56 protein-coding genes and 1 pseudogene (1 of these 57 only partly in view) are annotated in these 55,490 nt (G+C 65.5%); 29 read left to right on the forward strand and 28 right to left on the reverse strand.

Going from position 1 to position 55,490, the window contains the following annotated elements; all coding sequences use genetic code 11:
* A protein-coding gene (gene dapD / locus ACSQ3P_RS10970) for a 2,3,4,5-tetrahydropyridine-2,6-dicarboxylate N-succinyltransferase (protein WP_436165607.1) crosses the window boundary here: on the reverse strand, positions 1 to 620 show its 5' portion. 223 nt of this gene lie to the left of the window's left edge; the window shows 620 of its 843 coding nt (coding positions 1-620); it begins with the start codon at positions 618 to 620; its stop codon lies off the left edge, out of view.
* A gap of 144 nt (positions 621 to 764) precedes the next feature.
* Between dapD and ACSQ3P_RS10975 the strand changes: the two genes are divergently transcribed.
* The 3 genes from ACSQ3P_RS10975 (at position 765) to ACSQ3P_RS10985 (ending at position 2,917) form a co-directional block, all read left to right on the forward strand.
* Positions 765 to 1,067, forward strand: a complete 303-nt coding sequence (locus ACSQ3P_RS10975; protein ID WP_436165608.1) for a hypothetical protein — start codon at positions 765 to 767, stop codon at positions 1,065 to 1,067.
* Positions 1,068 to 1,157: 90 nt separating this feature from the next.
* Positions 1,158 to 2,492, forward strand: a complete 1,335-nt coding sequence (locus ACSQ3P_RS10980) for an 8-oxoguanine deaminase (RefSeq protein ID WP_436165609.1) — start codon at positions 1,158 to 1,160, stop codon at positions 2,490 to 2,492.
* A gap of 173 nt (positions 2,493 to 2,665) precedes the next feature.
* Positions 2,666 to 2,917: a hypothetical protein gene (locus ACSQ3P_RS10985; RefSeq protein ID WP_436165610.1), complete on the forward strand. Its 252-nt coding sequence runs from the start codon at positions 2,666 to 2,668 to the stop codon at positions 2,915 to 2,917.
* 114 nt (positions 2,918 to 3,031) lie between these two features.
* Here the strand turns inward: ACSQ3P_RS10985 and ACSQ3P_RS10990 are convergent, their stop codons facing one another.
* Entirely contained in the window at positions 3,032 to 3,550 is a 519-nt protein-coding gene (locus ACSQ3P_RS10990) for a MarR family winged helix-turn-helix transcriptional regulator (RefSeq protein ID WP_436165611.1), read from the reverse strand.
* A 242-nt stretch (positions 3,551 to 3,792) separates the two neighbouring features.
* Between ACSQ3P_RS10990 and hydA the strand changes: the two genes are divergently transcribed.
* From hydA to ACSQ3P_RS11005, 3 genes are all read left to right on the forward strand, one after another.
* Positions 3,793 to 5,256: a dihydropyrimidinase gene (hydA, locus tag ACSQ3P_RS10995; protein WP_436165612.1), complete on the forward strand. Its 1,464-nt coding sequence runs from the start codon at positions 3,793 to 3,795 to the stop codon at positions 5,254 to 5,256.
* Between the two features lie 102 nt (positions 5,257 to 5,358).
* Positions 5,359 to 6,021 carry an aspartate/glutamate racemase family protein gene (locus ACSQ3P_RS11000; RefSeq protein WP_436165613.1) on the forward strand — a complete coding sequence of 221 codons (663 nt, stop codon included), beginning with the start codon at positions 5,359 to 5,361 and terminating at the stop codon, positions 6,019 to 6,021.
* Between the two features lie 95 nt (positions 6,022 to 6,116).
* On the forward strand, positions 6,117 to 6,329 hold the full coding sequence (locus tag ACSQ3P_RS11005) for a hypothetical protein (protein ID WP_436165614.1): 213 nt from the start codon (positions 6,117 to 6,119) through the stop codon (positions 6,327 to 6,329).
* A gap of 24 nt (positions 6,330 to 6,353) precedes the next feature.
* Here ACSQ3P_RS11005 and ACSQ3P_RS11010 read toward each other — a convergent pair whose 3' ends face one another.
* Both ACSQ3P_RS11010 and ACSQ3P_RS11015 read right to left on the reverse strand, forming a co-directional pair.
* A complete protein-coding gene (locus tag ACSQ3P_RS11010; RefSeq protein ID WP_436165615.1) occupies positions 6,354 to 6,521 on the reverse strand; it encodes a hypothetical protein in 168 nt (55 codons plus the stop codon).
* A gap of 2 nt (positions 6,522 to 6,523) precedes the next feature.
* Positions 6,524 to 6,799 (reverse strand): hypothetical protein, encoded by a 276-nt coding sequence (locus tag ACSQ3P_RS11015; protein ID WP_436165616.1) that lies wholly within the window; start codon positions 6,797 to 6,799, stop codon positions 6,524 to 6,526.
* Here ACSQ3P_RS11015 and ACSQ3P_RS11020 point away from each other — a divergent pair.
* The 4 genes from ACSQ3P_RS11020 (at position 6,798) to ACSQ3P_RS11035 (ending at position 11,406) form a co-directional block, all read left to right on the forward strand.
* A complete protein-coding gene (locus tag ACSQ3P_RS11020) occupies positions 6,798 to 8,294 on the forward strand; it encodes an ABC transporter substrate-binding protein (RefSeq protein ID WP_436165617.1) in 1,497 nt (498 codons plus the stop codon). The two genes, ACSQ3P_RS11015 and ACSQ3P_RS11020, sit on opposite strands and share 2 nt — an antisense overlap.
* Positions 8,295 to 8,472: 178 nt before the next feature.
* Positions 8,473 to 9,390, forward strand: coding sequence for an ABC transporter permease (locus ACSQ3P_RS11025; protein WP_436165618.1), 918 nt, complete (start codon positions 8,473 to 8,475; stop codon positions 9,388 to 9,390).
* Entirely contained in the window at positions 9,390 to 10,271 is an 882-nt protein-coding gene (locus ACSQ3P_RS11030; RefSeq protein WP_436165619.1) for an ABC transporter permease, read from the forward strand. Before ACSQ3P_RS11025 ends, ACSQ3P_RS11030 begins: the two co-directional genes overlap by 1 nt.
* 43 nt (positions 10,272 to 10,314) lie before the next feature.
* Complete coding sequence (locus ACSQ3P_RS11035; protein ID WP_436165620.1) at positions 10,315 to 11,406, forward strand: LysR family transcriptional regulator; 1,092 nt, start codon at positions 10,315 to 10,317, stop codon at positions 11,404 to 11,406.
* Between the two features lie 214 nt (positions 11,407 to 11,620).
* Here the strand turns inward: ACSQ3P_RS11035 and ACSQ3P_RS11040 are convergent, their stop codons facing one another.
* The gene (locus ACSQ3P_RS11040) at positions 11,621 to 12,865 is read right to left on the reverse strand and encodes a Zn-dependent hydrolase (protein ID WP_436165621.1); all 1,245 of its coding nucleotides are present in this window, start codon (positions 12,863 to 12,865) and stop codon (positions 11,621 to 11,623) included.
* A gap of 205 nt (positions 12,866 to 13,070) precedes the next feature.
* On the opposite strand from ACSQ3P_RS11040, the gene ACSQ3P_RS11045 reads away from it, so the two are divergent.
* Positions 13,071 to 13,379 (forward strand): aldehyde dehydrogenase family protein, encoded by a 309-nt coding sequence (locus tag ACSQ3P_RS11045; protein WP_436165622.1) that lies wholly within the window; start codon positions 13,071 to 13,073, stop codon positions 13,377 to 13,379.
* Between the two features lie 120 nt (positions 13,380 to 13,499).
* Positions 13,500 to 13,946 carry a helix-turn-helix domain-containing protein gene (locus tag ACSQ3P_RS11050; protein WP_436165623.1) on the forward strand — a complete coding sequence of 149 codons (447 nt, stop codon included), beginning with the start codon at positions 13,500 to 13,502 and terminating at the stop codon, positions 13,944 to 13,946.
* A gap of 87 nt (positions 13,947 to 14,033) precedes the next feature.
* Here ACSQ3P_RS11050 and ACSQ3P_RS11055 read toward each other — a convergent pair whose 3' ends face one another.
* Together ACSQ3P_RS11055 and ACSQ3P_RS11060 are read right to left on the reverse strand one after the other, a co-directional pair.
* Positions 14,034 to 14,255, reverse strand: coding sequence for a hypothetical protein (locus ACSQ3P_RS11055; protein ID WP_436165624.1), 222 nt, complete (start codon positions 14,253 to 14,255; stop codon positions 14,034 to 14,036).
* A 56-nt stretch (positions 14,256 to 14,311) separates the two neighbouring features.
* Positions 14,312 to 15,349 (reverse strand): LysR family transcriptional regulator, encoded by a 1,038-nt coding sequence (locus ACSQ3P_RS11060; protein ID WP_436165625.1) that lies wholly within the window; start codon positions 15,347 to 15,349, stop codon positions 14,312 to 14,314.
* Positions 15,350 to 15,620: 271 nt separating this feature from the next.
* Between ACSQ3P_RS11060 and ACSQ3P_RS11065 the strand changes: the two genes are divergently transcribed.
* Complete coding sequence (locus ACSQ3P_RS11065) at positions 15,621 to 16,820, forward strand: GNAT family N-acetyltransferase (RefSeq protein ID WP_436165626.1); 1,200 nt, start codon at positions 15,621 to 15,623, stop codon at positions 16,818 to 16,820.
* Positions 16,807 to 17,022, forward strand: coding sequence for a hypothetical protein (locus ACSQ3P_RS11070; RefSeq protein ID WP_436165627.1), 216 nt, complete (start codon positions 16,807 to 16,809; stop codon positions 17,020 to 17,022). Before ACSQ3P_RS11065 ends, ACSQ3P_RS11070 begins: the two co-directional genes overlap by 14 nt.
* A 46-nt stretch (positions 17,023 to 17,068) precedes the next feature.
* On the opposite strand, the gene ACSQ3P_RS11075 is transcribed toward ACSQ3P_RS11070, so the two are convergent.
* The 14 genes from ACSQ3P_RS11075 to ACSQ3P_RS11140 form a co-directional block, all read right to left on the reverse strand.
* Positions 17,069 to 18,493 carry an FAD-binding oxidoreductase gene (locus tag ACSQ3P_RS11075; protein ID WP_436165628.1) on the reverse strand — a complete coding sequence of 475 codons (1,425 nt, stop codon included), beginning with the start codon at positions 18,491 to 18,493 and terminating at the stop codon, positions 17,069 to 17,071.
* Between the two features lie 4 nt (positions 18,494 to 18,497).
* Positions 18,498 to 19,262: an SDR family NAD(P)-dependent oxidoreductase gene (locus tag ACSQ3P_RS11080; protein ID WP_436165629.1), complete on the reverse strand. Its 765-nt coding sequence runs from the start codon at positions 19,260 to 19,262 to the stop codon at positions 18,498 to 18,500.
* Positions 19,259 to 21,007 carry an SMP-30/gluconolactonase/LRE family protein gene (locus tag ACSQ3P_RS11085; protein WP_436165630.1) on the reverse strand — a complete coding sequence of 583 codons (1,749 nt, stop codon included), beginning with the start codon at positions 21,005 to 21,007 and terminating at the stop codon, positions 19,259 to 19,261. Before ACSQ3P_RS11085 ends, ACSQ3P_RS11080 begins: the two co-directional genes overlap by 4 nt.
* A complete protein-coding gene (locus tag ACSQ3P_RS11090) occupies positions 20,947 to 21,939 on the reverse strand; it encodes an NAD-dependent epimerase/dehydratase family protein (protein WP_436165631.1) in 993 nt (330 codons plus the stop codon). Before ACSQ3P_RS11090 ends, ACSQ3P_RS11085 begins: the two co-directional genes overlap by 61 nt.
* Positions 21,936 to 23,063 carry an ABC transporter ATP-binding protein gene (locus tag ACSQ3P_RS11095; RefSeq protein WP_436165632.1) on the reverse strand — a complete coding sequence of 376 codons (1,128 nt, stop codon included), beginning with the start codon at positions 23,061 to 23,063 and terminating at the stop codon, positions 21,936 to 21,938. The genes ACSQ3P_RS11090 and ACSQ3P_RS11095 overlap by 4 nt, the downstream gene beginning before the upstream one ends.
* Positions 23,064 to 23,078: 15 nt before the next feature.
* Complete coding sequence (locus tag ACSQ3P_RS11100; RefSeq protein WP_092170701.1) at positions 23,079 to 23,909, reverse strand: carbohydrate ABC transporter permease; 831 nt, start codon at positions 23,907 to 23,909, stop codon at positions 23,079 to 23,081.
* Between the two features lie 10 nt (positions 23,910 to 23,919).
* On the reverse strand, positions 23,920 to 24,825 hold the full coding sequence (locus ACSQ3P_RS11105; protein ID WP_436165633.1) for a carbohydrate ABC transporter permease: 906 nt from the start codon (positions 24,823 to 24,825) through the stop codon (positions 23,920 to 23,922).
* A gap of 186 nt (positions 24,826 to 25,011) precedes the next feature.
* The gene (locus ACSQ3P_RS11110; RefSeq protein WP_436165634.1) at positions 25,012 to 26,274 is read right to left on the reverse strand and encodes an ABC transporter substrate-binding protein; all 1,263 of its coding nucleotides are present in this window, start codon (positions 26,272 to 26,274) and stop codon (positions 25,012 to 25,014) included.
* Between the two features lie 146 nt (positions 26,275 to 26,420).
* Positions 26,421 to 27,590 (reverse strand): mandelate racemase/muconate lactonizing enzyme family protein, encoded by a 1,170-nt coding sequence (locus ACSQ3P_RS11115; protein ID WP_436165635.1) that lies wholly within the window; start codon positions 27,588 to 27,590, stop codon positions 26,421 to 26,423.
* Positions 27,587 to 28,519 (reverse strand): dihydrodipicolinate synthase family protein, encoded by a 933-nt coding sequence (locus ACSQ3P_RS11120; protein ID WP_436165636.1) that lies wholly within the window; start codon positions 28,517 to 28,519, stop codon positions 27,587 to 27,589. The genes ACSQ3P_RS11115 and ACSQ3P_RS11120 overlap by 4 nt, the downstream gene beginning before the upstream one ends.
* Positions 28,520 to 28,765: 246 nt before the next feature.
* Positions 28,766 to 30,274 carry a lyase family protein gene (locus tag ACSQ3P_RS11125; protein WP_436165637.1) on the reverse strand — a complete coding sequence of 503 codons (1,509 nt, stop codon included), beginning with the start codon at positions 30,272 to 30,274 and terminating at the stop codon, positions 28,766 to 28,768.
* Positions 30,275 to 30,408: 134 nt separating this feature from the next.
* Positions 30,409 to 31,572, reverse strand: a complete 1,164-nt coding sequence (locus ACSQ3P_RS11130; protein ID WP_436165638.1) for a M20 aminoacylase family protein — start codon at positions 31,570 to 31,572, stop codon at positions 30,409 to 30,411.
* Positions 31,569 to 32,228: a glutathione S-transferase family protein gene (locus ACSQ3P_RS11135; protein WP_436166237.1), complete on the reverse strand. Its 660-nt coding sequence runs from the start codon at positions 32,226 to 32,228 to the stop codon at positions 31,569 to 31,571. Before ACSQ3P_RS11135 ends, ACSQ3P_RS11130 begins: the two co-directional genes overlap by 4 nt.
* Positions 32,229 to 32,239: 11 nt before the next feature.
* Positions 32,240 to 33,436 (reverse strand): diaminopropionate ammonia-lyase, encoded by a 1,197-nt coding sequence (locus tag ACSQ3P_RS11140; protein WP_436165639.1) that lies wholly within the window; start codon positions 33,434 to 33,436, stop codon positions 32,240 to 32,242.
* Positions 33,437 to 33,554: 118 nt separating this feature from the next.
* Here ACSQ3P_RS11140 and ACSQ3P_RS11145 point away from each other — a divergent pair, with 118 nt between their 5' ends.
* On the forward strand, positions 33,555 to 34,034 hold the full coding sequence (locus ACSQ3P_RS11145; RefSeq protein ID WP_436165640.1) for an Lrp/AsnC family transcriptional regulator: 480 nt from the start codon (positions 33,555 to 33,557) through the stop codon (positions 34,032 to 34,034).
* Here the strand turns inward: ACSQ3P_RS11145 and ACSQ3P_RS11150 are convergent.
* Entirely contained in the window at positions 34,031 to 34,363 is a 333-nt protein-coding gene (locus ACSQ3P_RS11150) for a GIY-YIG nuclease family protein (protein WP_436165641.1), read from the reverse strand. The genes ACSQ3P_RS11145 and ACSQ3P_RS11150 overlap by 4 nt on opposite strands.
* A 106-nt stretch (positions 34,364 to 34,469) precedes the next feature.
* Here ACSQ3P_RS11150 and ACSQ3P_RS11155 point away from each other — a divergent pair, with 106 nt between their 5' ends.
* From ACSQ3P_RS11155 to ACSQ3P_RS11210, 12 genes are all read left to right on the forward strand, one after another.
* Positions 34,470 to 35,105, forward strand: a complete 636-nt coding sequence (locus ACSQ3P_RS11155) for a DUF2239 family protein (RefSeq protein WP_436165642.1) — start codon at positions 34,470 to 34,472, stop codon at positions 35,103 to 35,105.
* 18 nt (positions 35,106 to 35,123) lie between these two features.
* Complete coding sequence (locus ACSQ3P_RS11160) at positions 35,124 to 36,029, forward strand: alpha/beta fold hydrolase (protein ID WP_436165643.1); 906 nt, start codon at positions 35,124 to 35,126, stop codon at positions 36,027 to 36,029.
* Positions 36,030 to 36,214: 185 nt separating this feature from the next.
* Positions 36,215 to 36,865 carry a hypothetical protein gene (locus ACSQ3P_RS11165; protein ID WP_436165644.1) on the forward strand — a complete coding sequence of 217 codons (651 nt, stop codon included), beginning with the start codon at positions 36,215 to 36,217 and terminating at the stop codon, positions 36,863 to 36,865.
* 369 nt (positions 36,866 to 37,234) lie between these two features.
* Positions 37,235 to 40,432 carry a chemotaxis protein CheB gene (locus tag ACSQ3P_RS11170; protein ID WP_436165645.1) on the forward strand — a complete coding sequence of 1,066 codons (3,198 nt, stop codon included), beginning with the start codon at positions 37,235 to 37,237 and terminating at the stop codon, positions 40,430 to 40,432.
* A 47-nt stretch (positions 40,433 to 40,479) separates the two neighbouring features.
* Entirely contained in the window at positions 40,480 to 40,860 is a 381-nt protein-coding gene (locus tag ACSQ3P_RS11175; RefSeq protein ID WP_436165646.1) for a response regulator, read from the forward strand.
* Between the two features lie 391 nt (positions 40,861 to 41,251).
* Entirely contained in the window at positions 41,252 to 41,665 is a 414-nt protein-coding gene (locus ACSQ3P_RS11180) for a DUF1236 domain-containing protein (RefSeq protein ID WP_436165647.1), read from the forward strand.
* A gap of 248 nt (positions 41,666 to 41,913) precedes the next feature.
* Positions 41,914 to 42,873, forward strand: coding sequence for a class I mannose-6-phosphate isomerase (locus ACSQ3P_RS11185; RefSeq protein ID WP_436165648.1), 960 nt, complete (start codon positions 41,914 to 41,916; stop codon positions 42,871 to 42,873).
* A complete protein-coding gene (locus ACSQ3P_RS11190) occupies positions 42,870 to 45,155 on the forward strand; it encodes a glycosyltransferase family 4 protein (protein ID WP_436165649.1) in 2,286 nt (761 codons plus the stop codon). Before ACSQ3P_RS11185 ends, ACSQ3P_RS11190 begins: the two co-directional genes overlap by 4 nt.
* Before the next feature lie 37 nt (positions 45,156 to 45,192).
* Positions 45,193 to 46,515, forward strand: coding sequence for a glycoside hydrolase family 130 protein (locus ACSQ3P_RS11195; RefSeq protein WP_436165650.1), 1,323 nt, complete (start codon positions 45,193 to 45,195; stop codon positions 46,513 to 46,515).
* Between the two features lie 314 nt (positions 46,516 to 46,829).
* On the forward strand, positions 46,830 to 47,039 hold the full coding sequence (locus tag ACSQ3P_RS11200; RefSeq protein ID WP_069689777.1) for a cold-shock protein: 210 nt from the start codon (positions 46,830 to 46,832) through the stop codon (positions 47,037 to 47,039).
* Positions 47,040 to 47,090: 51 nt separating this feature from the next.
* Positions 47,091 to 47,474 (forward strand): hypothetical protein, encoded by a 384-nt coding sequence (locus ACSQ3P_RS11205; protein WP_436165651.1) that lies wholly within the window; start codon positions 47,091 to 47,093, stop codon positions 47,472 to 47,474.
* Between the two features lie 82 nt (positions 47,475 to 47,556).
* Positions 47,557 to 47,826: a hypothetical protein gene (locus tag ACSQ3P_RS11210; RefSeq protein ID WP_436165652.1), complete on the forward strand. Its 270-nt coding sequence runs from the start codon at positions 47,557 to 47,559 to the stop codon at positions 47,824 to 47,826.
* Between the two features lie 27 nt (positions 47,827 to 47,853).
* On the opposite strand, the gene ACSQ3P_RS11215 is transcribed toward ACSQ3P_RS11210, so the two are convergent.
* Positions 47,854 to 48,045: a hypothetical protein gene (locus ACSQ3P_RS11215; RefSeq protein ID WP_436165653.1), complete on the reverse strand. Its 192-nt coding sequence runs from the start codon at positions 48,043 to 48,045 to the stop codon at positions 47,854 to 47,856.
* 328 nt (positions 48,046 to 48,373) lie between these two features.
* Here ACSQ3P_RS11215 and ACSQ3P_RS11220 point away from each other — a divergent pair, with 328 nt between their 5' ends.
* Together ACSQ3P_RS11220 and ACSQ3P_RS11225 are read left to right on the forward strand one after the other, a co-directional pair.
* A complete protein-coding gene (locus tag ACSQ3P_RS11220; RefSeq protein ID WP_436165654.1) occupies positions 48,374 to 49,972 on the forward strand; it encodes an alpha-amylase family glycosyl hydrolase in 1,599 nt (532 codons plus the stop codon).
* A 37-nt stretch (positions 49,973 to 50,009) separates the two neighbouring features.
* Positions 50,010 to 51,017, forward strand: coding sequence for a glycosyltransferase family 4 protein (locus tag ACSQ3P_RS11225; protein WP_436165655.1), 1,008 nt, complete (start codon positions 50,010 to 50,012; stop codon positions 51,015 to 51,017).
* Between the two features lie 29 nt (positions 51,018 to 51,046).
* Here ACSQ3P_RS11225 and ACSQ3P_RS11230 read toward each other — a convergent pair.
* The 5 genes and pseudogenes from ACSQ3P_RS11230 to ACSQ3P_RS11250 form a co-directional block, all read right to left on the reverse strand.
* Positions 51,047 to 51,220 (reverse strand): annotated as a pseudogene (locus ACSQ3P_RS11230) (ATP-binding cassette domain-containing protein); the annotation flags it as partial.
* The gene (gene glyA / locus ACSQ3P_RS11235; protein WP_436165656.1) at positions 51,217 to 52,596 is read right to left on the reverse strand and encodes a serine hydroxymethyltransferase; all 1,380 of its coding nucleotides are present in this window, start codon (positions 52,594 to 52,596) and stop codon (positions 51,217 to 51,219) included. The pseudogene ACSQ3P_RS11230 and the gene glyA, both read right to left, overlap by 4 nt.
* Positions 52,597 to 52,598: 2 nt before the next feature.
* Positions 52,599 to 54,023 (reverse strand): NAD(P)/FAD-dependent oxidoreductase, encoded by a 1,425-nt coding sequence (locus ACSQ3P_RS11240; RefSeq protein WP_436165657.1) that lies wholly within the window; start codon positions 54,021 to 54,023, stop codon positions 52,599 to 52,601.
* Positions 54,020 to 54,316 carry a (2Fe-2S)-binding protein gene (locus ACSQ3P_RS11245; RefSeq protein ID WP_436165658.1) on the reverse strand — a complete coding sequence of 99 codons (297 nt, stop codon included), beginning with the start codon at positions 54,314 to 54,316 and terminating at the stop codon, positions 54,020 to 54,022. The genes ACSQ3P_RS11240 and ACSQ3P_RS11245 overlap by 4 nt, the downstream gene beginning before the upstream one ends.
* Entirely contained in the window at positions 54,297 to 55,415 is a 1,119-nt protein-coding gene (locus ACSQ3P_RS11250) for an NAD(P)/FAD-dependent oxidoreductase (protein ID WP_436165659.1), read from the reverse strand. Before ACSQ3P_RS11250 ends, ACSQ3P_RS11245 begins: the two co-directional genes overlap by 20 nt.
* Positions 55,416 to 55,490 lie beyond the last annotated feature (75 nt).

A 55,490-nucleotide genomic window follows, 5' to 3' on the forward strand; every position in this document is an offset into this window, starting at 1 on the left:
ATCGAGAGCACCGAGCCCTCGCCGACGATCACGCCCTCGACCACCTCGGAGCGGGCGCCGATGAAGCAGTTATCCTCGATGATGGTCGGGTTGGCCTGCAGCGGCTCGAGCACGCCGCCGATGCCAACGCCGCCCGAGAGATGGACGTTCTTGCCGATCTGGGCGCAGGAGCCGACCGTCGCCCAGGTGTCGACCATGGTGCCACTGTCGACATAGGCGCCGATATTGACGAAGGACGGCATCAGGACGACGTTCGGGGCGAGGAAGGAGCCCTTGCGCGCAGCCGCCGGCGGCACGACGCGGAAGCCCGCGGCGCGGAAGCGGTTCTCGCCCCAGCCCTCGAACTTCGACGGCACCTTGTCCCAGAACACGCCTTCGCCGGGGCCATTGGCGATGATCATGTTGTCGGTCAGGCGGAAGGAGAGCAGCACCGCCTTCTTCAGCCACTGATGCACGACCCAGTCAGTGCCGATCTTCTCGGCGACGCGGGCTTCGCCGGCATCGAGCAATTCGATAGCCTGTTCCACGGCCTCGCGAACCGCGCCTTTGGTGTTGATGCCGATCTCGGAGCGAGCCTCCCAGGCGGCGTCGATGGTGGCAGCGAGATCGGTGAGGGACATGGCAGCGCTCCGGCGGGCGAAAAAGTCGCGGGGAGCGATGGCGGATGAGGGCGGCAACGTCAAGGCGCAAGGATCTATGCGGGAACGCCAGGCCCGAATACCGGTTATGCTGTCGTCACCATGCCCAGCGCGCCGGAGGGGACCATGAAACTCATAGCTTCGTGCTTGGCCTTGTGCTTGCTGCTGACCATGCCGCTCGACGCCGCGCTTGCGCAATCGCGGCCTTCAACCACGAACCGGCCCTGCAGCGTCAACCGCGAGAGCGTCGCGGCGAATGGCGCGATCGTGCTCGGCACCGGCGGCTTCACCTATGACCGCTTCGTCGCCAACCGCAGCTTTTGCGAATTCGACGAGGGGGTAGAGCCCGCCTGGGTGCCGAGCCGCGACACGCCGAGCTGCTTCATCGGCTATCGCTGCAAGAGCCGCGATCCGATCTGGTTCGATTGACGCGCCGCTGTTGCTTTCGCCGCCAGCCTGGCTTCTGTTCGCCGCGACCACGGGAACAACGGCGACGAAAGCGCCAGACAGGATTCTTGCATGCGCCTCTGGATCAAGAACCCGCTCGGCATCGTCGCGGACAATGCCGGAGGCGGGATCGTCGTCGATGGCGCGATCATCGTCGAGCTCGTACCGGCAGGCGGGTCCCCTGCGCTGCCCGTCGACACGGTCTTCGACGCCTCGCACCATGTCGTGCTGCCCGGCCTGATCAACACGCATCATCATTTCTACCAGACGCTGACGCGGGCCCACCCGGCCGCGATCGATCGCGAGCTATTTCCCTGGCTGACCGCACTCTACCCGCTCTGGGCGAGACTGACGCCCGATGACCTGCGGTTGGCGGTTCGCGTTGCGCTGACCGAACTCCTGCTCTCCGGTTGCACCACGGCGGCGGACCATCATTACCTCTACCCAAAGGGGCTGGAGAACGCCGTCGACATCGCGGTCGAGGAGGCGCGCTCTCTGGGTATCCGCGCCACGATCTCGCGCGGCTCGATGAACCTGTCGCAGAAGGATGGCGGCCTGCCGCCCGACAGCGTCGTCCAGGACGAGGAAACGATCCTGACCGATAGCGAGCGGGTGCTTTCCCTGTTTCACGATCCCGCGCCGGGCAGCATGGTCCAGATCGCGCTCGCACCTTGCTCGCCCTTCTCGGTGACGCCGGCGCTGATGAAAAAGAGCGCCGAGCTGGCAGCCCGCTTCGATGCGCCGCTGCATACCCATCTCGCCGAGACCAGGGACGAGGACGCCTATTGCCTCGAAGTCTATGGCAAGCGCCCGCTCGACCTGCTGGAGGAGACCGGCTGGATGCGGCCAAAGACCTGGCTGGCGCATGGCGTGCATTTCAGCTGCGAGGAATGCGAACGGCTGGGGACTGCGGGCGTCGGCGTCTGCCATTGCCCGACCTCGAACGGGGTGCTGGCCTCCGGCTTCTGCCGCACGCGCGAATTGGAGGCGGCCGGGGCACCGCTGGGCTTAGGCGTCGACGGCTCGGCCTCCAATGACGGCTCAAACCTGATGGAGGAGTTGCGCCACGCACTTCTGATCAACCGCCTGCGCTATGAGAGCGCCACGGCCGTGACCGCGCGCGACGTGATCCGCTGGGCGACGGAGGGCTCGGCGCGCTGCCTCGGACGCTCCGATATCGGGCGGATCGCGCCTGGCCTGCAGGCGGATCTGGCGTTGTTCAGCCTCGACGAATTGCGCTTCTCCGGCGCGCATGATCCGGTCGCGGCTCTGGTGCTATGCGGCGCGAACCGGGCCGACCGAGTGATGGTCGCCGGCGCCTGGCGGGTGATCGACGGGGCCGTGCCGGGGCTCGATCTGGCGGCGCTGCGGCGCTCGCATGGAGCGGCGGCAAAGCGTTACGCCTGAGCGGAAGCCGTTTCCGATCCAATTGGATCGGAAACGGCTCCCCTCTTTGTTTAAACGCGTTTTCTTCACGCGAACCGGTGTCCACTTCGCTCGAAAACGCTCTTGTCGCCCAGAATCTTGACGCATTTCTCGGCTTGATTCGTGGCCGATCACGGCCAAGGGAGTCAGGCGCCATGAAGATCGGTTTGATCGCAGCGTTGGGGTTGGCTCTTTTCGGCAGCGGCTGCGTCACGATCGCCGAGCGACGAGCGCTCGATGAGGAGCGCTGTCGCTCATACGGCTTCCGCCCCGGCACTGACGGCTATGCGAATTGCCTGCTCCATATCGAGCTCGATCGCTCTGCCAGCCGCAGGGTCTGGGTCGAGCGCGATTACTATGGCCCCTATTACGGCTACGGCTTCGGCTACGGTTTCCGGCGCTGGTGACAGTTCGCTCCCCTAGAGCAATGTCCGATCCGATTGGATCGTTCAATTGCTCTAGATCTTTGTTTTGACGCGTTTTCTTCACGCGAACCGGTGCCCACTTCGCTCGAAAACGCTTTAGCTCGCGGGCGGGCCGTCGCGCTCCAGCCTGAAATCGCGCAGTTGCGGCAGCCTGGCATGCAACCGGTGCAGGAAGCCGGTCAGCTGCGCCTTTTCCTCCGCTGTGAAACCCTCGAGCAGCAGATGCTCGCGGGCAGTGGCGAGCGCGATCAATTCGTCATGCAGGGCATAGCCGCTCGGCGTCAGCTCCAGCACCTGCCGGCGGGCGTCGCGATCGTCGGGACGCTCGGTGACGTGGCGGGCGGTGACCAAGGCCGCGACGCTGCGGCTGACCGCGCCCTTGTCGAGCCCGATCACCTCGCAGATGCGCTGCGCCGCGATCGCCGGCTCGATAGCGAGCTGCGAGATGACGCGCCATTCGGTGACGCCGACGCCGAAACGCTCAAGATAGAGCCGCGACGAACTGCGCGACCAGGTATTGGAAATTGCGGTCAGGAAATAGGGAACGTAACCGCCGAGATCGAGAACATCCCGCTCCGGGCCGGCAGCGGCCTTGTGGCGCTTCGTCGAGGGCATGGCGCATCCAGAGAAGTCAGGCCCGGTATCTCACACGCCGCTGCGGGATGCGGCAAGCGCCATGAGCCGGCGCATCTCGTAGGGCCCGCCTTGTTGTAGAGCCTATCCTGGCCGATGCCTTACTTGGCCAACGCCTTGCATGCGCGCAGGCCCGCCATACGGGGAAGCCCGTGGCGCCGGCGCCGATGCCGGGCATACTGCGCCTCGCGACCAAATCATCTGCCTGTTCAAGGAACCAGCCCATGCCGACCCCTGCCTACGACATCGTCATCCGTGGCGGCACGCTTGCGACGGCGACGGATGTGTTCAAGGCCGACCTCGGCATCCAGGCCGGGCGCATCACCGCGATCGGGCTCGACCTGCCCACCGGAGCGCAGGAGATCGACGCGAAGGGCAAGCTCGTCTTGCCCGGCGGCGTCGACACCCATTGTCATATCGAACAGCTCTCGGGCAGCGGGCTGATGAGCGCCGACAATTTCGAGACCGCGACGCGCTCGGCCGCTTTCGGCGGCACCACCTCGGTGATTTCTTTCGCCGCCCAGCATCGCGGCGCCAATCTCGCCAGCGTGGTCGAGGATTATGCGGCCCTGGCTAGGAAGGGCGCGATCATCGACTACGCCTTCCATCTGATGGTGGCGAACCCCGACGAGCAGACCGTCGCGCAGGATCTGCCAGCGCTGATCCGCGCCGGGCACCGCTCGGTCAAGGTCTTCATGACCTATGACGCCGTGCAGGTCGATGACGGGCAATTGCTCGACGTCCTGATGGCGGCACGCTCGGCCGGAGCGCTGGTCTGCGTCCATGCCGAGAATCACGGCCTGCTGAAATGGATGGGCGAGCGCTTGATGAAGCGTGGCTACACCGCGCCGAAATACCATTCCATCAGCCATCCCCAGGCGGCCGAAGTCGAGGCCTTCCACCGCCTGATCGCCTTCTCGGAACTGCTCGACCAGCCGATCTGCATCTTCCACGTCTCGACCGCCGAGGGCGCCAGGGTGATCCGCGAGGCGCGCGGGCGCGGCGTCAAGATCTATGCCGAGACCTGCCCGCACTATCTCTTGATGACCGCCGCCGAACTCGACAAGCCCGGCATCGAGGGCGCGAAATGGGTCTGCTCGCCGCCGCAGCGGGGTTCGAACGACCAGGAGGCGTTGTGGCAGGCGCTGGCACTGGGCGACCTGCAGATCCTCTCCTCCGACCACGCGCCCTATCGCTTCGACGAGACCGGCAAACTGAAATACGGCCCCAATCCCGGCTTCAAGCAGATCGCCAACGGCATGCCGGGGCTGGAAATGCGGCTGCCTGTGCTGTTCGACGCCATGGTCTCGCAAGGCCGGCTCGGGCTGAAGAAATTCGTCGAACTGACCTCAACCGCCCCGGCCCGGATCTACGACCTGCCGGGCAAGGGCTCGCTCGCCATCGGCATGGATGCCGACATCACGATCTGGGACGCCGACCGCAAGGTCGCGCTCGCCGACAACCTGCACGACAACACCGGCTACAACCCCTTCGCCGGCCGCACCATCACCGGCTGGCCGGAGACGGTGCTACGGCGCGGCGAGGTCGTCGTCACGCAGGGCACGCTGAAGGCGCAGCCCGGCTCGGGTCGATTGATGCTGCGCGAGGCCGGCGAGGCGACCCGACCGACCGGGACGCTCTCGCCCGAATTCGACCCGGCGCGGAATTTTGGCGCCAAGCTGTATTGATGCGAACGAACCACCCCCGTCATTCCAGATCGGCGCCGCTTCGCGGCTTGTCCGGAATGAGGGTGCGGTTCAGGCAAATATTCGTATTCTGAAGGAGCCCCCATGGCCGGCACCATCTTCGTCATCAACCCGAACTCGACCGAGGCCGTCACCGCCGGCATCGACAAGGCGGTCGAGCCGCTACGCTCGGCGGACGGCCCCAAGATCGCCTGCCTGACGCTGACCGAGGGGCCTGCGGGCATCCAGTCGCAGCGCGACGCCGACGGTGTCGTCGGCCCGTTGCTGAAGCGGGCCGCCGGGCTGGAGAACGAGGCGGCAGCTTTCGTCGTCGCCTGCTTCAGCGACCCCGGCATGCATGCGCTGCGCGAGCAGAGCCGCCACCCGGTGCTCGGCATCGCGGAATCGGGTGTGTTCCAGGCCCTGACGCTTGGCCAGCGCTTCGGCGTGATCGCGATCCTGCCGAGTTCGATCCAGCGGCATCTGCGCTATTTCGGCGCCATGGGCGTCATGGGGCGCTTTGCCGGCGATCTCTCGATCGGGATGGGCGTGACCGAGCTCAGCAATGCGGAGAAGACGCTGGAGCGCATGACAGCGACCGGCAAGACACTGCGCGACACGCATCATGCGGACGTCATCGTGATGGGCTGCGCCGGCATGGCACGCTTCCGCCGGCCGCTGGAAGAGGCGCTCGGCGTGCCGGTGGTCGAGCCGACCCAGGCCGCGACTGCGATGGCCGTGGGACGGGTGCGGCTCGCCGCAGCCTAGCGCCGCACCCACGCGGAATTTTTTGCAAGATCACGGGAACCGGAAGCGCCTAACGGCGTTGCAATGCCGCCGCTCTCTCTCCCGGAGTTCTCGCCGTGGATCAGGATCGCATTGTCCGGATCGCCAGGGCCATGTGCCGCGCCGCGCGCATGGACCCGGACAAGCCTCTTTCAATCCAGGCTATCCGCGAAGAGATGCGATTTGCGCAAACCGACGCGGATGCGTCTCTCCTGCCCGCCTGGCGGTATTTTCAGCCGGAAGCAGCCGCCTTCGTCGCGCGTCACCGCCTGCGAGCGAAGACTGCTTGAACGGAGACGTGCTGCAGGGCGGTGCTAATCCTCTGCCTCGTCCAGGCGCATCTCGAAGGCCAGCATCGCATCGGCGAGCGCTGCGAGTTCAGCGTCGCGCTCCGGGCTCTCGGGCGAGGCGCTCAGCTCCTGGGCGCGCTCCTGAGCCCGCTGATAGTCTTCTTCGGTATGGACGACGATCGGCTGCTTCATCCTCACAACCGGCACTGCGATTGTGGCGCCTTCATGAGCGCCGCCACAACCGTCGCGACGCCCCGCCGGCTATTCCAGGCATAGGAACAGTCTATTAGCCCGGCGAACATCTCCTGACCTATGGTTGGCCCCGCAGCATCCGCCTCGCTCGCCAGGGCTATGGCAGCACTGAAAATCCACGGCCAAACCCGCCAGAGATGAAGCGGCGCGCCGAACGGGCCGGCACCATAAAAACAGGGGACAAGATCGATGGCACGGTTGGGATTGGCATCATTCATGGGCGGCATCGCCCTGACGCTGCTGGGGCTCTCCGCCCCGCCAGCACTCGCCGGCAAGGCCGACGACACGCTCAACGTCGCCTTCGCGCTCGAGCCCGAGGCGCTCGACACCTACAAGATCGCCGGCCGCGAGGGGCTGATCCTGGCCCGGCACATCTATGACGGCCTGCTCTACAAGGATCTCGACACCGGCGAGATCAAGCCGGCGCTCGCCAAGGCCTGGCGCTTTATCGACCCGATGACGATGGAGTTCGATCTCCGCGAGGGCGTGACCTTCCACAACGGCGCGAAGCTCACAGCCGACGACGTGGTCTACACGCTCACCACCGTGCTCGACCCGAATTACGGCACGCGCTTCCGCATCGCCATCGACTGGATCCAGACAGTCGAAAAGATCTCGGAATTCCAAATCCGCATCAAGATGGCGAAACCCTTCGCCGGCGCGGTCGAGATGCTGGCCGATGCGCTGCCGATCTATCCCGCCGCCTATTTCAAGGAGGTCGGCTCGGCCGGCATGGCGGCCAAGCCCGTCGGCACCGGCCCCTACAGGCTCGTGGAGATGACGCCGGGCATCCGCTACGCCTTCGAGCGTTTTGAGGCTCACTATGCCGGCAGCCCCAAGGGAAAGCCGGCGATCGGCAAGATCGTCGTGCGCACCATCCCCGAGCTCAACACCCAGTTCGCCGAGTTGCTGGCCGGCAAGCTCGACTGGAGCTGGCGCATCCCGCCCGATCAGGCGGCGCGGCTCGCAAGCCGCATCCAGATCGTCAACGGCCCGATCATGCGCATCGCCTATGTCGGCCTCAACGTGACCGCCAAGGGCAAGGACTACCCGACCAAGAACCTGCTGGTGCGCCGTGCCATCAACCATGCCGTCAACCGCGAGGCGATCGTGAAAGCCTTCGCCGGCGGCGCCTCGCAGGCGTTGAACGCGGCTTGCAACCCCAAGCAGTTCGGCTGCGCGCAGGATGTCGCGACTTACGCCTATGATCCGGCCAAGGCCAAGGCGCTGCTGGGCGAGGCCGGCTTGCCCAACGGCGTCGATATCGAGATGGTCTTTGCCGCGATGCCGCGCCCAGTCGCCGAGGCGGTTGCTTCCGACCTCGCCAAGGTCGGCATCCGGGTGACGCTGAACGAGCAGCAATATGCGGCCGGCGTGCAGAAATGGCGCGCGGGCGAATTGCCGGCCTTCTTCACCAATTGGGGTAGCTACGGCACCGGCGACGTCGCCTTCGTCATCTCGAACTTCTTCGGCGGCGGCGCCGACGACCTCGTCCAGGACAAGGAGGTGATCGATCTCGTCACCGCCGCCGACACGGCGCAGGACCGGGCTCTACGCCAGGAGAATTACGCCAAGGCGCTGAAAAAGATCGCCGACCAGGCCTATTGGCTGCCGATGTACGATTTCAACATCAATTACGGCCTGTCGACGGCGCTCAACTTCAAGCCGCACCCCGACGAGTTCGCCCGCTGGTGGCTGTCGAGCTGGAAGTAGGCTTCCTCGGAGCAACGCCGTCATTCCGGGCGACCGAAGAGAGACCCGGAATCCATCGGAGGGCTCCGGCGCTCCAGGATGGATTCCGGATCGGCGCCGCTTTCGCGGCTTGTCCGGAATGACGGTGCGGTTGGAATAGCAAGCGCACGCGCTCACACAGCCTCTGGATGGAACCGCCATGCCGCCCTTTCTCGCGCGCCGCCTGATCGTCGCCGCCCTCGTCGCGCTCGCGGTGTCGATGGTCGCGTTCGGGCTGATGTTCGTCGCCGGCGATCCCGCCGTGGTGCTCGCCGGCCAGGCCGGGCGGGCCCAGGATGTCGAGATGATCCGGCAGGCCTATGGGCTCGACCGGCCGCTGCCGGTGCAGTTCCTCGGCTGGATCGGCCGGGCGCTAACGGGCAATTTCGGCACGAGCCTGTATTTCAACCTGCCGGTCGCCACGATTATCGGCGAGCGCCTGCCGGTCACGCTGATGCTCGGCAGCGCCGCCTTCCTGCTCGCCATGCTGATCTCGGTACCGCTCGGCATCGCCGCCTCGCTCAAGCCCGGCGGCCTGTTCGACCGCGCCGCGCTGCTGCTCGCGGTTCTCGGGCAGGCGATCCCGAGCTTCTGGCTCGGGTTGATCCTGATCGTCGTCTTCGGCGTCTGGTGGGGCCTGGTCCCGATCTCGGGAACCGAGAGCTGGCAGGGCTACATCCTGCCCGTGATCGTGCTGAGCTATTACGCCATGCCGGCGCTGATGCGCCTGACCCGGGCCGGCATGATCGAGGTGCTCGGGGCCGATTATATCCGCACCGCCCGCGCCAAGGGGCTGGCGCAGCTGCGCATCCTCATGGTGCATGCGCTGCGCAACGCCGTGCTGCCCTTGGTTTCGCTGGCGGCGGTGCAGTTCGGCATGATGCTCTCGGGCTCGATCGTGATCGAGAGCGTCTTCGCCATCAACGGGCTCGGCCGCCTCGCCTGGGAATCGCTGCTGCGCAGCGACCTGCCGGTGGTGCAGGCGATCATCCTGATCCTGTCGCTGATCTATGTGACGCTGACGACCGCGGCCGATCTGGTCAATGCCTGGCTCGATCCTCGCCTGAGGAGCGCCTGATGACGGTGCTCGATCTCGACAATCGCATCCTGCAACGGCGCAAGCTCTGGCGGCGCGTCAGCCGCAGCACCGGCATCCATCTCGGCGGCGGGTTGCTGGTGCTGATCGCCTGCATCGCACTGCTCGCCCCCCTGCTCGCGCCGCATGACCCGATCGCGCAGGACCTGACGCGCCGGCTGCTGCCGCCCTTCTGGCAGGTCGGCTCCGACCCGGCGCATTGGCTCGGCACCGACCATCTCGGCCGCGACTATCTCTCGCGACTGATCTTCGGCGCGCGGGTCTCACTCGGAATCGGGCTCGGCGTCACGCTCTGCGCCGGGTTGATCGGCACGATGCTCGGGCTGCTCGCCGGCTATTTCGGCGGCAAGACCGATATGCTGATCAGCTTCATCATCACGACGCGGCTGTCGCTGCCGATCGTCTTGGTCGCGCTCGCCGCCGTCGCGCTCGGCGGCGCCTCGCTGCAGACATTGGCGATCGTGCTCAGCCTCCTGCTCTGGGACCGTTTCGCCGTGGTGGTACGCTCGGCGACGCAAGGGCTGCGCAACCGCGAATTCGTCCAGGCCACGATCTCGTTCGGGGCTTCAAGCCTGCATGTGATGCTGCGCGGCATCCTGCCCAACCTGCGCAACACGCTGATCGTGGTGGCGACGCTGGAGGTCGCCAATGTCATCCTGCTGGAGGCGGCGCTGTCGTTCCTGGGCCTGGGCGCGCGGCCGCCAACGCCGTCCTGGGGGCTGATGATCGCCGAGGGACGCGAGCACATCCTGTTCGACCCCTGGCTGATCGCCTTGCCCGGCTCGGCGCTCTGCCTGCTCATCCTCGCCGTCAATCTGCTCGGCGACGGCGTGCGCGACGCGCTCGATGCCACGAGCTCCTGAACCCGCCCCGGCCGCTCCCGAGAGCGAACGGCACGCGCCCTGCATGCCGAGCCCGAGCTTGACGCGCGGCTCAAGCTGCGTTGCCATCCCGTTTCGCGGTGGCGGCACGGCTGCGCGTCTCGGCGTGCAGGCCAGGCCGAAGGGAGAGTTCGTGACGGCAAAGCGCCCGAAACTGCATCACCTGAACTGGAATCTCCTCCACACCTTCCTGGTGATCGTCGAGGAGCGCAGCATCACGCGTGCCGCCGACCGGCTGCTGGTGCGCCAACCCTCGGTCAGCGCAGCCCTGCAGCGGCTGGAGGAGACGCTTGGCGGCCAGCTCGTGCAGCGCGACAGCCGCCGTTTCGTCCTGACCAAGCGCGGCGAGCTTTTGCACAAGGAATGCGTCGACATCTATCGCAGCGTCGCCCGCATCGGCGAAAAGCTCTCGGAAGAACATGACGAGCTGACCGGGCTCGTGCGTGTCCAGCTCATCACCCATATGGTCCTGCCGGCCTTCGACCGGGCGCTGTCATTGATGAGCCGCCGCCACCCCGGCGTCACCGTGCGCGTCGAGGTCGCGAGCAGCCAGGACATCGTCCGCTCCGTCTCGCAAAGGCTGAGCCCCTTCGGCTTCTGCCTTTTGCCCAACCCGCTCGCCGGGCTGAATTGCCGCCATTTGCTGCGCGAGGAGTTCGGCATCCTGTGCGGGCGCGACCACGCGCTGCATGGCCGGGCCGGCGTGCCGCTGCACGAGCTTGCCGACGAGCCTTTCATCGCACTCGCCTGCGGCCAGGACGGCGCGCTCGAGCCCATGGTCTCGCTGCGCGAAGGCGCGGGGCTGGGCAGCCGCACGGTCGGCGCGAGCCCGAACCTGGAGGAGGTCGCGCGCATGATCGCGGCTGGCATGGGCATCGGCATCCTGCCGCTCGCCTCGGTGCAGGACGCGATCGACACCGGTACGCTCTGGAACCTGTCGGGCGCGGGCGGAGAACTCGGCGCCGATCTCTATTTCGTCAGCAGCCCCGCCATGGGGCTCAGCGCGGCCGAACTCGCCTTCCAGCGCCTGTTCGAGGACATGCTGGAGGCCGAAAATGCGCCGCCCGAGATCATCGACAATCCGCTGATCGCGGGGCTGACGCTGCCGCTGGCTTGAAGCGTCGCGTTTTCCCTCGGAACCACATCCGTCATGGTCGGGCTTATGCCGGCCATCCACGTCTCCGCTGGTCGAGAATCGTGTTCAGGACGTGGATGCTCGCCACAAGGCGAGCATGACGAACTGGAGCAGCGTCGTGTTCATGGGTTCCGGATTCGCGCCTTCGGCGCGCCCCGGACTGACGCCGCGTTTCTCCGTAAACGAGGGGCAAGGCCTACCGGTCCGCCCGCTCCAGCACGCATTGCAGGAGCACGTTCAGCCCCGGCTCCAGATCCTCGCGGGTGCAGCGCTCGCCATTGTTGTGGGTGATGCCGCCCTGGCAGGGTGCGAAGATCATCGTCGTCGGCGCATGGCGGGCGATGTAATAGGCGTCGTGCCCAGCTTGGCTCAGAATATCCATATGGCGGTAGCCGAGGGAGGCCGCCGAGGCGCGGACCTGGTCGATCAGCTCCTGCGCGAAGATGCGCCCACCCCATTTCCAGATATCGAGGATCTCGACGCCGCAATCGGCTTTCGCGGCCGCCTCGAAAGCGGCGCGGCGCATGCGCTCGGCCATCACCTCCGAGGTCACCGGGTCGGGATGGCGGACATCGCCGACGGCCTGGGCCCAGTCGGAGAGGATGCCCGGCTTGTTGGGCCAGGCGACGAGCCGCGCAGCGGTGGCCTTGCCGCCGCTGCCGGCATGATCCCAGCCGAGGTCGTCGACCGCGACGAGGAAGCGTGCGCCGGCAAGCAGCGCGTTCTTGCGCCGCTCCATCGGCCAGGGACCGGTATGGGCGGTCTCGCCCTTGAACTCAACCAGCATGCCGGTCGAGGGGAAGCCGCCGGTGACGACGCCGAGCTGCATGCCCTCGCGATCGAGGATCGGGCCCTGCTCGATATGGAATTCGAAATAGGCGTCGAAGGCGTGAGGCTTGTCCTCCATCTCGCCGAGATAGCCGATGCGCTTAAGCTCCGCGCCGATCGTCTTGCCGTCCTCATCCGTGCGCCCGCGCGCCCAGTCCAGCGCATAGGCGCCGGTGAAGGCGCCGGAGCCGACCATGGGCGGCGAGAAGCGCGCGCCCTCCTCATTGGTCCAGTTGACCACTTCGATCGGCCGGCGCGTGCGCTTGCCCAGCGCGTCGAGCGTGCGGCAGACCTCCAGCCCCGCCAGCACGCCGGCGATGCCATCGAAGCGGCCGCCATTGAACTGGGTGTCGAGATGGCTGCCCATCACCACCGGCGGCAGGCTGTCCTCGGTTCCGCTCCGGCGGGCGAAGATGTTGCCGATGCCGTCGACGCGGACACTCAAGCCGGCCTGCTTGCACCAGGCGACGAACTGATCGCGCACCTCCTTGTCGGAATCCGACGCCGCCAGGCGCGACAGGCCACCCGGACGGCCCGGCCCGATCTCGGCGGAGCGCTCGATCGTCGTCCAGAAACGTTCGATGTCGATGCGGGCGTCGCTCGGCACAGGCATGGCAATCTGCTCTCGGATATGCGTTTCGGCGGGGGCACCGCTCGCCGGACAGGTTGGGTCGCCGTCCGGACAAGGATAGTTGGCGACGGCCCGGCCTCTGGCAAATAGATATTGGCTATGCCTGATATCCGGGCGGCGCGGTTCCCCGCATAAGCAGCAGATCCTAGCTGACCCGCTGCAGCACCTCGCCGACCCGGTTGGGTCCGTGCTCGGCGTGATGCCCGTCGACGGCATCGAACAGGCGCTCGCGATCGCCAATGGCAGCGAATACGGGCTGCATGCGACGGTCTACACCAAGGATATCGACCGGGCCCTGTTCACGGCGCGGCGCTTGGCCTGCGGCACCATTGCTGTCAACGGCTTCACCGAAGGCGACCTGAAGACGCCGTTCGGCGGCTATAAGCGCTCCGGTTCGCTCGCCCGCGACAAGGGCACGGAGGCGATGGCCCAGTATCTCCAGACGAAGACGATCTGGATCAGCCTCGACGACACATACACCTTTATCTCCGCTTGAACCCGACGCGAGAACGCAGCTACTTTATACAATACCAAGTTTTATCGACCTTATAGGCTGTCGCATTGGCCATCAGAGTGCTAGCTGTCGCGTAGGGCTAACTTTCGGGGGAGGTGCCGCGTGAACGTCCAGAACTCCGCACTCGGCACGCCGGTCGAAAGAAAGACCCCCAATCCGATCGACAAGCATGTCGGAAGCCGTGTCCGCATGCGCAGGATGCTTTTGAAGGTCAGCCAGGAGCGGCTCGGCGATGCGCTCGGCCTGACCTTCCAGCAGATCCAGAAATACGAAAAAGGCACCAACCGCATCAGCGCCAGCCGCCTGCAGCAGATCGCCAAGGTGCTCGACGTACAGGTGTCCTTCTTCTTCGAAGGCGCCCCCTCCGGCGACATGCCCGATGGCCGCTTCTCGGCCGCCGCCTCGACCGCCTATGTCTCCGACTTCCTGACGACCAGCGAAGGCGTGCAACTGACCAAGGCCCTGATGCGGATCAAGAGCGACCGCGTCAGGCGGCGCGTCGTCGAGCTGGTCGAGGCGATGGCCGAGGACGACGACAGGGACGCCTGAGCGCTCGCACGATAGATCACTGTTTTAGCGCGTTTCCGAGCGAACCGAGGTCCACTTCGCTCGAAAACGCTATAGCAGTGCCGGCCGTCACCGGTCAGGCGAACTCTGGCCATGAACCCCGCCGACGGCCAGCGACGCTTGCGCGCCCTCCAGTTTCGCGAGCTCGATCTCGACCTCTTTTTGGGCGTGCTCCAGAATGCTGCAGAGCAAGGGGCTTCCGAGGATATTCGCTGCCGCCGCCAGTTTCGGAATATCCTTCGCCAGGATCGTCAGCGCTTCAGCCTTGGCCTTGTCCTTAGCCTTCGTCATAAGCCCGCCTCGAACGCAAACAGCGGCGGGAACTTAGCGAGGCAACCTGGATAAATCTATGATGCCAGCCTCGTCACCGCTCCCGGAGTGAAGAAACTCATTATTTTTTTTCGCTCCATGTAGTGTTCTATCTCGGTGGGACTGACGAATTCCTCGCGGAACCAGGGATATAACGAGGCGTCGAAGGACTGCACGACCCAGTCGATCGTCTGCCGGATATGGCGCAGCTCGGCCGCCTGCGGGTGGTAGGCGAGCCAGATGTCCCGCCGGAGGACAAAGTCCTTGGCGACATGGACGAGCCCGCTCGAGACGATGGGCGCATAGGTCGGCAGGGCCGTCACGCCCCAGCCGCTCAGCGCCGCCACGAACTGGGCGGAGCTGATATTGACGCGCATATTGACGAAGCGGCGCTTGTCCTCGCGGGTCATTTCCTCCTCGACCCTCTCGCTCCTGATCTGTGGAGCCTCGATCTCGACGAAGTGGTAGTCGGCGACGTCAGCCTTGCTGGCCGGCGCTCCGTATTCATCGACATAGCTCTGCGCGGCATAGAGAACGACGTGGAGATAGCCGATACGCCGGACGATCAGATTGGGATCCGTCGGCTTGTCCAACTGGATCGCCAGGTCGACCTCCAGATCCGAGATGTTCGGCGCCGTCATCGAACATTTCATATCGAACTGGATGTCGGGATGGGCCCGACGCAGATTGCCGAACATCGGCGTCAGCCAGAAAGCGCCGAGGCCTTCGGTGATGCCGACGCGCGCAGTCGGCTTCAGGTCCTGCCTGCCCCGCATCGAAAGCGCGCCGAAGACCTTGGCCTGCTTCTGGATTTCCTCAGCCGCGGCAATCAAGCGCTCACCGGTCTTGGTCAGCGACACACCGGCGGCCGAGCGGTGAAACAGGACCGCGCCGGTCTGCGCTTCGAGGTCCATGATTCGGCTCCGGAGCGCCTTGGCGGAGTGCCCGGTCGCGGCAGCAACAGCGCGAATGCTGCCAAGCCGCGCGAGCTTTAGAAAGATTCGAATGTCGTCCCAATTGAAATTCACCTCGTTCCCACCCGCGGGGTGAGAACTTTTGGAAGCCACGTGCCTCATTTTCGACTTATCCCCGACTCCAGAGATTAAGGTTAACCTAACCTTGTTGCGTACCTAGTTTCTCGTACCCAGAAGGATTTGCGTCATGGGGTTCCACTATTCGCTGAAGGAGCACTTCAATATTGCGCAAACTCAGCGCAATTTCCGCACGCTCGACTACACGAAATACGGGCGCGGATACACGACATTCAGCCCGACAAAAAGAATCATCGACTATTCGATGAGAATGGCAAGCGCCGATATACCCGGCCTGTCAACGCTCGATCGGGTTATGAACGTGTTTCAGCATAATCCCGATACAATTTCAGCTTTCTCGCGCGGCTGGTCTGACGACCCCAAGGCCACGCCGATCGGTATCCTGGCGCATCTGCCGCTGAACCAGGCCGGGGCGCGTGCGCTCTTCACCGGCGCACTGGACACAGCCAACCCCGATCTGAAGTTCATCTGCCGGCCCAGCGAACGCGCCGCCGTGCTCTACTTCTGGTTTATCTACCTCCCGGAGGGCCAGGGCGGCGGCATCTCGCTCGTGATGGAGCGTATGACCAGCGACAAGAACCGGGGCCTGCCGATCTTCTGCAAGCCGGCGAACAAGAAGGCGCAGACTTTCTTCGAGAAGATGGGCTTCGTCATGGGCGCGGCCTATGACGGGCTGAAATCCTACCAGTTGATGAGCTGCGCCCTGCCCGACCCGGTCGCCGGCCGCAAGCCCTATGACAACTTCATGCCCGGCCTGAACGCCGGCACGAAGAAGACCTCCGTCACCGTCGTGCACTCCGCCGACGACCTGCTCAAATGCATTGCGATTCGCGGGGCCGCCTATGTCGAGGACCGGAGCATTCCCTATGCCGAGGATGTCGACGGCAACGACTACACCGCGACACATCTGCTCGGCTATGTCGGCGACGAGCCCGCCGGCTGCATCCGGCTGCGCTACTGGGCCGACTTCATCAAGATCGAACGGCTCGCGGTCCTGCCGCGCTGCCGGGGCGGCCTGGCGCTCGATCTCGTGCGGGCGGCGCTCGCCTTCGGGCAGGACAAGGGCTATCGGCGCTTCTACGGGCAGGCCGCCTTCCCGGTCTCGAAGATCTGGGAGCGCTTCGGCTTCAAGCGGCGCCCTGGCGCCGGCCTCTCCTATCTGACCGACGAGGTCTATTACGAGATGGACCTCGTCACCGAGCCGTCAGACTGGCGGCTTACGCCCGATTCGGGCGCCGCGGTGCTCGTCCGGCCGGAAGGCCAATGGGACCGCCCCGGCCCGCTGGAAGCCAATGCGGAGACCCCGGATCTCCCTGACAAGTCCCTTGGCTCCGGCGAATGGATCCCGGGTGTGAGCCCGACCACGCTCTATCCCGACCGGGATATCCCTGGCTGCGTCAACCCTTTCTACGGGGAGTCCCCGACCTGCGGGAAGGACTCCTGGCCACCTCTGATCTACGGACGACTACAAGGAGTGAATGATGGCGCCGACTGACATCACGCAGCCGACAGCAATCTCCGAGGCCGAGATCGATGCGATGATCGGGATGACCGAATATCTCATCGAGGAAGCCGTCAAGGTGAGCGCGGTCGCAACCGCCCTGCTAGGCTTGGCGAAGGGGGAGCTGCTTGCCAGCAAGATGATCCTGAGAGGCGAGGTCGCCTCTCTGAACGGACGTGCGGCCAGATTGATGTGACGCGAAACCCGCTGCGAGATCCGCAGCGGGTTTTCGCATGACGGCATCAGGATGGAGGCGCCGCCAGGACCGTGCCAGGGTTCAGGATACCAAGCGGATCGAAGGCGTGCTTGATCCCGGCCATGAGTTCGAGCGCCTCGGGCTGGGCGGCCCGGCGCAAGGCGCCGACAAGCGAGCGGCCGACGCCATGCTCGGCCGTGATGCTGCCGCCGAACTGGCTGACGATCTCGAAGATGCAGGCGTTCACGCTCGCGGCGACACCTGCGAAGATCGCCTCATCCCGGAACTGAGCCTCCCGGAACAGCAGAATGACGTGGATGTTGCCGTCGCCGACATGGCCGACGAAGAGGGGCTGCGCGGTCGGGAAGCGCTCCGCGGCGGCGCCCTGCACCGCTGCGATGAAGCGGGGAACATCCGCAGTCGCGACGCTGGTGTCGTGCGAGACGCCCGGGCCGGCGCGCTTGTTGGCTTCCGAGACGGCGAAACGCAGATGCCAAAGCGCCTTGGCCTGGGCGCTGCTCTGCGCGACGACCGCATCGCTCAGCACACCGGCATCGAAAGCGAGCGCCAGCACGCGCGTCAGGACCTGCTCCATGGCGGCATCGGGCGCGCTGTCGGCGATCTCGATGAAGACATACCAGGGGTGGCGGTCGTGGAACGGGAGCGCCGCCGCGCCGAGGAGATCGAGCGTCAGGCCCATTTCGGCGTCGCACATCAATTCGAAACTCGAGATTCGCTCGCCGGCAACCTCGCGCAGAGTGGTCAGCAGCCTGATCGCGGCCATCGGGTCCGGGATTCCGCAGAGCGCGGTCGCGCTCGCCCTCAATCGGGCGAAGAGCCTGAACGACGCCGCGGTGATGACGGCCAAGGTGCCTTCCGAGCCGATCAGCAGATCGCGCAGCGCATAGCCGGCATTGTCCTTGCGCAGCGGCTTCAGGCCATGGATCACGGCGCCGTCGGCGCGCACATATTCGAGACCGAGCACGAGATCGCGCACCGTGCCGTAGCGGATCACATTGATGCCGCCGGCATTGGTCGCGACGATGCCGCCGACCTGGCAGGAACCCTCGCTGCCCAGGCTCAGGGGAAACATGCGGTCGGCCTTGGCCGCCTCCTGCTGAAGCTGCGCCAGCACGCAACCCGCCTCCGCGGTCACGCTGTTGCCCTCCGTATCGACCGAGCGGATGCGGTTGAGGCGGCCCAGCGAGAGCACGGCGCAACGGCCGCTCTCATCGGGCGTGGCGCCGCCGGACAGGCCAGTATTGCCGCCTTGCGGCACGATCGGCGTCTGCGTCACTGTCGCCCAGCGCAGGATCATCGAGACATCCGCGACGGAGCGCGGGCGCAGGACCGCCAGGGCGCGACCATGCCTGCGGCCGCGCCAGTCTGTGAGGAACGGCGCCATCTCCTCGGGCGCGGCCAGCACGCAGGACGTGTCGAGCCTCCCGGCGAGCTCGGCGAGCGGGGACATCGCGTCAGACCGTACCGGCATCGACGATGAAGTTCTGGCCGGTGCACATACGCGCGGCGTCCGACGCGAGGAAGAGAACCATCGCCGCGATATCCTCCGGCAGGATCTCACCCTTGATCGCCTGCGCCTGCTGGGCAGCTTCCCACTTGTCCGGCGTGAGCCACTGCGTGCGCTGGCGCTCGGTCATCACCCAGCCGGGCGTGACGCAGTTGACCCGGATGCCATCAGGCCCCAGCGCCCGCGCCAGCGAGCGGGTGAAGCCGAGCACGGCCGATTTTGCGGTCGTGTAGGCGATCATGTGGGGAGATCCCTTCATCCATGAGGTCGAGCTCAGATTGATCAGCGAGCCGCCGCCCAGCCCGCGCATATCGGGAGCAAGCGCCTGCGCAACGAACATCATCGGGCGCAGATTCACTGCGAAACGATCATCCCAATAATCAGGCGTCATCGTCTCGAAGGCGTGACGCTCATCATGGCCGGCATTGTTGACGCCGATCGAGAACGGGCCGCAGGCCTCGCGCGCCGCCGTGATCGCGGCTTGCGTCGCGGCGATGTCGCGCAGGTCGACGGTCTGGAACGAGACCGTTCCGCCGGCCTCAGCCAATTCCGCCGCCAGAGCTTCGCCGCGCTCGCGATCCAGGTCGAGAAAGGCGACCCGGGCTTTCTGGCGAATAAGCGCCTCGACGATCGCCCGGCCGATTCCATCGGCGCCACCGGTAACGAGCGCGGCGCGGCCGGCAAGGTCGGGATAGATCGCCTGCGCGCTCATGCTGCGAATTCCGAGGCCGGCAGGCCGGCAACATCGACCGGCAGCGTGAACAGGCCGCCGGAGAAGGGCGCCTCCGCCAGGATGCGCGACGGCAAGCGGACGCGGGCGCTGGTGATGAACAGCGTCTTCAGATCGTCGCCGCCAAAGGCGATGCTGGTCGGGCGCGGTATGGGCAGGCGGACTTCGCGCACCAGCGCGCCATTCGGCGCGTAGCGATGCAGGCACCAGCCGTCCCAGACCGCGCACCAGACGAAGCCTTCGCTGTCGACGGCAAGCCCATCGGGGCGGCCGATGGTGGCATCGATCTCGGCGAAGACGCGGCGTCGCGCGAGCCGGCCCGTCTCCATCTCGAAATCATAGGCGTAGATGCGGCCCGGCGCGGAATCGGCGAAATAGAAGGTCCGCCCGTCCGGACTCCAGTCGAGGCCGTTGGCGACGGTCAGGCCGCTTTCCCGGCGCTCCCAGGTGAGATCGGGCGCGATCGCATAAAGCGAGCCGCTGGTGCGGCTGGCATCAAGCCGCATCGTTCCGGCCCAGAGACGGCCCCGCCGGTCACATTTGCCGTCATTGAAACGGTTGTCGGGAATCTCGGCCTCCGGATCGACCAAGGGGCTCAGCGCGCCGCTGGCGAAGTCGAAAGCCTCGAGCCCGTCCTGCGTCAGGGCGGCCAAGCCGCCGCCGCGGCGCTCAACCACCGCGCTGACCAGGCGCGGCAGCATGACCTCCTCATTGGCCCGCGTCGCGGGGTCGAAACGGTTGACCGAGGGGGCGAGGATATCGACCCAGTAGAGCCGCTTCTCCCGCGCCGACCAGACCGGGCCTTCCGCCAGATGCGCACCCCAGGGCAGCACGCATTCGACCTGCGGATCGGTGGCGCGGCCCGAGCGCGTGCTCGGCGTAATGTTCATCGGCGTGGCGCCGACATTGCCGGAAATCTGCCGGCCGGCGGCCATCAGGTCGCGCCCGGTGACGTGGAGGCGCTCGCTGGTCAGACGCGAACTCGGTCCGAACACGCCGATTGCCGCGACCGCACGGCCGGTATGGTCGAAGATCGGCGCGGCTACCGAGGAGACGCCCGCGACATGCTCCTCGAGCGAAACGGCATAGCCGCGCGCCCGGGCCAAAGCGAGATCGGCGAGCAGCGCATCCTCCTGCGTGAAGCTGGCGTCGGTGAAGCGCTCGAGCCTGATGCGGTCGAAGATGGCGCGCTGCTCATGCGGCTGGGCGAAGGCGAGCAGGGCCTTGCCGCCGGCGGTGCAATGCAGTGGCGCGCGACGGCCGATCTCGATGCGGAAGCCATAGGCGCCGCCGCGACTGCGCTGGTCGATATAGAGCGCCTCGTCATTGTCGATGGCGCAGAGCGCCGCCGTCTCGCGAGTCTCGTCGGCGAGGCGTTCGAGCACGGGAGCGGCGGCGCCGCGCAGATCGAAGGATTCCCAGACGCGGTGCGCCAGTTCGAACAGCCGGTGCCCGAGCCGATAGGTGTTGTCGCTGTCCTCCTGGCGGATGAGGCGGAACAGCACCAGCGTGTTGAGCAGGCGCGCGAGCGTGCCCTTGGGCAGGCCGGTCGCAGCCTGAAGATCCTTGAAACGCGGCGGCGAAGGCGCCTCCCCGATCACGTCGAGCAGATAGAGGCCCTTGGCGAGGGCGGCTGCGCCGGTGGGAACGTCGCGCTCGTCCGGTTTCAGGACCTGCGTTTCGCCCGCGCCTGTGCCGCCTCTTCGATCATGCGGTCGAACGTCCATCGCGGTTCATATCCCAGTTCAGCCCGAATCCTGGCGTTCGACGTCCGATAGAAGACGCCGTTGCCCGGCAGGTCGATGGTCTTCAGGGGAAGCCCCGTCAACTCCGCCATCCCCGGCAAGGCCGCAGCGAAGTCGACGGGCTCAGTCGCGCCGAGATTATAGGTCCGGCCGGCCGCCGCCTCATGGTCAAGCGCGAGCAGGATGCCGTCCACCATGTCGCGGGTATCGGTGATGTGCATCTGGAAGGGGCGGCCCGCCTCGTTGCGCGACAGCACGAGCGCCTCGCGGCCATCATCGGCCTGCTTCAACAAGGCGACTGCGGCCATGTTACCGAAGCCCTCCTGCTGCCGGATCTTTGGATGCAGGAAGAAGCGCGGGCCGGAGAAGACGCTCTCCGGATCCAGCAATTCGGCCGCGTCCTGCGTATGCGAAAAGCGCAGGATCGTCGCGGGCGTGCCACTGGCGCGCTCGAAGAAACGCACGAGCTCCTCGCCCAGGAGCTTGGTCAAACCATAGGGCGAGCGCGGCTTCAGCGGGTGATCTTCGTCGAGCGGCAGATAGTCGGGGACGTTCTCGGGATAGACCTCGCCGGAGCTGGCGAAGACGAGGCGACACGGCTTCACGCGCGCGGCCTCCTCCAGCAGCACGCGCGTGCCCTCGACATTGGCGCGGAACAGCCTGTCGCCATCGGCCGGCAGCCAGGACATGAAGGCGCCGAGATGGAGGATGGCGTCGGTGCCGCTCACTGCGTCCATAGCTGCGGCCCGGTCGTCGAAGCCGCCGAGCACTTCGCGATAGGCGGGGTGCTCGATTCCGGCCGGACGCAGATCAAAGCCCGTGACCTCGCGGCCGGCATCGAGCAGGCGCCGGACCACTTTCGAGCCGACGCGGCCGGCGCTGCCGGTGACGAGAATGCGCGCGGTGGCGGTCACCGGATCGCCTCCTGCGTCACCGCGTCGAAGACGTGCAGCCGGGCCGGATCGAAGGAGAGCGTCAAGCGCTCGGCGAGCGGCCGGCCATCGGGATTGATCAATCGCGCGATCAGCGCATTGCCGCGGCCATCCTCCTCCGCAGCCGCATGCGGCGCCTGACCGACCCGGTTTTCCGGCGGCAGGTCGACATAGACATATTGCTCGCTGCCGAGGCTCTCGACGAGGCGCGGCTGAACCTCGAAGGTCACCGCCCCGGCCCCCAGCGCAATATGCTCGGGCCGCAGGCCGAGGACGACATCCCGGCCCGCGAGAGCCGACGCGTCAGCCACCGGCAATGGCACCTCCTGGCCGAAGAGACGGGCCTGGGCGCCATTCCTGGCCGAGGTCACCGGAGACTGCAGGAAATTCATCCCCGGCGAGCCGATGAAGCCGGCGACGAAGAGATTGGCCGGCTCGCGGAACATCGTGTCGGGATGGGCGATCTGCTGGATCTCACCATCCTTCATGATGACGATGCGGTCGGCCATCGTCATGGCTTCGGTCTGGTCATGGGTGACATAGATGGTGGTGACGCGCAGGCGCTTGTGCAGGGCGCTGATCTCGGCGCGGGTATGGACGCGCAATTTGGCGTCGAGATTGGAGAGCGGCTCGTCCATCAGGAAGGCGAGCGGCTCGCGCACGATGGCGCGCCCGAGCGCGACGCGCTGGCGCTGGCCGCCCGACAATGCACGCGGACGCCGATCGAGCAGATGGTCGATGCCGAGGATTTTCGCAGCCTCGGTGACGCGCCGGTCGATCTCGCCGGATTCCGTACCGCGCATCTTCAGGCCGAAGCCCATGTTTTTGCGCACGGTCAGATGCGGATAGAGCGCGTAGTTCTGGAAGACCATGGCGATGTCGCGATCGCCCGGCGCGAGATCGGTGACGTCGCGCTCGCCGATCGAGACCTTGCCGGACGAAGCCTCCTCGAGCCCGGCGAGGATCTTCAGCATGGTCGACTTGCCGCAGCCGGAGGGGCCGACCAGGACGACGAATTCGCCATCGGCGATATCGAGGGAAAAGTCCTTGAGAACGGTGAGCCCGCCATAGGATTTCGTGACGTGCTCGATGCGTATGCCGGCCATGGTCGGTCCTGGTCCTTACTTGTCCGAGCCAGCCGTGAGGCCGCCGACGAGATAGCGTTCGAGGAAGAGGTAGATCAGCAGGATCGGCAGGGCGACGAGGATCGAGGCGGCGGATATGTCGCTCCAGTTGCTGACATATTCGCCCTTCATCGTGGTGATGCCGAGATTGGCGGTCCAGTTGGTCTGGGCGTTGGTCAGAAAGGTGCGCGCATAGGCGTAGTCCGACCAGGACAGCACGAAGCCGTAGAGCGCGGTCGCAGCCAGGCCCGGCGCCGAGACCGGCAGGATCACCCGGACCATGGCGCCCAGCGGCGAGCAGCCATCGACCATGGCGGCCTGTTCGAGCTCGCGCGGGATCGTGTCGAAATAGCCCTTCAGCATCCAGGTGGTGAAGGGGATGATCAGCGTCGCATGCGCCAGGATGATCGACCACAGGCTGCCGATCAGTTCCAACTGCCTGAAGATGCCGAAAAGCGGGATGACCAGCAGCGTCGCCGGCAGCATCTTCGCGGTCAGGATGAACAGGCCCAGCGATTGGCCGCCGCGGACCTTGAAGCGCGACAGGCTATAGCCTGCCAGCACGGATACCGTCATCGACAAGGTGACGGCGCCGATCGCCGCCAGCGCCGAATTGCCGAGCCATTGCAGGATCGGCCGCTCCGCCAGGATCTGGGCGAAGACGCCCCAGCGCGGCTGGTCGGGCCAGAATTTCGGCGGCAATTGGCGCAATTGGTCGGGCTCGGAGAGCGCGGTGACGACGAGCCAGTAGATCGGGAAGACCAACAGCGCGCAGGTCAGGATCGCCGTGGCGTAGAGGAGGACGCTGTCGAGGCGGTTTCGTTTCATGGCCTCGTCCTCACATCGTGTCCGGTGCGCGCGCGATCATCAGCCGGCTGGCGATGACGCAGACGATCAGGGTGATGACGCCGATGGCCGAGGCGTAGCCCATCTTGAAGAAGCCGAAGGCCTGCTCATAGGTCATGATCGAGAGGCTCTGCGTCGCTTTCAGCGGACCGCCGCCGGTCAGCACGTAGATGATCGAGAAGTCGCGGAAGACCCAGAGCATCACCAGGACGAGCGTGACGCCGAGCACCGGCATCAGCGAGGGGATGGTGATGTTGAGCAGACGCTGCCAGGCGCTGGCACCGTCGACGCGGGCGGCGTTGTAGAAATCCTCCGGAATCGACTGCAGCCCGGCCAGCAGCATGATCGAGACGAAGGGATAGCCCTTCCAGATCATGACGACGCAGACGACGGCGAAGGAGGCACTGGGCGAGGAGAACCAGTTGATCGTGGTGTCGACCAGCCCGAGCTTGATGAAGATCCAGTTCATCAGGCCGAAGGAGGAATCGAACAGCCAGGCGAAGATCACGACGGCGATGACCTCGGGCACGGCCCAGGGCAAAGCGACGAGGAGGCGAGCCAGGGCCTGGCCCTTGAAGCGGTTGTTGACGAGGAGTGCGGTCGCCATGCCGAGCAGGAAACAGCCCGTGCTGACGATGACGACGAGTTTGAAGGTGACCCAGCAGGCGTTCCAGAAATCCTCGGAGGCGAAGAGGCGTTCGTAATTGGCCATGGTGAAGGGCCGGCGCGGCTGGTCGAGCCTGGCGATGTTGACGTTCTGGAACGACAGATCGACCGAGACGAAGAGCGGGTAGACGATGATCAACCCGATCAGCAGTACCGCCGGCGCGAGCAGGAGATAGCCGAGCCAGTGCCGGCGGCTCGGGCGCGCGAGATCCAGGAACGCGGCTCTGGGCATGGTCGGGGCTTCTCCCTGTCGAAGCGTGTGGCGCGACATACCCCCTCTCCCCTTGCGGCAGAGGGTTGGGGTGAGGGGTCGCGCCGCCCTTGCGGGTTAGCGGATCGCAGAGCCAACCAGGCAGCGCACGACCACCCCTCATCCGCCCCTTCGGGGCACCTTCTCCCGCAAGGGGAGAAGGGACGTTCACTGCTTCTGCAGCGCCTCGGCCTTCCGCTGCATGGTCGCGGCGACGATTTTCGGATCGAGATCCTGGATGATCATGCGCTGCGATTCCTCCATGACCATCTTGGCGAACTCGTTGAAGACGAGCTCCAGGCCCTTGGGGATGCGGTCGATCTTGGCGTCGGCGGCCGCCTTGGTCGCCTGGACCAGCAGGTCGAAATGCGGCGTCTCCTTGGACGCGGCCGAGACGTCGGCGCGCGGGCTCGGCGGCGGCGAGGCGCCCAGCGTCGCATAGCTGCTCTGGAACTTGTCCGAAGTTGCGATCTGGATGAAATCCCAGACCAGCTTCTTGTTGTCCTTCGGGATGTCGCTGGCGATGCCGAGCACGTTCGAGGAGCCGCCGACAGGCGGGCTGAACGGCGACATGACGAGCTTGATCTGATCCTTGGCCTTGCCCTTCTGGATGATCGGCCAGAGCCAGGGGCCGTCCGTCTTCAAGGCGATCTTGCCGTCGGCGAACATCTGGCGGACCTCGCCCGCGGCGAGATCACGCGGCGTCAGGCTGTCCTTGACGACGGTCTTCCAGCGGGAGAGGCCCTCGACCATCTGCGGCGTGTCAATCGTCACCTTGCCCGCGTCATTGGTCCAGCGCCCGCCGGCGTCGAGCGTGTAGTTCATCATCTCGCTCATATACTGGCCGCCGCCGCCCTTGGTCTCGTGGCCGGTGCCGAACTGGTCGATGATGCCGTCGCCGTTCAGATCCTTGGTCAGCTTGCGCGCGGCCGCCACGAACTCGGCGTAATTCTTCGGGACCTGCAGCCCCTCCTTCCTGAGCATCTCCTCGTTATAGGCGAGGAAATAGCCGAAATAGAGCATCATCGTGCAGACGGTCTGCTTGTTGAAGACGCAGGTGTCCTGGCCGGCCCAACCCTTCATGTCGAGCTTGGCGTCCTTGATGTAGCCGTCGAGCGGCTCCAGCCAGCCGTTATCGGCGAATTTCTGGAACTCGAAGGAGGCGAGATGGACGATGTCGGGCGGCTTGCCGCCGGCGAAGAGCGTCGTCATCGTATCGGCATAGGCGCCGCGCTCGACCTTGGTCCATTCGATCTTGACGCCCGGATGGGTCGCCTCGAATTCCTTGATGACCGAGCCCCACCAGTCGCCGACGCCGCGCTCATCCTTCTGCCAGGAGACGAATTTGAGAACCTTGCCCTGGGCAAGCGCCGCGCTCGATGCAAACCCCGCCGTCAGCGCCAGGGCGACAGCGGCAGCGGATAGAAACAACCTAGAGCAATTTCCGATCCAATTGGATCGTTCAATAGCTCTAGCCCTTCGTTTTAACGCGTTTTCTTCACGCGAACCGGATTCCACTTCGCTTGAAAACGCTCTGGTCCTCGGCATGACGTGACCTCCCCGGTCGTGTTTTGTTTTTAGTGCTTGCGCAGAAGCTCCAGCGCCGCTTTGGATGGCTCGACGCCCAGCCCCGCGCCCGTCGGCAGGCTGTAGAGGCCTTGACGGCAATCCATGTCGCCGACGAGCAGGCGGCGATTGGGCTCGAAGATCGAGTGCTGGTATTCGTGGCACTCGACCGCGGCCAAAGCGGAGCTCGCGTGCAGGCTCGCGGCCAGGAACAGCCCGATGCCGATCGTGGCGTGCGGAATGAGCTTGAGATGATGCGCCTGGGCATAGAGGCCGATGCGCATGAACTCGGTGACACCCTTGTGCCCCATCTCGGGCTGGATGATCGCGCAGGCGCGGCGCGCCACGCGCGGCACCAGATCATAGACCGTGCGCCACTCCTCGCCAGCCGCAATCGGCGTCGCGACGCGGGAGGCGACGAGGCTGAGCCCGTCGAGATCCTCGGGCTTGACCGGCGCCTCGGCGAACCAGAGGCCATGCGGCTCCATCGCCTTGATCAGCGCGACGGCCTCCTCGCCGCCATGGACCCAATGCATGTCGCAAGCGATGCGCGCTGATGGCCCAAGCCGCGCGCGCAGGGTCTCCATCTCCGCGACGACACCGTCATCGGCGACGGGCGCGGCGAATTTGAAGCTGTCGAAGCCCTGCGCTTGCCACTGCGCCGCGAAATCGGCGCGCTCGCCGCGCGTCGGCTTGGGCAGGCCGGAGATATAGGCCGGCAGGCGCTCATGCCGCTGCCCGCCCAGCAGCTTGACCAGCGGCAGGTTCGCAAGCTTGCCGCAGATGTCCCAGAGCGCGATGTCGATCGCCGCCAGCGCATCGCAATAGAAGCCGCCGGTATAGCCGCGCACCCGCATCAGATCGTAGAGATCGTCATGAATCACGCAGACATCGCGCGGGTCGCGGCCGACAACGAAAGGGCCGAGCAGATCGTCGATGATCGCCATCGCGGCGCCGGGCGCGACGATGCCATAGGTCTCGCCCCAGCCGACCGCGCCGCCCGTCGTCTCCACACGTACGACCACGGTGCGGTCAACGACGGGATAAACGGTGCGATTGCCCTTGCGCACGACATAGCCGCGCTCGTTGACGGTCTCGCCCTCGCGCAGCGCGCCGAGATAGGGCACGTCGCGCGGAATGGTGATCGAGAAGACATCGACCTTGGCGACCCGCTCGCTCATCCCCGCGCTCCGGCGACACGCATGCTGGGTGGAGCCGCCGCCTGCATCAGATCGCCTGCCGCATCGAGCCAGGCGTCGATCTCGGCGAGGTCATGGACGTCCATCGGTGGAACCTTGGCGCGCACGACCCGATTGTCGAGAACGCCGCGCCGCGACAACACATGCTTGGTGAAGGCCATGCGGAAATTCGCCTGGATCACCAGCAGCGGCAGCGTGCGCATATAAAGCTCGCGGGCACGACCGATCTCGCCGGCGCGGAAGGCGCGGTCCATCGCGACATGGACATCCGAAAGCTCGACCGCCGGCATCGCGCCGCAGACGCCGCGATTATATTCGTCGATGAAATAGCGTGCCCCGCCACCGCCGATCACGCCCTTGAGATGGGCAGGCTTGCCAGCGATGAGCGCCGAGATCGCCAAACCCGAGGGCAGCGTCTCCTCCTTGACATAGGTGATGGCGCGGTTGCCCCGGACGATATCGAGGATCGTCTCGGGCTTCAGATCCGAACCGCGCGGCGCCGGCGCATTCTGCAGGACGATCTCAAGCCCGAGCGCCGCATCGGCAATATCCCTGTAGAAGGCAGCCACGGCCTCGAAGCCGGCGCCGACGCTCTTGGGCGCCTGGATCATCACAGTCGAGACGCCGAAACCCATTGCCTCGCGGGCATGACCGACCGCTTCCGCGACGCTGGCGGCACTGGCGCCTGCGACGATCGGAACCCTGCCGGCGACGCGCTCGACCACGACCTTCAGCAAGGCCACCCGTTCCGCCGCGGTGAGATCGTCGACCTCGCTGGCGAAGCCGGGGAAGACGACGCCGTCCACACCAGCGCCAAGCGCGAAATCGGTAACCCGCGCCATGGCGGCGGCATCGATGCCGCCTTCCGCCGTGAACGGTGTCGGCAGCACCGGAAGGATGCCCTGCAACACGACCTAACCTCCCATTGATCCATATGTTGGATCGATTGTTATTATATATGGATCGTAGTTCGCACCCCCGATCAGGTCAAGCCGCGTCGCGGCGGTCCCCGACAGCCTTCGACGACAGGAACGTCGTCGAAGGCTGCCGAAGCCGAGGTTACGATTCGAGGTTTGGAGTGGTGTGGAACCCCGGAGGCCGCCCGGGGGGCGTCGGCGATTACCCGGAGCTTGCTGTTTCGGCTCAGAACCGCGCCGTTATTTGGCGCGTTCCAGAACCTTTCCGAAATCGCGGTCGAGCCCGGCAAGCGCGGTATCGATCCTGTCGCGCCGCTGCTTGGTCCATTGCTCCTGCTGCGCCAGCTTCTGCTTGGCTAAGCCCAGCATGCGCGCCATCTCGGCAGGCTGCGGCCCGCCTGCCGTGGCGCGGTTGCGGATAATGGCGACCGGATCCAGCGTGGCGCGAAACTCCGCCTCGCTTAGCGGCAGCTCCGAACCCGTCACGCTCATCTCCTTCAGCGTGGCCTTGTAGATCCGCTGGGCTTCCGCATAGGGGAAATCCGTGGGTCGGATATTGTTCGCCTTGGCGTAGTCGACCACCTCGGAAGCGAAGTGGTGGCCGACGCGGAAGGGCAGCTTGTATGTGCGCATCAGCACATCGGCGACCTCCTGGGAGGCCGTCCAGTCGCTGTTGAGCTCTTCGAGCGCCCGGGCGGGATCGATGACCAGCCCGTTCAGGATCCGGTCCCAGCCATCGAGCATCGCAATCGTGCCGGTGATCACCGCGGCATTGTCGCGCACGCTCTTCACGTCGCTCATGCCGGGCGGAATATTATGAGCCTGGATGACGCGCCCGATGCCCGCAGTGATCACACTCGAGGCCTGGCTGCGCGTGCTGTTGAGCAGGCCGGGATTGCGCTTCTGCGGCATGGCGCTGGAGACATAGGTGTTGCCGTCGCCTTCCGCCAAAAGGATCCAGGGGCGCGGCTGCGCATACTGGGTCATGACGTCCTCGATGAAGGCGCCGGCATGCAAGGCGATGCTGGTGGCGAGCGCGCCGACTTCGACCGGCAATTCGGCCGCTGCGATCTGGGCCGCGTCATAGGCATTGTCGACCGTATCCACGAAACCGAGATAGCTCGCCATGCGGTTCCGGTTCAGCGGCCAGCTGGTGCCGTTCAGCACGGTCGTGCCCATCGGCGAGCGATCGAGCCGGGCGAAAGCCTCGCGCAGGCGCTGCGCGTCACGATCGAGCCCCGCGACATGGCCGAGCAGATAGTGCCCATAGCTGTTGGGCTGGGCGGCGACGCCATTGGTGTAGTTCGGCACGATGGTGCCGACATGCTTCTCGGCGAGCGCGACCATGGTGGCCGTGACCTTGCGCAGCCGCTCGTCCAGTCGCAGCAATTCGTCGCGCATCATCGCCGCACGCACGGTGGCAAGCATGTCCTGGCTCGAGCGGCCGGCATGCAGCAGGGTTGCCTCGACGCCGGCGGCTTCGATCAGCAGCGGCTCGAAGGTGATGACGAGCGTCGGCCGCTTGGCGCCGGGCTTCTCCGCTGCCTTGAGCATGCTGTCGAGGCCTGCTGCGATCCGTGGCGCGAGTGCGGGGTCGAGCAGGCCCTCATCCGTGTTGATGACGGCACTCGCCTTGTTGATCTCGCCCAACCAGTAGAATTCGTCGCGCTTGGGCGCCGATTGCGCGTTGGCCGGAGCCGCGCAAGTAACAGCCAGCAGCGCCGCAAAGGCGGTTCTTGTCCCGAGCATGGTTCTTGTCCTCCCCAGAGCTATCACCCTGGCCGCATTCCGCTCCGGTCGCGCAGCCAGGGCGCGGTTCCGAGTGAAAGCTACAGCCTCTGGCGAATGCGCCCAAGAGAGTTCGCCCTGCTCGGGCGAAAAGCCTATGCGGCAGGCAGGCGCTGACGTGCGATCGCGGCATGGAAGCGCGCGCCGAAGATCAGGCCCTCATCGTTGAAGTCGTAGGTCGGGTTGTGCAGTGGGGACGACGCTTCGCCATTGCCGACGAAGGCGAAGCAGCCCGGCACATGCTCCAGGAAGCGGGCGAAATCCTCCGAGCCGGTCATCGGCTCGCGCGCCGTCGTCACCGCCGCATTGCCGAAGACGTCACGCGCGGCAGTGAAGGCTTCCTCGACCAGGGCCTCGTCGTTCAGCAGCGGTACGAACTCGCGGGTATAGGTCATCTTGGCTGTGACGTTGTAGGTCAGTGCGGTGCCCTGGGCGATGATGCCCATCTGCTCTTCGATCCTGGCGCTGATCTCAGGCCTGAAACTCCGCGCATCGCCGAGGATGCGGGCGAGACCCGGCAGGGCGTTGCGGGTGCCGTCGGTCAGCAATTCGGTGACGGAGACGACGCCGATATCGGTCGGGCTCAGGCGGCGCGAGACGATGGTCTGGAGATTGGTGACGAGCGCGCAGGCGGCGACGAGCACCTCATTGCCCATCTGCGGACGCGCCGCATGGCCGCCGACGCCCTTGAGCACGATCTCGAAATTATCTTCGGCCGACATGATCGGCCCTGCCTTGGTCTGGAATTGCCCGATGGCGAGGCCGGGCATGTTGTGCAATCCGAAGATCTCCTCGAAGGGGAACCGTTCCAGCAGCCCGTCGGCGAGCATGGCGAGCGCGCCCCTGCCCCATTCCTCCGCCGGCTGGAAGACGAAGCGCACCGTGCCGTCGAAGCCGCCTTGCTCCGCCAGCATTTTCGCGGCGCCGAGCAGCATCGCGGTATGCCCGTCATGCCCGCAGGCATGCATGACGCCCGGCGCCCGGGAGCAATGGGCATGATCGCCCTGCTCGGTGATGCGCAGCGCGTCCATATCGGCCCGCAGCGCGATCGCCCGGTTGCCCGTTCCGCATGTCAGCGTGCCGACGACGCCGGTCCCGCCAATGCCTTCCGCGACCTCGCTCAGGCCGAACTCGCGCAGCTTGGCCGCGACGAAGGCGGCTGTGCGGTTCTCCTCAAAGCCGTGCTCGGGATGGGCATGGAGATCGCGCCGCCAGGCGGTCATCTCGGCCACCAGCGCGTCATGATCGAGCGTCGTCATTGCGGTCCTCCATCCTGCGTTTCGCCGTCATAGGGTGTGGCGCGCATCGAGGGCCGCTGGCTGAAATCGTCATACCACGCGGTGAGCCGCGGCGCGCATTTGCGGAACCCTGGCAGATCGCGGAATTCGAGCCAGGCCAGCGCCGTCGCCAGCGCGATCTCACCGATGGAGACTTGGCCGCCGGTGACTTGGCCAGTGGCGACCTGCGCTCCGAACTCGACTTGCGTTTCCAGATGCTCATAGGCTTCGAGCAGCTTCATCGCCTGTCCCTGCGCCAAAGGCGGATAGCGCAGGGCTTCCGGGCGCCGCAGCGTCTCCCAGCGCAGCGCGATGCCTGCATCGCAAAGGCCCTGGGCCAATGCCTGCAAACGCAGCGCCTGATAGCGCGCCGGTCCCTCGCGCGGGATCAGCCTGCCCAGGCCGCCGAGCCGGTCGAGATAGTCGCAGATGACGACCGAATCGAAGAGCGCGCCGGCATCCGGCGTCAGCAGCACCGGCACTTTCCCCAAGGGATTGGCCGCAAAGACCGCATCGTTGCGGTTGGTCGGGCTGGTCTCGTGATGGACGACATCGATGCTGTCGGCGAGCCCGAGCTCATGGGCGCTGACCAGCACCTTGCGGGCATAGGGGGAGTGGCTCTGGTAGAGCAGCGTCAGGCCGTCGGACATCACGCCGCCCTGCCCGCGACCTCGGCCGGTGTCAGCCCGACGAGTTCGGCGTAGCGCTCGGGATCGGTCGCGCCCTCGGTGTTGATCACCAGCACGCGCGACGAGGTGTCGAGACCCAGCGCCGACCGGATGGCCGGGTCCGCTGCTGCACGCATCAGCCCGGCCAGACCGGCGCAGCCGCTTTCGCCGGCAACGATCGCGGGATCCCCCACCCCGGGGCGGGCCAGACGGTTCATCGCTGCGACTGCATCCGCATCCTCGACCGTCATGAAGCCGTCCGCGACCCGCGACAGCACACGCCAGGCGATGGGCGACAGCTCGTAACACTCCAGCATCGCCATCACAGTGGGCTCGCCATGAGCCACCTTGACCGGTCGGCCGGCGCGAGCGGCCTCGAAGATGCAGGCGGCACGAGCGGGGTCGACCACGGTGAAGACCGGCCGCGCCTCGCCCAGCACGAGCGCCAGATGCGCGGCCACCGCCGCCGCGATTCCGCCAACGCCGGCCTGGACGAAGACATGGGTCGGCCTGGAGGGAAGCTGCTGCAAGGCCTCGCGCACGAGCGCGGTATAACCCTGCATCACAAGGCCGGGGATGCGCTCATAACCATCCCAGGAGGTGTCGGAGACGACAATCCAGCCTTTCTCCCCTGCTATGCGGGCGGCCTCGACGACGGAATCGTCATAGGTTCCGGCGACGCGCATGATCTGCGCGCCGAAGCGGGCGATCGCCGCGATCCGCTCCTCGCTGACGCCGGCGTGGACGACGATCACCGCCTTTGCCCCGGCGAGCTGCGCGCCCTGCGCGACCGAGCGGCCGTGATTGCCGTCGGTGGCACAGGCAAAGGTCATCTCCGCGGCAATCGCGCGAACCTCGGGCTCCCGGAACGCATCCTCGCCCAGTTTCCGGCCAAGCCGCATTTCGGCGGCCTCCAGCACCAGCCTGATCACGGCATAGCCCCCGCCCAGCGCCTTGAAGCTGCCGAGCCCGAGACGGTGGCCTTCATCCTTCACATGCAGGGCCCCGATGCCCAACTCGGCTGCCAGCCCCGGCAAAGCATGGAGCGGCGTCACCGCATGGTTGCTGCGCTCAGCGAGATGGCGCCCGATCGCGTCGGCTCCCGCGGCGCCGAGTGTCTCGGCATCGACGGGAACGAGGGCGCTACGGTAATCGGCATGCTGGTTGAGCAGGAACATCGCGACCTCGCTTGAATGCGGTCTCGAAGGAATATTGCAAGCAACGCGAAAAAGGCGCTGCAATCGAAGGGCCTCAATGCAAGTTTGTTTCGTCGCAGATTTGTTTCGTGAGATCGCCGTGCCCGAGAATCCGCCCCATCCGCTCGATGCCTTCGACCGGGCCATTCTCGCGATCCTGCAACAGGACAACACCGCCCCGCAGCGGGTCATCGGCGAGCGCGTGAACCTGTCGGCGCCGGCCGTGCAGCGCCGGATCCGGCGGATGGAGCAGTCCGGCGTCATCCAGGCCAATGTCGCGATCGTCGATCCCGCCGCGCTCGGCCATCCCATCACGATCTTCGTCGAGGTCGAGCTCGTCAGCGAAACGGCCGGGGATATCGACGAGGCCAAGCGCAGCTTCCTGGCCACGCCCGAGGTGCAGCAATGCTATTATGTGACGGGCGATGTCGACTTCATGCTCGTCGTGCTGGTGCCGAGCATGGCGGCCTATGAGGCGCTGACGCGCCGGCTCTTCTTCGGCAACGCCAATATCCGCAAATTTCGGACCTTCGTCGCCATGGACCGCGTCAAGGCGGGCCTTGCTGTCCCGGTGGCTTAGAGTCGCCCCGCCTTGTGCCATTCGCACCAATGCGCGGCCCGCTCCTTGAGCCGTGCAGTCCGGATATAGGGATCGTCCTCCTCCAGCCGCTCGAGCGCCTCGAAGGAGAACGCCTCGGCTCCGTGCTCGGCCCAGCATTGCTGCAAGGCTTTGTTCGGGTGGTTCCCGAAGCGCAGCGTGAACCATATCCGGTTCTGGATGGTGCTCAGCTCGGCGCATGCGCCGATCCAGGCCTCTCCCGACGCGGCGCAGCGGATCAGATAGACGCCGCTGATGATCTTGCGTTCCTTGTAAGCGGAAACGGCCGCCTTCCTGTCCTCGGCGCGCATGCCGCTCTCCTTCATCCGTCAAAGACCCGCGCCCAATATCACCCGGGTGATATTGACATAGAATATTTTTACCCGGATATAAAGCGAGAAAACGCAGAGACCCGCCATGTCCGACCCATTCGCCCCATCCTGCACCGCCTTCGAAGGGCCCCGACGGCTGGCCTCCGGCTCCCTGAGCGAGGTCGCCCTTGCGGTGAAAGAGGCGGTCGATGGCGGCTCGCTCCAGCCCCTGCTCGTCTTCGACGACGCCTCGGGACAGGCGATCGATTTCGATCTCCGCGGCACCAAAGCCGATGTGATCGCGCGCTTGCCCGCGCTCGCCGCGCGACTGGCGCCACCACAGACCCAGCCACTGCAGACCGAGGAGGAGACGGCGGCCGGACCGCGCGGCAAGGGTCGCCCGAAGCTGGGCGTGATCGCCCGCGAGGTGACCTTGCTGCCCCGGCATTGGGACTGGCTCGCCGCGCAGCAAGGCGGCGCCTCCGCCGCCTTGCGACGCTTGGTCGAGCAGGCTCGGCGTGCTGGCGGCGCGAGCCAGCAGCGACGGGTGGCGCGGGAAACCGCCTATCGCTTCATGTCGGCGATGGCCGGCAACCTCGCCGGCTTCGAGGAGGCGGCGCGCGCTTTGTTTGCCGACGACCGGCCCCGCATGGAATCGCATATGGCGACCTGGCCCGAGGACATCCGCGACCACACGCTGCGCCTGGCCCGGGGCGATCACGTCCAGCCGACCGAAATCTGAGGAAAGGCTCGCCGGGCCATGCCCTATGTGGAAACGAACCGCGTCACGATCGCCTATGAGAGCTTCGGCCCGGTCGATGGCGAGGTGATCCTGCTGATAGCGGGCCTGGGCACGCAGATGCTGCGATGGAGCCCGGAGTTTTGCGACAGGCTGACAGTTCAGGGCTTTCGCGTGATACGGTTCGACAATCGCGATGCCGGCCTGTCGACGCATCTGTGCGACCATCCCGCCCCGGATTTCGCCACCCTCTCGGCCGCCGCCGCCAACGGACAGCCGTTCGCGGTTCCCTATACGCTCGTGGACATGGCCGACGACACGGCCAGCCTGCTCGACACGCTGGGAATAGAACAGGCCCATCTGGTTGGCCGCTCGATGGGCGGGATGATCGCGCAGATCGTTGCGAGCACGTATCCGCACCCCACCCTGTCACTCGCCGCGATCATGTCCACCACCGGCAATCCGGAGCTTCCCAAGGCAGCGCCGGAGGTCATGGCGATGCTGATGCGACCGGCACCGGCTCCTTCAGTGGACCTGGAGGGATATCTCGCCCACAGCCTCGCCTTCGCGCGTCGCATCGCCGGTCCGGGCTATCCCTTCGACGAGACGGCCCAGCGCGCACTCATCATGAGCGAGCTGGAACGGTCATATGATCCAGCCGGCACGAGCCGCCAGATCGCCGCCATCGCCGCAACCGGCGATTTGCGTCCGCGCCTGAGCCACATCACCGCGCCGACCCTGGCGGTGCATGGCGCGGATGATCCCCTGGTCCCAAAGGCAGCCGGCGAGGATATCGCTGCCTCGATCGCCGGCGCCCGGCTCATGATCATCGACGGCATGGGCCACGACCTGCCGGCGCCGCTCTACGACAGGGTGGTTCGAGCGATCGTCGAAAATACGCGCAGTGCTCGGTTTCAGAAAGCTTGAAGGACAGCCGGCCGGAATGCCGGCGATCGCTGACAAGTCCGAGGCGCCCCCCGCCTGTGTTGTGAAGCGGACACATTGCGCAACAAGCGGTGTCGTGGGTGCTTCACCCTCTATGCGCGTGTTCGGCTGGTCGATAAGCCCGCCTCCTGAGGCTCGCCGGAGGCGGGTATGGGGAGATACCGCTTATGCTGACACGTCGCCTCTTTGCCCTGGCGCTGACGGCAGCCCTCGCCGGCTGTGTGACGAGTGTGCCTCCGCTCTCGGTCGACGAAATCAAGACGTGGAAGGTGGTTTCGGTCGAAGGCGTCGTCGCACCCGTGGCGCGTTCCGGCTGGATGTCGGTCAAGCACGACTTCATGAAGCTCAAACGGCTGGAGATCATCGTCAAGCCGAGCGAAGAGCGCGGCCTCCCCCAGCAGATCATCGAACCCACTCTGCCGCTCGAAGAGTATCGCGCCTACATCGCCAGCCAGTTCTCCCAGCGAGTGAAGACCTCGTTTACCGGGCCGCTTCAAGGCCAGCTTCACGGGGCCCGGCCCGTGCGCATCGTCGTGTCGATGCACCACGCCCTGATCCTCGACGCCAATGCGCGCTTCGGGGCGATATTGTGGGCGGGACAGTCCGGCGATGAAAACACGCTCACCGCAAGTATCGAGGTCGTCGACGCCCGAACCGGCAAGACGCTGCTGACCTATCCCCAAAGCGTCACGAAAGGGACGGGTGGCGCCCTGGGCCTCGCTTTGAGCGGCGGGCCGATCATCGAAAACGACCCCATGATCCGCATGCTGAACAGCCTCCGTGAGCGCTTCACCGCGTGGCTGCTCAAGCGAGCCTAGAGCGTTTTCGAGCGAAACGGACACCGGCTCGCGTGAAGACAACGCGTTGAGACAGAAAGCTAGGGCAGTTGAACGATCCAATCGGATCGGCAACTGCTCTAGCGTCCCGGGTTGGGGACCGGTACATCCAAATCCGTGCGAGGCCTCAGATCTCTCGCGGAAAAAGCGCCGCGTTCTTTCACGCGCCGCCTCAGTAAAGCCCGGCGATGGACCCCGGTGAAACTTGCGTCTAGGGTGCCTCCAGTCGGGGGACGAAGCGGCCTGGCCTTTCCAACATCGTGAGGATTTTGCAAGGGAGCGCCTTCCGGCAAGCGGCCTCCTTCTTCGCGCGATACCATCGCCGTATATGCGTAGCCCCAGGCGGATCTCATGACCCAGCAGAGCCGCAGCGACACGCTCGAAGCCGCCCGCAAGGTTGCGGGCGAGCGCCCTTCGGAACCGGGCGCCTCGAAGCCGTCGCCGGACGGCCTCGGCCTGGTCGTCGGCATCGGCGCATCGGCCGGCGGGCTCAATGCGTTCAAGGCTTTCCTGAAGACCATGCCGACGGAGAGCGGCATGACCTTCGTGCTGGTCCAGCATCTGGCGCCCGACCATAAGAGCATGCTGACCGACCTTTTGGGACAAGCGACCGGCATGCGCGTGCTGGAAGCCGAAGACGGCGTGATGGCGGCGGCGAACACGGTCTATGTCATTCCACCGGACGCGACCCTGATCCTCCGGGATCGTCGCTTGCAGGTCTCCAAACCCGCACCGCCGCGCGCCTTGCGCCGGCCGATCGATACGTTCTTCACCTCGCTTGCCGAAGATCAGGGCGAAAATGCCGTCTGCATCGTGCTCGCGGGCACCGGCAATGACGGCGCGCTTGGCCTGTCGGCGGTCAAGGAGAATGGCGGCCTCACCCTGGCTCAGGCGGAGTTCGACCACATTGCAATGAGCGGCATGCCGCAAAGCGCCACGGCGACCGGCTTCGTCGACGAGGTGATGCCGGTCGAGCAGATGCCGGCGCGGTTGCTCGACCATCAACGCCATCTCTCCCTGGTCGCGCCGCGCAAGGACGATGATGGAACACGGCGCGACGCAGGCAGACATCTGGTCACGATCAGCGCCCTGCTGCGCAGCCAGATCGGCCATGACTTCGTCCACTACAAGGAAAAGACCCTGGTTCGTCGCGTCCAGCGCCGCATGCAGGTGCTGCAGATCGATGAAGTTCCGGCCTATATCGCCCGCCTGCGTGACGACCCGGACCAGATCGATCTGCTCTTCCGCGAACTCCTGATCGGGGTGACCCAGTTTTTCCGTGACCCAGAGGCTTTCACGGCGCTGCAGGCTGCGTTGGCGCCGAAGTTTGCGGGCGACCAGCGCGACGATGACACTGTCCGGATCTGGGTGCCGGGCTGCGCCACGGGGGAGGAGGTCTATTCGCTCGCCATTCTCGTAAGGGAGATCATTGCGCAGCGACCAAGCGCGGTGAGAGTCCAGATCTTCGGCACCGATATCGACAACGCCGCGATCGCCTTCGCCCGCCATGCACGCTACCGCAAGATGACCGGCGTGACGCCCGAGCGGCTGGCGAAATGGTTTTCCGCCGACGGCGACGCGTATTGCCCGGTGAAGCTGATCCGCGAGATGTGCGTGTTCTCGACCCACAGCGTCACCAAGGATCCGCCCTTCTCCAAGCTCGATTTGATCTCCTGCCGCAATCTCCTGATCTATATGAATGCGGCCCTGCAGGACCGCGTGCTGAAAACCTTTCATTACGCGCTCAAGCCGGATGGCATGCTGTTTCTCGGGCCGTCGGAAAGCATGACGCGCCAGAGCAGGCTCTTTGCCGACAGCGACAAGAAGCACCGCATCTTCCGGCGCGAGGACACGGTTGCCACCTTGCCGGACGTCGCGCTCCGCGCGGCCTCCTTCGCAACTCCGGATCTGCCGCCGGCCGGGCTTGCCGCCAGTCCGGGAGAAGACCGGATCGACAAGACCGCGCGCCGGATGCTCGAGAAATACTCTCCCGTCTATGTCGTCATCGACAAGCACCACGATATCCTGCGCTTTTCCGGCGGTGAGGCCGGGCACTATCTCGAACCGTCTTCGGGAGCGGCGAGCCTCAACCTCTTCGGCATCCTGCGAAAGGCCTTGCGGCCGATCGTGCGAAGCACGCTGCAGCAGGCACTCTCCAAGAAAGCCGCGGCGGTGCACGAGGCCGTGCCGGTCAGGATCGATGGGCAGATCCGGGCTGTCACCGTCATCGTCGAGCCGCTCGCTGAGGGCGGACTATGCGTCGTCGCCTTTCGCGATGACGGCATCCGTGTCGTCAGCCGCAGCAGGAAGGCGACGATCGCGAGCGAAGCCGCCGCCACGGCCGCCATGGAGCACGAACTGCTGACGGTGAGGATGCAGCTGCAGGCGACGGTCGACGAGCTGGAAACGATCAACGAGGAAAGGCGGGCCGCGGCGGAAGAATATCAATCGGCCAATGAGGAGCTGCAATCGTCGAACGAGGAGCTGGAAACCTCGAAGGAGGAGATGCAGTCGATCAATGAGGAGCTTCAGACCGTCAATGCCGAGGTGGTCAGCAAGAACGAGGCGCTGACGCATCTGAACAGCGATCTGAAGAACCTGCTCGATAGCACCGAGATCGCCACCAGCTTCCTGGACAGCAATCTGCGCATCAAAAGCTTTACCCCGAAGATGACCGATATCTTTCATCTGCGCGACAGCGATCGCGGGCGCCCGATCACCGACATCACCTCCATGCTCGGCTATGACGAGATCGAGGACGATGCGCGCCAGGTCCTGCGCGAACTCTCGGTCGTCGAACGCGAAGTGCAGATCAAGCATCACGGCATGAGTTTCCTGATGCGGATGCGGCCCTACCGCACCATGGACAATGTCGTGGATGGCGTCGTGATCACCTTCATGGACATCAATGAGCGCAAGAAGGCGGAAGAGACGCAGGACCTCCTGGTCCGCGAACTCAATCACCGGATCAAGAACCTGTTCGCGGTCACCAACGGCGTGGTTTCGCTCAGCGCGCGCTCGGCCGGCACGCCGCAGGACATGGCCAGGGCGATCCGGGGCAGGCTCGAGGCCCTGGCGCGCGCGCATGAATTGATCATCCCGGCACTGGGCGGGGGCGGCGAAGCGATCAAGCGGGGCACGACACTCGATGCGCTGGTGACGGCGATCGCATCGCCCTATCGCGAACAGGAGGGCGATCGTGCCCGCGTGGCGATCAATGGCCCGAACGTGCCGCTTGGCGGGCAGGCGGTCACCAGCCTGGCGCTGGTTCTGCATGAACTGGCGACGAACGCCACCAAATATGGGGCCCTGTCATCCTCCAAGGGCGATATCGCCATCTCCTGGTCCGTCGTCGAGGGCGCTCTGGCGCTGATCTGGGAGGAGCGCGGTGGGCCGGCGGTCGCTGGTCCGCCGCTTGGACAAGGGTTCGGAAGCCTGCTCGTACGCCGCAGCATCGAGGGCCAGCTCGGCGGCGTGCTCGCCTATGACTGGAAGGCGGAAGGGCTGATCGTCCGCCTGTCGATGCCAATGGAACGATTGCTTCAGTAAAATCGTTTTAATCTACCAGTGCTCACGATTGGAGCAGGAGTCCTGCCTTGCTCCATACCTTGCCCCTGCCCCTGCTGCCGGCGATCTTGATTGTCGACGACGAGCCGTTCATCGCGCTCGACCTTGCTTTGGCGGTCGAGGATGCGGGCTGTCTTGTCGTCGGGCCGGCAGGAAGCGTGCGCGAGGCTCTTAGCCTGCTCGCATCGAGCCGTGTGACGGCCGCCATCCTCGACGTGAACTTGAGCGACGGCGATGTGACGCCGGTCGTCGATATCCTGGTCGCGCGCGGCATTCCGCTGATCTTTCAGACCGGCGTCGGACTGCCGCCTTCACTGAAGGCGCGCTATCCCGACCTTCTCGTCTACGCCAAGCCCGTCATGTCCGAGCGGCTCGTGGACATGCTGATCGGGCTGATCCCGCAGGCCTGATCCCGCGAGCCTGATCCAGCCGCTTCAAAAGGCTGACGCGAACCGCAGAGGCAGATGCAATCGCATGCCGGGTCGCCGTTCGGATCTCGCTCGCAAAAGCGCCTGTCATCCCGGTTCTCCCCCAAAGCGCCCTGTGAGGCGCGTTGCGGCTTGGGAAGGCATTTATGCATTCGATGTGAAGGGCTTAATCGACACATGATGCGGAAGGCAAAATTTCTGATCCGATACGATTAATCTAGTTTTTGTCCTAAAATTTTTCAGAATTTATCTGGTCGATCGACGCTTTTGCAAAATAAACGAGCGGAACATTTCTATAATCTGCGTGTTTTAAAGCCACCTGACCAATTCACGGGATATCCTTTCCGGCTGGTTCATGCGAAGGATTACTTCCATGCTGAAGACATTTGCCCTGATTTCCGCCATCGCCATCATTCCTGCGACGGCTTTTGCCCAGAATGCCCCGGCAGCCGGTGGCGCGGTTGGCGGCGCGGCGACCGGAGCGATTGGCGGCGCGATCGTCGGCGGCCCGGTTGGCGCCGTCGTCGGCGGTGTTGGCGGAGCGGTGGTCGGGGCGATCATCGGCGACCAGACGCCGCGGTTCCAGACCTATGTCGTGGAGCAGCGCCGTCCGTCCTACACCTATGCCGAGCCGCTCGTCGTCGGCGCGACACTGCCGAATGAAGGCGTCACCTACTATGAGGTGCCGCGTGAATATGGTGAGACCAATTATCGCTACACGGTGATCAACAACCGCACCGTACTGGTCGATCCCAGGACCCACCGCGTCGTGCAGGTCATCCAGTAAGCCGGATCGCCTGACCCAGAAGTGGCCGCGCCCTCGCGCGCAGCCGCTCCTCTATACCGGGTCACAGGCCTGCTCCAGCGATGGGGTGGGCCTTGGCCCGTTCGATGCGCGTTAGTTCGCGCAACGATGCCGCTCTCGACGGGCTTTGCCCCTCGACATCTGCGCCATTGAAAGCCGTCGCCGACCATTGCCGCATCGCTCGACAGCCCTGTCGAGCGATCGCCGGCGATGTGCAAGAGGAGACCGATATGGCGCTCGAGCAGACCCGTGTGCAGATCGTGCCCAAGCCTTGGGGATCGACCGATCTTTCGCCGTGGAGCGAGGCCGGACATGACGGCGTCGCGATCGGCGAGCTCTGGTTTCAGCGGCGCGATCCCAAGGCGCCCGAGCCTGCCTTGCTGCTTAAATTGCTGTTCACGCAGGAGGCCTTGTCGATCCAGGTGCATCCGGATGATGCGCTCGCGCAGGCGATGGGGCAGGCACATGGCAAGACCGAGGCCTGGTACATCCTCTCGGCTACGCCGGAGGCCACGGTCGGCGTTGGGCTGACATCCGTCCTCACCAGCGCGCAATTGCGCTCCGCCATCGCGGACGGGTCGATCGCTGAGCGCCTGCAATGGCGCAAAGCCGTCAAGGACGACGTCATTTTCGTGCCGGCGGGAACGATCCATGCGATCGGCGCAGGCCTCGTGCTCGCGGAGATCCAGCAGCGCAGCGATACGACGTTCCGCCTGTTCGACCATGGCCGTGCGCGCGAGCTTCATATCGAGCCGGGCGTCGCCGCCGCCCATGCCGGGCCTGCCGAGAGCCAGGCGCCGCCTGAGCGCCTGAGCGACACCAGGACCCTGCTCGTCGCAAGCCCCTATTTCGTCCTCGAACGACTCGATCTGGCGGCAGGCTCGACCTGGGAGCTGGACGCCAGGCACGAGACCTGGCTGGTCGTCATCGCCGGTGATGCTCAATTCGGACCATCCCAGGCAGGCATCGGCGAGGGCTGCTTCGTCGAGGCCCAGACGATGCGCATCAAGGCAGGCCGCGATGGCCTGACCTGCCTTGTGGCCTATGAGGCCGCCAAGCCGAGCCATGACCTTTTGCGCGCCCTGGACGGAAGCTCTGCGCTTGCGCCGGGCAACGCCGCTTTTCAGCCACCGCTGCTCCTCCCCGCACTGGCGGGTTTGCCGATCCCCTTGACGGAGACAAGACCATGAGCCCGCTCCACCGCATCGCCTTCATCGGCAATTCGCTCCCGCGCCGCTGCGGGATCGCGACCTTCACCACCGATCTGCAGCAGGCGGTCGCATCGTCGGGTGCGGGCGTGGACACGTCCATCATAGCCATGAACGACCATGGTCATGGCTATGACTACCCGCCTTCCGTCCATTGCCAGGTTCGCGACGAGCGGCTGGAGGATTACGCACGCGCCGCCGATTTCCTGAATGACGGCCGGTTCGACGTCGTCTCGCTCCAGCACGAATTCGGGATCTTCGGCGGTGAAGCCGGGGGCCACATCATGGCGCTGCTGTCGCGTCTGACGGTGCCGGTCGTCACCAGCCTGCATACCGTCCTGTCCGCGCCGACTGCCGTGCAGCGCGACGTCATGGAGCGGATCATCGACGCCTCGGCGCGGGTCGTGGTCATGGCCGAGAAGGCGCGCGACTTGCTGCGGACAGTCTACCGGCTCCCCGCCGACAAGATCGAGGTCATCCCACACGGCATTCCCGCATTCGCCTTTCTCGAGCCTGACGAAGCCAAGGCCAGGCTCGGCTTCAGCGGCCGCTCCGTCATCCTGACCTTCGGGCTATTGTCGCCCAATAAGGGCATCGAGGTGATGATCGACGCGATGCCCTCGATCCTGCGCCGCCGCGCCGACGCGGTTTATGTGGTTCTGGGCGCGACGCATCCCAATCTGGTCCGCGAGCAGGGCGAGGCCTATCGCGCCAGCCTGATGGGCCGTGTGCGCGAGCTCGGCGTCGAGGATCACGTGGTCTTCCTCGACCAGTTCGTCGACCAGGCGACGCTGCTCGGCTTCATCTCGATGTGCGACGTCTATGTCACGCCCTATCTCAACGAGGCGCAGATGACGTCCGGGACGCTGGCCTACAGCTTCGGCCTGGGCAAGGCGGTGGTCTCGACACCGTACTGGCACGCGCAGGAACTGCTCGCCGATGGGCGCGGCATCCTGGTGCCGTTCGGCGATGCGGTTGCGATCGGCGACGAGATCGCCGGCTTGCTGACCGATGACAGCCGGCGGCAGGCAATGCGGCTGCGCGCCTATGCGAGCAGCCGCTCGATGACGTGGGAGCGAACCGCCAAGCGCTATCTCGCGGCATTCGAGGCGGCGCGCCGGGGCCGCATGCTGAGCGTGGTCGCAGGTACAGCCCAGGCGAAGCCTTTGCCGCAGATCGCCGCGCCTCCCGAGATGCGGATGTGCCATTTCCTGAGCATGTGCGACGATACCGGCCTGTTCCAGCACGCCGTCCATTCCGTGCCCGATCGCACGCATGGCTACTGCGTCGACGACAATGCCCGGGCGCTGCTCCTCGCCTGCGTGCTGAACAGCACCAGTGAGCCGCGCCTGTCGGACGCGCTGACGGCGCGTTTCGCCTCGTTCGTCCAGCATGCCTGGAACCCCGATACGCGGCGATTCCGCAATTTCATGAGCTTCGACCGGCGCTGGCTCGAGGATACCGGTTCGGAAGACAGCCACGGACGGACACTCTGGGCGCTTGGCGAATGCGCGCGCAGCGATATCAGCCCATCGCGTCGGCAATGGGCTGCCGCCCTGTTCGCGGAAGCCTTGCCCGTGGTCGAGGAATTCACCTCGCCCCGCGCCTGGGGCTTCGCCTTGCTCGGTCTGGACGCCTATTGCGCCATTGCCGGTGCCCCGGCGACGGCGATCTGGCTGCGCCCACTGCTGGCCGACCGGCTGCTCGGCCTGATGTCGGCGGTCGAGACGCCGGACTGGGTCTGGTTCGAGGACGGGTTGTCCTATGACAATGCGCGCCTGCCCCAGGCCCTGATCGCGACCGGGGTTTCGATGAAAGTCCCGGCTTATGTCGAGGCCGGCTTGCGCTCGCTGCGCTGGCTCACGGCCTTGCAGACAACGCCAGCTGGCTTGTTCAGGCCGGTCGGCTCGGACAGTTTCGGCGACAAGCGCTGTGCGCCCAAGGCCTTCGATCAGCAGCCGCTGGAGGCGACCGCGACGATCTCTGCCTCCCTTGCCGCCTGGCGCGCGGATGGCGATCCGCAATGGCGGGCCGAAGCGGCGCGCGCCTTCGCCTGGTTCCTGGGCCACAACGACCTCTCATCCCCCTTGGTCGATCTGGACACGGGCGCCTGTCGCGACGGCTTGCACCGCGACCGAGCGAATGAGAACCGCGGCGGCGAATCCGTGGTATCCTACCTCATCAGCCTCGCCGAGATTCGCCAGCTAGCCCGCATCAGCGGGGACCGCCCGAAACTGGCGCCGCTTCGGGCCTTGCACGCCTGAGCCTCCGGCGAGCACGCACAAACAGACTGGGGTCGCCTTGTCCCAATCCAGCTTCCTGAACCGGCAGGCCCTGTATCTGCGCCCCGACCCTGCCAGGGTCGTGGTGCGCCGGTTCGGCCCCCAGGCGGAGCCCAGGGATCTCAACCACACCGACAGGATCCGGGCGAACCATATCGTCGGGCGGGTCCTGTCGCTCGATGCCGCGACAGCGGAGAGCCTGCTCGCCGAGGTGCTGGAGAATTTCAAGGGCCGGCACCGCAACCTGCTGGAACGGTTCGAGGCTCGTGCCGACGAGATGGAGGAGGCCTTCGCGACGCATGGCGACTTCACTCAGGTCCAGCGCCGGCTGGTCGGGTCCTATTTCCTGCATGAATATTCCTTTGAGGCGGCGGCGCTCTTCAACCCGAGCATTGTCTCGCATCCCGACCAGTCCGGCGCGCCCCCGGGCGGGCGCCGCTTCATCCTGAGCCTGCGCGCCGTCGGCGAGGGGCATATCTCATCCCTGACCTTCCGCTCCGGCTCGATCGCAGCCGATGGCAGCGTCAGCATCGACCCGACCTCGCGCCTGGCCTCGATCGCGACCTTGCGGAACCGGATGGCGCGCCTCGATGGCGAGGATGTCGAGGTCACCTTCTCCACCGACGGCGATATCAGCGAGCGGGTGATCTTCCCCGTGACCGCAGCCCAGTCGAACGGCATAGAGGATGCGCGCTTCGTTGCCTTCGAGGAGGACGGCAAGACCGTGTTCCGCGCGACCTACACGGCCTATAACGGCAGGGGCATCCGCTCCGAATTGATCGAGACCAGCGACTTCCTGTCGTTCCGGATGTCGCCGCTGCGTGGCTCGGCGGCCGTCAACAAGGGCATGGCTCTGTTTCCGCGCAAGATCAATGGCCGCTACGCCATGATCGCGCGGCAGGACAGTGAGAACCTCTACCTCATCTACTCCGACGATCTCCTCACCTGGGAGGCCGGCGGCGTCGCGCTGCTGAAGCCGCAATTCCCCTGGGAATTCATCCAGATCGGCACCTGCGGCTCACCGATCGAGCTTGACGAGGGCTGGCTGCTCCTGACCCATGGCGTTGGACCGGTCCGGAAATACTCCATCGGCGCGGTCCTGCTCGACAAGGCGGACCCGTCGAAGGTGCTGGCGCGCACGCGCGAGCCCTTCGTCCGGCCCGAACCCTCCGAGCGCGAAGGCTATGTTCCCAACGTCGTCTATACCTGCGGCGCGATGCGCCATAACGACCAGATCATCCTGCCTTATGCCGTCTCCGACACCTTCTGCAATTTCGCGACAGTCAGGATCGCCACGCTCCTGCAAGCCATGGAACGCCATGATGCGGGAATGGGCATATGACGGAGACGAACCGCTTCCAGCAAGTCGGCCCGGACAATTGGCCTCTCCTGTCGAGAAGGGCATTGGATCACATTGATTTCGATATGGTTTAGCTTGATTTCGGTAGCCAATTTCGACGTGAATTCAAATTCTGGTAGCGTTGAAATTTGACTTACTGAACTTACTCGCCTAAGTTGGCCTTGCCGATATTTGTCTGGTTGACTGTTTTTTCTCGCGCTTCGGCGCGTCTCTGACGAACTCCCTTTCGAAATCGTGCTGATCCCGCCGCGCATTCGCGTGACGGTCGACGAATATTATCAAAAGGAGAGTTCGCTATGGCCACTGGCACAGTGAAATGGTTCAATTCCACCAAGGGCTTCGGCTTCATTCAGCCTGATGACGGCAGCCAGGACGTGTTCGTCCATATCTCTGCCGTCGAACGCGCCGGAATGCGCGAGATCGTCGAAGGCCAGAAGCTCGGCTACGAGATGGTCAAGGACAACAAATCCGGCAAGATGTCCGCCGAGCAGCTGCAGGCAGCCTGACCGCCATTCAACCTCGCCGGTGACCACGGATGTACTGGCATCGCGACGAGGATGAAGAACACGAAAAGGCCAGGCTCACGCCTGGCCTTTTTCATAGCGTCGGCTTTTGCCGCCGGCGCTAAAGCGCTTTGTTTCCATGCATGTTCTTCACGCAAACCGGGCTCTGCTTCGCTCGGAAATGCTCCAACCAGGAGAAAGCATCTGGCCGAGAACTCGAAATCCCGCATCCAGGCGGAGGCCGCATTCCTCAAGATCCAAACCCACGCCTTGCCGGGCACTCGGATCATATCCGAGGCCGATATCGTCGATCTGGCCCGCGACGCCAACACCGCGAGGCTGAAGGAACTGCGACTGAACCGGGAGGCTCTCGACCGTGCCGCCGCGACTGTTGTTCCGCCAAAGCTGAAAATGCGCAGGAACCCGACTTCGGCGTGACCTGGTCGAGCGCGTTCTTCGGTGCGCGCCGGACGGCAACGATCACGCCCTGTTGCGTCGCTTCTACTGATGGGATTACGCCTTGGACATCGACGTTACGCCAAAACCCGACGAAGCAGCCTGGCTGCTGACCGACCTGCTCGGCCGGCCCATGGGGCATGTCGCAGAGGAACCTGCCGGCGAATTCAAGATCCATCCCGCTGGTCAGGCGCTGCTGACGATGAAGGCGATGAAATGCGGCCCCTTCAGAACACTCGATGATGCCTTGGCCGAGATCGAACTCTTTACCCGGGGCACCTGCAGGCGGGTGTTGGGCGGCGATCCGCCGGCAGAGGCAGACGCGGCCTCCTAGAGCAATTTCCGATCCAGTTGGAACGCTCTAAGCGGGACGTCGCTTGGCCGGGGTGCCTGCAGGCAGATTGATGAGCCGGGCCTTTCGCGAGGCCTTTGCCTCCTCCGATACCGGCATTGTGGCCAGCGTCTTGTCGATATGACGGCCTGCGACGGCCCGCGCCTTCAACTGCTGGCGCTTGCGGGTGACATTGCCGGGCGCATCCGCTGGTTGCGACAAATCCATGTCGTGGGCGATGGCCGGGTTGTCCGGCTCCGTTGCCTGATGAGCGAGAGCGGGGTGGGTTATCTTGATGGCGGTAGAATTGGTCATTAGGAGTCAATGATCAGCGCGCCATTTTGTTCCGGCTTTCGCGGGGATCTCTTACCTCGCCGAATTGATGCGAGATCAGAGACAAGAACTGTTAAGATTACGGGCAGGCGATGGTCGTTCGCGGGCGAGCCCGACCAGCGCCCTGCCGGCGCCCCGATCAGGGCCTCCGCCTAGCGGGTTCCGGATTTCAGAAGGCATCAACTATGCTTATCGGCACGCCCAGAGCCCTGTTCGCATGACCGCCCCATGGTGGCAGGCGGGCGTGATCTACCAGATCTATCCGCGCTCCTTCCAGGATACGGATGGCGACGGCATCGGCGATCTCAAGGGCATCGCGCGGCGGCTCGACTATCTCGCCGGCCTCGGCATCGACGCGATCTGGCTCTCGCCGATCTATCCCTCGCCGATGGCCGATTTCGGCTATGACGTCGCCGATTATTGCGGGGTCGATCCGCGTTTCGGCACGCTCGCCGATTTCGACGAACTGCTGGACCAGATCCACGCGCGCGGGCTCAAGCTCGTGCTCGACTTCGTGCCGAACCACAGCTCCGACCAGCACCCATGGTTCGTCGAGAGCCGCTCCTCGCGCCTCAATCCGAAACGGGACTGGTATCTCTGGCGTGAGCCTGCGCCAGATGGCGGGCCGCCCAATAACTGGATCAGCGATTTCGGCGGCTCGGCCTGGGAGTGGAACGAGGCCACCGGGCAATATTACTATCACGCCTTCCTGAAGCAGCAGCCGGACCTCAACTGGCGCAATCCAGCCGTGCAGGCGGCGATGCATGAGGTGATGCGCTTCTGGTTCGACCGCGGCGTCGATGGTTTCCGCATCGACGTGCTCTGGCACATGATCAAGGCGGCGGATTTCCCCGACAATCCGCCAAACCCGGCCTATCTGCCCACCATGGGCGATATGCACCGCGTGCTCCAGCTCCACTCGGCTGACCAGCCGGAGGTCCATGCGATCGCCGCCGGCATGCGCGCCATCGCCGACGGATATGGCGCAAGGGGGCAAGGCGAGCGCCTGCTGATAGGCGAGATCTATCTGCCCGTCGATCGTCTGATGGACTATTACGGCGGAGCGCAGGCCGGCGTGCAATTGCCTTTCAACTTCCAGCTCATCGACGCTCCCTGGCAGGCGCGCTCGCTTGCCGCCCTGATCGCCAATTACGAGGCCGCTCTACCGCCGGGCGGCTGGCCGAACTGGGTACTCGGCAACCATGATCGGCCGCGCATCGCCAGCAAGCGCGGTGAGGCCCAGGCCCGCATCGCTGCGATGCTGCTGCTGACGCTGCGCGGCACGCCCACCCTCTATTACGGTGACGAGCTGGGCCTGAGCGATGTTCCAATCCCGCCCGCGCAGCTCCGAGACCCTCGCGAATTGCGCGAGCCCGGGCTCGGCCTGGGCCGCGATCCGGTCCGGACGCCGATGCCGTGGGACGCCGGCGCGCATGCCGGCTTCAGCACGGTCTCGCCCTGGCTGCCGCTCAATGCCGACTGGCCGATGCGCAATGTCGCGGCGATGGCAGGCGAGCCGGCCTCGATCCTGACGCTCTATCGCCAGTTGCTGACCGTCAGGCGTGCGCATCCGGCATTGGCGATCGGTGATTTCAGTTTGCTGGACTCAGAAGGCGATGTGCTCGCCTATGAGCGCCGCTACGGGGCGCAACGATTGATCGTGGCGCTCAATCTCGGGACATGCGCACAGCGCTTGGACTTGCCGATTTGGGCAAGCGAGCACCGGCTGATCCTGTCGACGCGCGGCGAGGCGCCGCTCGTCGAAAGCAACGTGCTGCTGCTGCGGGCGGATGAGGGCGTGATCCTCGCGACCTGATCGCGGTTTTTAGAGCATTTACGAGAAGGACGACGATTTGCGTATCGCCATGCTGGCGCCGATCTCCTGGCGCACCCCGCCGCGCCATTACGGTCCATGGGAGTTGGTGACGAGTCTGTTGACCGAGGCGCTGGTGGCGCGCGGCGTCGACATCACGCTGTTTGCCACCAGGGATAGCTGGACGGCGGGCACGCTGGCTGGTGTCTGCCCGGCTCCCTATTCCGAAGACCCCAGCATCGACGCCAAGGTTTGGGAGATGCTCCATGTCGCCCATGTCTTCGAGCGTGCCGGCGAGTTCGATCTGATCCACAACCAGGCCGATTTCGTGCCCCTGGCCTTCTCGCGACTGGTCGAGACGCCAATGGTGACGACGATTCACGGCTTCTCCTCGGAGCGCATCCTGCCGGCGTTCAAGGCCTATCAGGACCGTGTCCACTATGTCGCGATCAGCGCTGCCGACCGGCACCCGGATCTGCGCTATGCGGCGACGATCCATCACGGCATCAGGCTGGAGGACTTTCCGTTCGATCCGGAGGGCGGCGAAGACCTGCTCTTCTTTGGCCGCATCCACCCCGACAAGGGAGCAGCCGAGGCGGTCGCCACTGCGCGCCGGTCAGGCAGGCGGCTGATCATGGCGGGCATCGTCCAGGATCAGGGCTACCACGCCGAACATGTCGCGCCTGCGCTCGACGGCCGCCGCGTCGATTATCTCGGCCCTGTCGGTGGAGAGGTCCGCACGAAAACCCTGGGCTCGGCGCGGGCGCTGCTCCACCTGATCAATTTCGAGGAGCCGTTCGGGCTGTCGGTCGTGGAGGCGCTTGCCTGCGGCACGCCGGTCATCGCTTCCAGGCGTGGCTCGATGCCGGAGCTGATCGAGCATGGCGTGACCGGCTTCCTGGTCGACAGCGTCGATGAAGCCGTGGACGCGATCGGCCGCATTGGCGAGATCGATCGCGCCGCCTGCCGGGCATCGGTCGCGGCGCGCTTCACGGTGGATCGCATGGCGGATCGATACTGGGAGCTCTATCGATCGCTCCTGGCCTGATGGCCCGGCCTTGCGAATGAGGCCGCTCCTCCGGGGGGTTGCTTTCTCTGGCCGGCGATCATCCGCAGCGTTGTGGTCTTGCCGCAGCCGGATGGACCGAGCAGCGAAATGAACTCGCCCTTCTCGATCGTCAGCGTCATACCGTCGACCGCGCGATGCCCGCCGAAATCCTTGGTGAGGCCATCAAGGATCAGATAGCTCATCGGGGTGATGCACTCGGTGCGTAGAGTGGCAATGGCGTCATCAGCGCGGCGGCACGCGACCTGATCTCATCCTCGCAGGCGGCGATCGTCGGCATGCCCTGCGCCGGCCTGTGCTGCGCATGAGCGTGAATAAGTTCGGCGACCCAGCCGGCGACAATGCGCAGTTGCTGCTCGCTCAGCCCCCGTGTCGTGCAGGCCGAGACACCAAAACGCAGCCCCGAGGTTTGTGTGGCGTCGACATCGTCGAACGGGATTTCGCAGCGATTGCAGGTGATGCCGGCGCGGTCGAGACTTTCGACAAGAGCCTGGCCGCGCAGGCCAAGCGATTTGAGATTGGCGATGACAAGTGGCGTATCCGTGCCCGAGGTCAGGACGTCCACGCCCTGCACCATCAACTCGTCGGCGAATGCGCGGGCATTGGCGAGCACCGCGTGGCCATAAGCCGCGAATTCGGGCCGCAACACTTCGCCCAGGCAGACCGCCTTGGCGGCGATGGCGTGCAGCAGCGGGCTGCCCTGGACTCCCGGCGACGCCGCTTTGGCGAGCCGTTCAGCCAGCTCCGCATCATTGCAGAGGATCAGCCCGCCGCGCGCGCCGCGAAGGGATTTGTAGGTGGTCGTCGTCACAATGTCGGCGAAGGGAAAGGGATGAGGATGAGCGCCGGCCACGACCAAGCCGGCAAAATGGGCGATGTCGACCAGCAATCTGGCGTCGACTTCGTCGGCAATCGCGCGCAAGGCGACAAAATCGATGGCGCGGGGATAGGCCGCGCCGCCGGCAACGATCAGCCTCGGCCGATTGGTCCGCGCCAGCGCACGCAGTTGATCGTAATCGATCAGCCCCGTCTCCCGGTCCACGCCATAGAACACGGCCCTCGCCATCGTGCCGCTGAGGTTCGACTTGCCGCCATGGCTGAAATGGCCGCCGGCCTCGCCCGACATCGACAGAACGATGTCATCAGGCGCCAGAAGCGCACGGAAAACGGCAAGATTGGCCTGGATGCCGGAATGGGGCTGGACGTTGGCGAAGTTGCAGCCGAACGCGGCGCAGGCGCGCTCGATCGCCAGCCTCTCCAGCTCATCGGCCCATTCAGCGCCGGCGTGGAACCGCCGCCCGGGATAGCCGACGACCGTCTTGTTGGTGAAGACCGAGCCTTGCGCGGCAAGGACGGCGCGGCTGACGAAATTCTCCGATGCCACGAGCTCGACGGCTTCACGCTGCCGTCGTTGCTCGGCTGCGATCAGTCGTGCGACCGTCGGATCGGCCTGCGCGGCATCGTCGGAGAAATAACCCGCATGCAGCCATGCGATGTCGTCGACCGCCGTCGGACGAACCAGGTCGAGGCCGGCAGCCGGCGACGGAGAAGCGGATTCCATGATCACAATCTCACAACGGCCTTGTCGGCATGCTCGCCGAAGGGCAATGACGCCATTTCCGCCACCGTCACAGGCTTGATCGGCGTGCGCAGGCGATAATGGCCGACCTCCTCGGGCGAGACGCCCCGCCCGGCGGCGAACATCTCCGTGACCGTCAGGCCGCAGAGGCGCCCCTGGCATGGGCCCATGCCGCAACGCATGAAGAATTTCAGCTGGTTGGGCCCCAGGACGCCCTGGGCCATCACCGCCTCGATCCGGCGCGCAGGGACTTCCTCGCAACGACAGACGATCGTGTCGCCGGTCGGAACCCGAAACTGCGCGGGTGGGTCGTAGAGAACATCGAGGAAGCGCCGCGCCTTCAGATCGCGGTCGAGCGCCTTGATATCCGGCAAGGCCGACCGATCGCGCCTTGCCCTGTCGATGCGCCCGAGACGGAAGGCGGCATCCAGGGCCGCGATGCGGCCGCGCCGAGCCGCGGATTGCGCCCCGCCGATGCCGCCGCCATCGCCTGCGACCGCGACGTGGTCAAGTGAGGTGGCGCCCCAGCGGTCAACCACTGGCTGGAAGCTGCGCTGCTCCGCGTTCCAGACGATCTTGCAGCCCAGTGCATCGGGCAGGTGAAGGCTCGGCACGACGCCCTGATGGAGCAGCAGGGTGTCGGCGTCGATCACCGTCTCCCTGTCGCCGCCGGTTCGATAGACGACCCTTTCGAGGCGCTCGCCGCCCAATCCGCTGAGATGGCTTACGCCTGAGACGACCCGCACCTTCCGGCGCACCTGCGCCAGCAATGCGAGGCCCTTTGCGGCGTAGGCGGAAGCCAAGAAGCGCGGCAGATGTCGCAGCGCCGCGCGCCAGTTGCGCTTCGGGGTCGTCTCCAGGATGAGGTCGATCCGGCCGCCCGCACGCAGGATCTGCACCGCAAGCAGCCAGAGCAAAGGCCCGGTTCCAGCCAGGACCACGCGGCCCGACGGAACGAGATCAGCCTGTTTCAGCAGGATCTGCGCCGCACCAGCGGTCATCACGCCAGGCAGCGTCCAACCCTCAATCGGGAACGGCCGCTCCTGTCCACCGGTCGCGACGATGATGCGTCGCGCCGACACTATCCGGGTCCGGCCGTCGGTCAGGAAGGCGATCTCGCCTGCGGGCGATATGTCGAACACCGTGCCGCCGGCAACGTAGTGCACGGGGCTGCTCGCCAGCGCATCGACCAAATCCTGGCCGCGCCGATAATCGGCGCCGAGCGCGGCACGCGTAGCTGCCGCCGCCTCCGTGACGCCACGATAGATCTGCCCTCCAGGCGATGGCTGCTCATCGAGCAAAACCGTCGATATGCCTAACCCCGCCGCTGTCGCCGCCGCCGCCATTCCCGCCGGGCCGGCGCCGATCACGGCGAGATCGTGGCGCTCGAGCAAGGGTTGCGTCGTCATCGGCCGAGCTCCCGCCTGCCGCTCTGGGTTTCGACGACCATGCCGTCGCGGACGCGGGTCATGCAGCCCTGGCGGCTGCCGACGCCATCCACCACGACGAGGCAATCAAAGCAGACGCCCATCATGCAGTAGGGCCCGCGCGCACGGCCCTCGACCACGGTGGAACGGCAGCTCGAGATCCCGGCGGCGAACATTGCAGCCGCGACGCTGTCGGTCGCCTTGGTGGTGAGCTGTGCGCCATCGACAGTGATGGTCACGTCCGGCACCGGTCGATCAGTGAACCGTCGAAACATCGAACCTCCCCGTGCCGAACACCGGCAATTCCGTCGAGACGCGCGAGGCGGCGATGAGAGGCGCCAGCGTCTGGGCATGGCGCGGCGCCAGCGTCACGCCGCTATGGCAATTGGCGATGAAGGCGCCGGGATGCTCGCGCGATTCGTCATAGACGGGGCAGCCATCCCTGGTCATGACGCGCTGTGCCGACCACGTCCGCACGATGTTGACGTTGCCCAGCCCCGGGAACATCCGCATCGCGCGGTCCGCCATCTTGGCGAGAACATCGGTCCCGACCGTCAGGCTCGGGTTCCCCTCCTCGATGGAATCGCCGAGCATCACCGAGCCTTCATCGGCCTGCCGCACGGTGATCGTCGGGTAGTGCAGGAAGGGCTTCATGCGCTCGGTGACCAGCACCTGCCCTCTCTGCGGCCTGACCTGGGCGTTGAGGCCCACCATCGGGGCGAGGCGCTGGCTGTCGTTGCCGGCTGCTATCACGACCTTTCCGGCAGCGATCGGCCCCGCATCGGTGCGGGCAAGGAAGCCGCCAGCGCTGGCCACAAGCGTCTCGACTCGGTGATTGCTCAGATAATGCCCGCCCGCCCTGCCGAAGGCGGTATGCAGGCCCCAGAACAGGCGCATCGAGTTGCACTGACCGTCGAGCGGACAATAGCTGGCGCCGACAACCTCCGGGCCGATATCCGGCATCATCTCGCGCACCGCGTTATGGCCGAGGATTTCATAGGGCAGCGGCGTCATGGTCGGCTGCGCATTGATCCGCGCCAGATGCGAAGCGCGCGCCTCCAACTCGGCCTCGGACAGGCACAGATGGAAGCCGCCGGGCCTGGTGAAGGCGAGGTCGATCTCGGTCAGCGCCGCGATTTCATCCCGGAAGGCAGGCCAGAGATCAGCGGCGCCGCGGGACCAATCGGAATATTCCGGCATGCCGAGGCCTTTGGTCTGGACCCAGATCAGCGAGAAATTCGCGACCGAGGCGCGCCTCGCCCGGTCATCCTCGTCGAGCAGCGCCACGCGCTGTCCCGTCTTGGCCAGCCCATAGGCGATGGCGGTTCCGACCAGGCCCCCACCAATGACGGCGATATCGTATTCAGGCGTCACGAATGCTGTTCCTCGGCGCGTATGCGTCGCGCTGCTGCCGGCGGTATGAACGCCGGCTCCCGGGGGAGCCGGCGT

The organism is Allobosea sp. LjRoot9 (genome assembly GCF_964252745.1).
GTDB lineage: Bacteria > Pseudomonadota > Alphaproteobacteria > Rhizobiales > Beijerinckiaceae > Allobosea.

Bases quoted from the DNA above. Each gene is read 5' to 3' on its own strand.
- ACSQ3P_RS11180 (WP_436165647.1), top strand. From the start codon at position 41,252: ATGCTGAAGACATTTGCCCTGATTTCCGCCATCGCCATCATTCCTGCG.
- ACSQ3P_RS11150 (WP_436165641.1), bottom strand. From the start codon at position 34,363: ATGCGCGCCGAGGACAGGAAGGCGGCCGTTTCCGCTTACAAGGAACGC.
- ACSQ3P_RS11010 (WP_436165615.1), bottom strand. From the start codon at position 6,521: ATGAAGCAGCCGATCGTCGTCCATACCGAAGAAGACTATCAGCGGGCT.
- hydA (WP_436165612.1), top strand. From the start codon at position 3,793: ATGCCGACCCCTGCCTACGACATCGTCATCCGTGGCGGCACGCTTGCG.
- ACSQ3P_RS10985 (WP_436165610.1), top strand. From the start codon at position 2,666: ATGAAGATCGGTTTGATCGCAGCGTTGGGGTTGGCTCTTTTCGGCAGC.
- ACSQ3P_RS11095 (WP_436165632.1), bottom strand. From the start codon at position 23,063: ATGGCCGGCATACGCATCGAGCACGTCACGAAATCCTATGGCGGGCTC.
- ACSQ3P_RS11115 (WP_436165635.1), bottom strand. From the start codon at position 27,590: ATGAGCGAGCGGGTCGCCAAGGTCGATGTCTTCTCGATCACCATTCCG.
- ACSQ3P_RS11240 (WP_436165657.1), bottom strand. From the start codon at position 54,023: ATGACGACGCAACCCTTGCTCGAGCGCCACGATCTCGCCGTGATCGGC.
- ACSQ3P_RS11040 (WP_436165621.1), bottom strand. From the start codon at position 12,865: ATGCCTGTGCCGAGCGACGCCCGCATCGACATCGAACGTTTCTGGACG.
- ACSQ3P_RS11020 (WP_436165617.1), top strand. From the start codon at position 6,798: ATGGGCGGCATCGCCCTGACGCTGCTGGGGCTCTCCGCCCCGCCAGCA.
- ACSQ3P_RS11155 (WP_436165642.1), top strand. From the start codon at position 34,470: ATGTCCGACCCATTCGCCCCATCCTGCACCGCCTTCGAAGGGCCCCGA.
- ACSQ3P_RS11000 (WP_436165613.1), top strand. From the start codon at position 5,359: ATGGCCGGCACCATCTTCGTCATCAACCCGAACTCGACCGAGGCCGTC.
- ACSQ3P_RS10990 (WP_436165611.1), bottom strand. From the start codon at position 3,550: ATGCCCTCGACGAAGCGCCACAAGGCCGCTGCCGGCCCGGAGCGGGAT.
- ACSQ3P_RS11100 (WP_092170701.1), bottom strand. From the start codon at position 23,909: ATGAAACGAAACCGCCTCGACAGCGTCCTCCTCTACGCCACGGCGATC.
- ACSQ3P_RS11125 (WP_436165637.1), bottom strand. From the start codon at position 30,274: ATGCTCGGGACAAGAACCGCCTTTGCGGCGCTGCTGGCTGTTACTTGC.
- ACSQ3P_RS11055 (WP_436165624.1), bottom strand. From the start codon at position 14,255: ATGACGAAGGCTAAGGACAAGGCCAAGGCTGAAGCGCTGACGATCCTG.
- ACSQ3P_RS11085 (WP_436165630.1), bottom strand. From the start codon at position 21,007: ATGGACGTTCGACCGCATGATCGAAGAGGCGGCACAGGCGCGGGCGAA.
- ACSQ3P_RS11160 (WP_436165643.1), top strand. From the start codon at position 35,124: ATGCCCTATGTGGAAACGAACCGCGTCACGATCGCCTATGAGAGCTTC.
- ACSQ3P_RS11035 (WP_436165620.1), top strand. From the start codon at position 10,315: ATGCCGAGCCCGAGCTTGACGCGCGGCTCAAGCTGCGTTGCCATCCCG.
- ACSQ3P_RS11170 (WP_436165645.1), top strand. From the start codon at position 37,235: ATGACCCAGCAGAGCCGCAGCGACACGCTCGAAGCCGCCCGCAAGGTT.
- ACSQ3P_RS11245 (WP_436165658.1), bottom strand. From the start codon at position 54,316: ATGTTTCGACGGTTCACTGATCGACCGGTGCCGGACGTGACCATCACT.
- ACSQ3P_RS11205 (WP_436165651.1), top strand. From the start codon at position 47,091: ATGAAGAACACGAAAAGGCCAGGCTCACGCCTGGCCTTTTTCATAGCG.
- ACSQ3P_RS11190 (WP_436165649.1), top strand. From the start codon at position 42,870: ATGAGCCCGCTCCACCGCATCGCCTTCATCGGCAATTCGCTCCCGCGC.
- ACSQ3P_RS11025 (WP_436165618.1), top strand. From the start codon at position 8,473: ATGCCGCCCTTTCTCGCGCGCCGCCTGATCGTCGCCGCCCTCGTCGCG.
- ACSQ3P_RS11105 (WP_436165633.1), bottom strand. From the start codon at position 24,825: ATGCCCAGAGCCGCGTTCCTGGATCTCGCGCGCCCGAGCCGCCGGCAC.
- ACSQ3P_RS11015 (WP_436165616.1), bottom strand. From the start codon at position 6,799: ATGAATGATGCCAATCCCAACCGTGCCATCGATCTTGTCCCCTGTTTT.
- ACSQ3P_RS11140 (WP_436165639.1), bottom strand. From the start codon at position 33,436: ATGTTCCTGCTCAACCAGCATGCCGATTACCGTAGCGCCCTCGTTCCC.
- ACSQ3P_RS11130 (WP_436165638.1), bottom strand. From the start codon at position 31,572: ATGACGACGCTCGATCATGACGCGCTGGTGGCCGAGATGACCGCCTGG.
- ACSQ3P_RS11185 (WP_436165648.1), top strand. From the start codon at position 41,914: ATGGCGCTCGAGCAGACCCGTGTGCAGATCGTGCCCAAGCCTTGGGGA.
- ACSQ3P_RS11075 (WP_436165628.1), bottom strand. From the start codon at position 18,493: ATGTCCCCGCTCGCCGAGCTCGCCGGGAGGCTCGACACGTCCTGCGTG.
- glyA (WP_436165656.1), bottom strand. From the start codon at position 52,596: ATGGAATCCGCTTCTCCGTCGCCGGCTGCCGGCCTCGACCTGGTTCGT.
- ACSQ3P_RS11070 (WP_436165627.1), top strand. From the start codon at position 16,807: ATGGCGCCGACTGACATCACGCAGCCGACAGCAATCTCCGAGGCCGAG.
- ACSQ3P_RS11030 (WP_436165619.1), top strand. From the start codon at position 9,390: ATGACGGTGCTCGATCTCGACAATCGCATCCTGCAACGGCGCAAGCTC.
- ACSQ3P_RS11065 (WP_436165626.1), top strand. From the start codon at position 15,621: ATGAACGTGTTTCAGCATAATCCCGATACAATTTCAGCTTTCTCGCGC.
- ACSQ3P_RS10975 (WP_436165608.1), top strand. From the start codon at position 765: ATGAAACTCATAGCTTCGTGCTTGGCCTTGTGCTTGCTGCTGACCATG.
- ACSQ3P_RS10980 (WP_436165609.1), top strand. From the start codon at position 1,158: ATGCGCCTCTGGATCAAGAACCCGCTCGGCATCGTCGCGGACAATGCC.
- ACSQ3P_RS11200 (WP_069689777.1), top strand. From the start codon at position 46,830: ATGGCCACTGGCACAGTGAAATGGTTCAATTCCACCAAGGGCTTCGGC.
- ACSQ3P_RS11080 (WP_436165629.1), bottom strand. From the start codon at position 19,262: ATGAGCGCGCAGGCGATCTATCCCGACCTTGCCGGCCGCGCCGCGCTC.
- ACSQ3P_RS11165 (WP_436165644.1), top strand. From the start codon at position 36,215: ATGCTGACACGTCGCCTCTTTGCCCTGGCGCTGACGGCAGCCCTCGCC.
- ACSQ3P_RS11060 (WP_436165625.1), bottom strand. From the start codon at position 15,349: ATGAGGCACGTGGCTTCCAAAAGTTCTCACCCCGCGGGTGGGAACGAG.
- ACSQ3P_RS11220 (WP_436165654.1), top strand. From the start codon at position 48,374: ATGACCGCCCCATGGTGGCAGGCGGGCGTGATCTACCAGATCTATCCG.